Source organism: Burkholderia sp. COPS (assembly GCF_019425585.1).
GTDB classification, from domain to species: domain Bacteria; phylum Pseudomonadota; class Gammaproteobacteria; order Burkholderiales; family Burkholderiaceae; genus Burkholderia; species Burkholderia cepacia.
The window spans coordinates 1-56555 of the sequence record NZ_WIXR01000029.1; the positions used below are offsets into that span (position 1 = coordinate 1).

The 56555-nt window shown below is 67.1% G+C and carries 51 protein-coding genes (1 of these 51 running past the window's edge); 19 read left to right on the plus strand and 32 right to left on the minus strand.

Annotated features, from left to right (window positions below):
- The 3 genes from FOZ70_RS24190 to FOZ70_RS24200 all read left to right on the plus strand — a co-directional run.
- Window positions 1-570 (plus strand): LysR substrate-binding domain-containing protein (locus FOZ70_RS24190; protein ID WP_258025716.1); only part of this gene is annotated, 570 nt, incomplete at its 5' end.
- Window positions 571-685: 115 nt separating this feature from the next.
- Window positions 686-895, plus strand: a complete 210-nt coding sequence (locus FOZ70_RS24195) for a hypothetical protein (protein ID WP_060233431.1) — start codon at window positions 686-688, stop codon at window positions 893-895.
- Window positions 895-1275, plus strand: a complete 381-nt coding sequence (locus FOZ70_RS24200; RefSeq protein ID WP_219706955.1) for a type II toxin-antitoxin system VapC family toxin — start codon at window positions 895-897, stop codon at window positions 1273-1275. The genes FOZ70_RS24195 and FOZ70_RS24200 overlap by 1 nt, the downstream gene beginning before the upstream one ends.
- 56 nt (window positions 1276-1331) lie before the next feature.
- On the opposite strand, the gene dapA is transcribed toward FOZ70_RS24200, so the two are convergent.
- The gene (dapA, locus tag FOZ70_RS24205; RefSeq protein ID WP_059492020.1) at window positions 1332-2225 is read right to left on the minus strand and encodes a 4-hydroxy-tetrahydrodipicolinate synthase; all 894 of its coding nucleotides are present in this window, start codon (window positions 2223-2225) and stop codon (window positions 1332-1334) included.
- Between the two features lie 451 nt (window positions 2226-2676).
- Between dapA and FOZ70_RS24210 the strand changes: the two genes are divergently transcribed.
- Window positions 2677-3696: a sulfate ABC transporter substrate-binding protein gene (locus tag FOZ70_RS24210; protein ID WP_048026803.1), complete on the plus strand. Its 1020-nt coding sequence runs from the start codon at window positions 2677-2679 to the stop codon at window positions 3694-3696.
- Window positions 3697-3874: 178 nt separating this feature from the next.
- The gene (locus FOZ70_RS24215; RefSeq protein ID WP_219706957.1) at window positions 3875-4837 is read left to right on the plus strand and encodes an ion channel; all 963 of its coding nucleotides are present in this window, start codon (window positions 3875-3877) and stop codon (window positions 4835-4837) included.
- Window positions 4838-4880: 43 nt separating this feature from the next.
- Here the strand turns inward: FOZ70_RS24215 and FOZ70_RS24220 are convergent, their stop codons facing one another.
- The gene (locus tag FOZ70_RS24220) at window positions 4881-5495 is read right to left on the minus strand and encodes a glutathione S-transferase (protein WP_021157423.1); all 615 of its coding nucleotides are present in this window, start codon (window positions 5493-5495) and stop codon (window positions 4881-4883) included.
- 348 nt (window positions 5496-5843) lie between these two features.
- Here FOZ70_RS24220 and FOZ70_RS24225 point away from each other — a divergent pair, with 348 nt between their 5' ends.
- Both FOZ70_RS24225 and FOZ70_RS24230 read left to right on the plus strand, forming a co-directional pair.
- Complete coding sequence (locus FOZ70_RS24225; RefSeq protein ID WP_059554328.1) at window positions 5844-6401, plus strand: sugar O-acetyltransferase; 558 nt, start codon at window positions 5844-5846, stop codon at window positions 6399-6401.
- Between the two features lie 2180 nt (window positions 6402-8581).
- Entirely contained in the window at window positions 8582-12154 is a 3573-nt protein-coding gene (locus tag FOZ70_RS24230; protein ID WP_219706959.1) for an indolepyruvate ferredoxin oxidoreductase family protein, read from the plus strand.
- 102 nt (window positions 12155-12256) lie between these two features.
- On the opposite strand, the gene FOZ70_RS24235 is transcribed toward FOZ70_RS24230, so the two are convergent.
- On the minus strand, window positions 12257-13924 hold the full coding sequence (locus FOZ70_RS24235) for a Na+/H+ antiporter (protein ID WP_021157418.1): 1668 nt from the start codon (window positions 13922-13924) through the stop codon (window positions 12257-12259).
- 296 nt (window positions 13925-14220) lie between these two features.
- On the opposite strand from FOZ70_RS24235, the gene FOZ70_RS24240 reads away from it, so the two are divergent.
- From FOZ70_RS24240 to FOZ70_RS24255, 4 genes are all read left to right on the plus strand, one after another.
- On the plus strand, window positions 14221-15507 hold the full coding sequence (locus tag FOZ70_RS24240; RefSeq protein WP_042973380.1) for an EAL domain-containing protein: 1287 nt from the start codon (window positions 14221-14223) through the stop codon (window positions 15505-15507).
- 162 nt (window positions 15508-15669) lie between these two features.
- The gene (locus FOZ70_RS24245; RefSeq protein ID WP_042973415.1) at window positions 15670-16056 is read left to right on the plus strand and encodes a hypothetical protein; all 387 of its coding nucleotides are present in this window, start codon (window positions 15670-15672) and stop codon (window positions 16054-16056) included.
- On the plus strand, window positions 16053-16457 hold the full coding sequence (locus FOZ70_RS24250; protein ID WP_059695293.1) for a hypothetical protein: 405 nt from the start codon (window positions 16053-16055) through the stop codon (window positions 16455-16457). Before FOZ70_RS24245 ends, FOZ70_RS24250 begins: the two co-directional genes overlap by 4 nt.
- A 132-nt stretch (window positions 16458-16589) precedes the next feature.
- Window positions 16590-17315 (plus strand): copper homeostasis protein CutC, encoded by a 726-nt coding sequence (locus tag FOZ70_RS24255; RefSeq protein WP_219706961.1) that lies wholly within the window; start codon window positions 16590-16592, stop codon window positions 17313-17315.
- Between the two features lie 91 nt (window positions 17316-17406).
- On the opposite strand, the gene FOZ70_RS24260 is transcribed toward FOZ70_RS24255, so the two are convergent.
- The 6 genes from FOZ70_RS24260 to FOZ70_RS24285 all read right to left on the minus strand — a co-directional run bounded on the left by FOZ70_RS24260 (window position 17407) and on the right by FOZ70_RS24285 (window position 23345).
- A complete protein-coding gene (locus FOZ70_RS24260; protein WP_059490459.1) occupies window positions 17407-18762 on the minus strand; it encodes a hypothetical protein in 1356 nt (451 codons plus the stop codon).
- A 216-nt stretch (window positions 18763-18978) separates the two neighbouring features.
- Entirely contained in the window at window positions 18979-19974 is a 996-nt protein-coding gene (locus FOZ70_RS24265; RefSeq protein WP_021157413.1) for a biotin-dependent carboxyltransferase family protein, read from the minus strand.
- The gene (locus FOZ70_RS24270) at window positions 19964-20839 is read right to left on the minus strand and encodes an allophanate hydrolase subunit 1 (protein WP_048026254.1); all 876 of its coding nucleotides are present in this window, start codon (window positions 20837-20839) and stop codon (window positions 19964-19966) included. Before FOZ70_RS24270 ends, FOZ70_RS24265 begins: the two co-directional genes overlap by 11 nt.
- Window positions 20836-22299 carry an acetyl-CoA carboxylase biotin carboxylase subunit gene (locus FOZ70_RS24275; RefSeq protein ID WP_021157411.1) on the minus strand — a complete coding sequence of 488 codons (1464 nt, stop codon included), beginning with the start codon at window positions 22297-22299 and terminating at the stop codon, window positions 20836-20838. Before FOZ70_RS24275 ends, FOZ70_RS24270 begins: the two co-directional genes overlap by 4 nt.
- A gap of 4 nt (window positions 22300-22303) precedes the next feature.
- Window positions 22304-22546, minus strand: a complete 243-nt coding sequence (locus tag FOZ70_RS24280) for an acetyl-CoA carboxylase (protein WP_021157410.1) — start codon at window positions 22544-22546, stop codon at window positions 22304-22306.
- Window positions 22547-22562: 16 nt separating this feature from the next.
- Window positions 22563-23345: a 5-oxoprolinase subunit PxpA gene (locus FOZ70_RS24285; protein ID WP_021157409.1), complete on the minus strand. Its 783-nt coding sequence runs from the start codon at window positions 23343-23345 to the stop codon at window positions 22563-22565.
- A gap of 259 nt (window positions 23346-23604) precedes the next feature.
- Between FOZ70_RS24285 and FOZ70_RS24290 the strand changes: the two genes are divergently transcribed.
- Window positions 23605-24522, plus strand: a complete 918-nt coding sequence (locus FOZ70_RS24290; RefSeq protein ID WP_048026260.1) for a LysR family transcriptional regulator — start codon at window positions 23605-23607, stop codon at window positions 24520-24522.
- Between the two features lie 78 nt (window positions 24523-24600).
- Here FOZ70_RS24290 and bioB read toward each other — a convergent pair whose 3' ends face one another.
- The 6 genes from bioB to FOZ70_RS38180 form a co-directional block, all read right to left on the minus strand.
- Entirely contained in the window at window positions 24601-25623 is a 1023-nt protein-coding gene (bioB, locus tag FOZ70_RS24295; RefSeq protein ID WP_021157406.1) for a biotin synthase BioB, read from the minus strand.
- 55 nt (window positions 25624-25678) lie between these two features.
- A complete protein-coding gene (gene bioD / locus FOZ70_RS24300; RefSeq protein WP_219706963.1) occupies window positions 25679-26398 on the minus strand; it encodes a dethiobiotin synthase in 720 nt (239 codons plus the stop codon).
- Window positions 26395-27699 (minus strand): 8-amino-7-oxononanoate synthase, encoded by a 1305-nt coding sequence (gene bioF, locus FOZ70_RS24305; protein WP_219706969.1) that lies wholly within the window; start codon window positions 27697-27699, stop codon window positions 26395-26397. The genes bioD and bioF overlap by 4 nt, the downstream gene beginning before the upstream one ends.
- Window positions 27696-29042: an adenosylmethionine--8-amino-7-oxononanoate transaminase gene (gene bioA / locus FOZ70_RS24310; protein ID WP_219706970.1), complete on the minus strand. Its 1347-nt coding sequence runs from the start codon at window positions 29040-29042 to the stop codon at window positions 27696-27698. Before bioA ends, bioF begins: the two co-directional genes overlap by 4 nt.
- Window positions 29043-29150: 108 nt before the next feature.
- Window positions 29151-29807, minus strand: a complete 657-nt coding sequence (locus tag FOZ70_RS24315; RefSeq protein ID WP_346656411.1) for a transposase family protein — start codon at window positions 29805-29807, stop codon at window positions 29151-29153.
- Complete coding sequence (locus FOZ70_RS38180; RefSeq protein ID WP_196774524.1) at window positions 29716-29919, minus strand: transposase family protein; 204 nt, start codon at window positions 29917-29919, stop codon at window positions 29716-29718. Before FOZ70_RS38180 ends, FOZ70_RS24315 begins: the two co-directional genes overlap by 92 nt.
- A gap of 381 nt (window positions 29920-30300) precedes the next feature.
- Here FOZ70_RS38180 and FOZ70_RS24320 point away from each other — a divergent pair, with 381 nt between their 5' ends.
- Genes FOZ70_RS24320 through FOZ70_RS24330 form a run of 3 tightly spaced genes read left to right on the plus strand, consistent with a single transcriptional unit; the run spans window position 30301 to window position 32222 of the window.
- Window positions 30301-30831, plus strand: a complete 531-nt coding sequence (locus tag FOZ70_RS24320; RefSeq protein WP_219706975.1) for a PAAR domain-containing protein — start codon at window positions 30301-30303, stop codon at window positions 30829-30831.
- A 3-nt stretch (window positions 30832-30834) separates the two neighbouring features.
- Complete coding sequence (locus FOZ70_RS24325) at window positions 30835-31596, plus strand: hypothetical protein (protein ID WP_141667438.1); 762 nt, start codon at window positions 30835-30837, stop codon at window positions 31594-31596.
- Window positions 31596-32222 (plus strand): hypothetical protein, encoded by a 627-nt coding sequence (locus FOZ70_RS24330; RefSeq protein WP_219706977.1) that lies wholly within the window; start codon window positions 31596-31598, stop codon window positions 32220-32222. Before FOZ70_RS24325 ends, FOZ70_RS24330 begins: the two co-directional genes overlap by 1 nt.
- A gap of 56 nt (window positions 32223-32278) precedes the next feature.
- On the opposite strand, the gene FOZ70_RS24335 is transcribed toward FOZ70_RS24330, so the two are convergent.
- The 6 genes from FOZ70_RS24335 to aceK all read right to left on the minus strand — a co-directional run bounded on the left by FOZ70_RS24335 (window position 32279) and on the right by aceK (window position 38199).
- A complete protein-coding gene (locus tag FOZ70_RS24335) occupies window positions 32279-32644 on the minus strand; it encodes a hypothetical protein (RefSeq protein ID WP_258025717.1) in 366 nt (121 codons plus the stop codon).
- Window positions 32645-32911: 267 nt separating this feature from the next.
- Window positions 32912-34186, minus strand: a complete 1275-nt coding sequence (locus tag FOZ70_RS24340) for a CocE/NonD family hydrolase (protein ID WP_219706979.1) — start codon at window positions 34184-34186, stop codon at window positions 32912-32914.
- A 107-nt stretch (window positions 34187-34293) separates the two neighbouring features.
- Window positions 34294-34731 carry a YchJ family protein gene (locus FOZ70_RS24345; protein ID WP_059677244.1) on the minus strand — a complete coding sequence of 146 codons (438 nt, stop codon included), beginning with the start codon at window positions 34729-34731 and terminating at the stop codon, window positions 34294-34296.
- Between the two features lie 48 nt (window positions 34732-34779).
- Window positions 34780-35457 carry an SDR family oxidoreductase gene (locus FOZ70_RS24350; protein WP_021157400.1) on the minus strand — a complete coding sequence of 226 codons (678 nt, stop codon included), beginning with the start codon at window positions 35455-35457 and terminating at the stop codon, window positions 34780-34782.
- Between the two features lie 92 nt (window positions 35458-35549).
- Complete coding sequence (gene can, locus FOZ70_RS24355) at window positions 35550-36320, minus strand: carbonate dehydratase (RefSeq protein WP_021157399.1); 771 nt, start codon at window positions 36318-36320, stop codon at window positions 35550-35552.
- A gap of 61 nt (window positions 36321-36381) precedes the next feature.
- On the minus strand, window positions 36382-38199 hold the full coding sequence (aceK, locus tag FOZ70_RS24360; protein ID WP_021157398.1) for a bifunctional isocitrate dehydrogenase kinase/phosphatase: 1818 nt from the start codon (window positions 38197-38199) through the stop codon (window positions 36382-36384).
- Between the two features lie 305 nt (window positions 38200-38504).
- Between aceK and FOZ70_RS24365 the strand changes: the two genes are divergently transcribed.
- Window positions 38505-39584: an MBL fold metallo-hydrolase gene (locus tag FOZ70_RS24365; protein WP_219706981.1), complete on the plus strand. Its 1080-nt coding sequence runs from the start codon at window positions 38505-38507 to the stop codon at window positions 39582-39584.
- A 16-nt stretch (window positions 39585-39600) separates the two neighbouring features.
- Here FOZ70_RS24365 and FOZ70_RS24370 read toward each other — a convergent pair whose 3' ends face one another.
- The 6 genes from FOZ70_RS24370 to argS form a co-directional block, all read right to left on the minus strand.
- Window positions 39601-41247 carry an ATP-binding cassette domain-containing protein gene (locus tag FOZ70_RS24370; RefSeq protein WP_219706984.1) on the minus strand — a complete coding sequence of 549 codons (1647 nt, stop codon included), beginning with the start codon at window positions 41245-41247 and terminating at the stop codon, window positions 39601-39603.
- A gap of 199 nt (window positions 41248-41446) precedes the next feature.
- Window positions 41447-43042, minus strand: coding sequence for an ABC transporter substrate-binding protein (locus FOZ70_RS24375; protein WP_060082786.1), 1596 nt, complete (start codon window positions 43040-43042; stop codon window positions 41447-41449).
- A gap of 409 nt (window positions 43043-43451) precedes the next feature.
- Window positions 43452-44225, minus strand: coding sequence for an SDR family oxidoreductase (locus FOZ70_RS24380; RefSeq protein ID WP_021162605.1), 774 nt, complete (start codon window positions 44223-44225; stop codon window positions 43452-43454).
- A 19-nt stretch (window positions 44226-44244) separates the two neighbouring features.
- The gene (locus FOZ70_RS24385; RefSeq protein ID WP_021162606.1) at window positions 44245-44883 is read right to left on the minus strand and encodes a thiol:disulfide interchange protein DsbA/DsbL; all 639 of its coding nucleotides are present in this window, start codon (window positions 44881-44883) and stop codon (window positions 44245-44247) included.
- Window positions 44884-44952: 69 nt separating this feature from the next.
- Window positions 44953-45855 carry an SPOR domain-containing protein gene (locus FOZ70_RS24390; RefSeq protein WP_048026272.1) on the minus strand — a complete coding sequence of 301 codons (903 nt, stop codon included), beginning with the start codon at window positions 45853-45855 and terminating at the stop codon, window positions 44953-44955.
- A gap of 117 nt (window positions 45856-45972) precedes the next feature.
- A complete protein-coding gene (gene argS, locus FOZ70_RS24395) occupies window positions 45973-47754 on the minus strand; it encodes an arginine--tRNA ligase (protein WP_021162608.1) in 1782 nt (593 codons plus the stop codon).
- 200 nt (window positions 47755-47954) lie between these two features.
- On the opposite strand from argS, the gene FOZ70_RS24400 reads away from it, so the two are divergent.
- Complete coding sequence (locus FOZ70_RS24400; RefSeq protein WP_006489103.1) at window positions 47955-48278, plus strand: DUF1840 domain-containing protein; 324 nt, start codon at window positions 47955-47957, stop codon at window positions 48276-48278.
- Between the two features lie 114 nt (window positions 48279-48392).
- Here the strand turns inward: FOZ70_RS24400 and metH are convergent, their stop codons facing one another.
- From metH to FOZ70_RS24425, 5 genes are all read right to left on the minus strand, one after another.
- Window positions 48393-51110, minus strand: coding sequence for a methionine synthase (gene metH / locus FOZ70_RS24405; RefSeq protein ID WP_021162609.1), 2718 nt, complete (start codon window positions 51108-51110; stop codon window positions 48393-48395).
- 42 nt (window positions 51111-51152) lie between these two features.
- Entirely contained in the window at window positions 51153-52220 is a 1068-nt protein-coding gene (locus FOZ70_RS24410) for a homocysteine S-methyltransferase family protein (protein WP_042977166.1), read from the minus strand.
- Window positions 52221-52422: 202 nt separating this feature from the next.
- The gene (locus tag FOZ70_RS24415; protein WP_006477667.1) at window positions 52423-52680 is read right to left on the minus strand and encodes a DUF3567 domain-containing protein; all 258 of its coding nucleotides are present in this window, start codon (window positions 52678-52680) and stop codon (window positions 52423-52425) included.
- A 254-nt stretch (window positions 52681-52934) separates the two neighbouring features.
- Window positions 52935-54227: a DUF3108 domain-containing protein gene (locus FOZ70_RS24420; RefSeq protein ID WP_219706986.1), complete on the minus strand. Its 1293-nt coding sequence runs from the start codon at window positions 54225-54227 to the stop codon at window positions 52935-52937.
- 112 nt (window positions 54228-54339) lie between these two features.
- The gene (locus FOZ70_RS24425) at window positions 54340-55215 is read right to left on the minus strand and encodes an IclR family transcriptional regulator (protein WP_021160146.1); all 876 of its coding nucleotides are present in this window, start codon (window positions 55213-55215) and stop codon (window positions 54340-54342) included.
- Between the two features lie 169 nt (window positions 55216-55384).
- Between FOZ70_RS24425 and FOZ70_RS24430 the strand changes: the two genes are divergently transcribed.
- Both FOZ70_RS24430 and FOZ70_RS24435 read left to right on the plus strand, forming a co-directional pair.
- Window positions 55385-56377 carry a fumarylacetoacetate hydrolase family protein gene (locus tag FOZ70_RS24430; protein ID WP_165581303.1) on the plus strand — a complete coding sequence of 331 codons (993 nt, stop codon included), beginning with the start codon at window positions 55385-55387 and terminating at the stop codon, window positions 56375-56377.
- Between the two features lie 117 nt (window positions 56378-56494).
- A protein-coding gene (locus FOZ70_RS24435) for an enoyl-CoA hydratase/isomerase family protein (RefSeq protein WP_060057591.1) crosses the window boundary here: on the plus strand, window positions 56495-56555 show its 5' end (the start). 767 nt of this gene lie beyond the right edge of the window; 61 of the gene's 828 nt are visible here — the first part of the coding sequence; the start codon lies at window positions 56495-56497; its stop codon lies beyond the right edge, outside the window.

A 56555-nucleotide genomic window follows, 5' to 3' on the forward strand; every position in this document is an offset into this window, starting at 1 on the left:
AACCAGCTCGATCTCGCGCTGGTGTGGGGCGATCCGGTGTCGGCTGCGCTGCTGTCGCGGCCGGGTATCGACAGCGACGTGATCGCGCAGGTGCCGATGCAGTGGGTCGGGGCGGCGGGGGCGGGCGGGTTCGGCGTGCCGGGTGAGGCCGATGAAGGGGCGCAAGTCGGGGCGGCTGCCGTGCACGCCTCGGCGGGCGGCCGTGCCGCGGGCGAGGCGCTGCCGCTCGTCGTGTTCGACCGGCCGTGCCGGTTCTTCGGCGCCGCGACCGATGCGCTCGACCGCGCGGGCGTGCCGTGGCGCGTTGCATTCACGACGCCGAGTCTCGCCGGGTTATGGGCCGCGGCGGCGGCCGGCCTCGGGCTGACGGTGCGTTCGCATTACGGACTGCCCGCGTCGGTGCGCGTGCTCGATGCGGCTTCGCTCGGATTGCCGGCGTTGCCGAGCCTGCCGTTGATCCTGCTGCGGCGCACGTCGTCGGCGACGCCGACCGTCGACCGGCTCGCTTGGATCGTGACGCAGGCGGTGCGGGATGCGACGGAGGGGGCGGTGGCGGCGCTGGCGGCGTGACGAAACGTTCGATTGCCGCCGCGGGTTGCGGTTCGGCCGTCCCTCTGCCGATTGGCCGAATGGATCGATCGGGTGAACCTGACTACAGTGATGATCACTTGAAACGGAGGTCATCATGCAAAACGCGAATACGCCCGGCGCTGGTGCGGTCGATCCGGCCCAACGGGCAGATACCACGATCCTCGATGACGGGGCGTCAGCCGATCGACTCGCGTCTGCCAATCCGCCCGTTCGGTTCGGTGTCCTGCAAGGGCAGGCCCGGATCGCGGACGATTTCGATGCGCCGCTGCCCGATTACCTGCTGGATGCGTTCGAAGGGCGCTGATGCGGCTGTTGCTCGATACGCACGTCTTTTTGTGGATCGTGACCGATGACCCCAGGCTCAGCGCACGGGCGCGCCGACTGATTTCGGCCGCCGACGAGCGTTTCGTCAGCAGCGCGAGTATCTGGGAGGCCGCCATCAAGGCCGGCTTGGGGAAGCTCGATATCGACGTCGGCAAGCTGATCCGCGCAATCGGCTCGAGCGGGATTCGCGAGCTACCGGTTCGTGCCGTGCATGGTGCGGCAGTGCGTGATTTGCCGCACCACCATCGCGATCCGTTCGATCGCTTGCTGGTCGCGCAGGCACGGCTCGAGCCGCTTCAGCTCGTGACGGCCGATACCCTTCTTGCACGGTACGGCCTGTCTCTCGTTCTGACAGTTTGAAGCAATTTGTCGGCACGAAAGCCGTCGGTCGCCGGCGCCTCACGGGGCGTCGCGGGTCATGCCGCTGCGGCGTCCGGTGCGGTTTCGTCCAGTTCCGCGCAGAGCGCGGCCAGCCGCTCCCGCAACCCTTCGCTCGCCGGCACGAACGGCAGCCGCAACCCGTCCTCGCACCACCCTTGCGCGGCCAGCACGGCCTTCACCGGTGCCGGATTCGGCTCCGCGAAAAGCGCCGCGACGAGCGGCTGCAACGCGACCGACAGGCGCCGCGCATCGGCGAGCCGGCCGTCGCGCAGCAGCGCATGGATGCGCACATGCCATTCGGGCAGCACGTGCGCGCTGCTCGCGATCGCGCCGTGCGCACCGGCGCACATCGCCGCGAAGTTCTGGTTGTCGTCGCCGGACAGGATCGCGAGCGGCGTGTCGTGCACGAGCCGGTTCATTCGGTCGAGCGTGCCGCCGCATTCCTTGATGCCCGCGACGCGCGGATCGCGCGCAAGCGCCTGCAGCGTGTCCAGTTCGACGTTCACGCCGGTGCGGTACGGGATGTTGTAGACGAGCACCGGCAGGTCGGCCGCGTCGACGATCGCCTCGACGTGGCGGCGGATGCCGTCCTGCGTCGGCCGCACGTACACGGGCGGCGTGACGAGCAGCCCGTCGGGCCGCAACTCCGCGAGTTCGCGCGCACGCGCGGCCGCGAAATGCGTTGCGCTCGCGGTCAGCCCGACGACGATCGGCAGTCCGGGCGCCGCGTCGCGCAGCGTCGCGAACACGGCGTCCTGTTCGCGTGCGTCGAGCAGCACGCCTTCACCCGTCGTCGCGCCCGCGACGAAGCCCGCGATGCCCGCGCCCGCATAGTGGCGCGCGAGTCGCGCGAGCGCGGCATGGTCGACTTCGCCGTGGTGGAACGGCGTGATGATCGGCAGCCAGATACCTTCGAAACGTGTGTTCATGCAAAGCCTCATGGTGGAAACGGAGTGGGAAGGAACCGTTCCGCCGGCGGAGGGCCGGAGCGAGGCATGCGTGCAAGGAGAATGAAACGACCTGCGGGCATCCCGTCCGGCATTCGCCTGACGGGACGCGACGTCCCCGTCAGTCGAGGAGTCGTTTTTTCAGTTTCAGCCCGGCCGCGCGCACACCTGCCGCGACGGCGGCGAGGATCGGAAGCGAGCGCAGGGAAGCGGACATGGAGGAACCGTGAATGGGCTGAGCGGCGATCTTAACACCGGAATCGATGCGCACGCGAGTGTCTGCCGCCGTTTAGCAGGAATCGAGATTTGCTTTCCACGACTGATTGGAAAGCGCGCTGCGCCCGGCCGCTAGAATGCCCGCTTACGTTTCGATGACAGCGCGTACGCGTGCCGTCACGCACATTCACCACCACTGGAAACGGGGCATATCACGATGGCAAGCATGAAGGGGATCGGCCGCTGGCTGCACACGGGCGCGGCGGCGGCGCTGGTCGTGGCGGCGTCGGCCGCGCACGCGGACACGTCGATCCTGAACGTGTCGTACGACGTGACGCGCGAGCTGTACAAGGACATCAACACGGGCTTTGCCGCCGCGTACAAGCAGAAGACCGGCGAGACGGTCGCGATCAAGCAGTCGCACGGCGCGTCGAGCGCGCAGGCGCTGTCGGTGCTGCAGGGGCTGCAGGCCGACGTCGTGACGATGAACCAGCCGAACGACATCGACCTGCTCGCCGAGCGCGGCCAGTTGCTGCCGAAGGACTGGCGTGCGCGTTTCCCGGACAACAGCTCGCCGTACTCGACCACGATGGTGTTCCTGGTGCGCAAGGGCAACCCGAAGGCGATCAAGGACTGGAGCGATCTCGCGAAGCCGGGTGTCCAGGTGATCATCGCGAACCCGAAGACGTCGGGCAACGGTCGATATGCGTATCTCGCCGCATGGGGCTTCCAGAAGCAGAAGGGCGCGACCGACCAGCAGGCGATCGACTTCGAGAAGGCGATCTTCCGCAACGTGCCGGTGCTCGACTCCGGCGGCCGGGGCGCGACGACGACGTTCACGCAGCGCGGCATCGGCGACGTGCTGGTCACGTTCGAGAACGAAGTCGCGCTGATGGACACCGGTGCGTCGGGCGCGCAGTTCGACGCCGTGTATCCGTCGGCGAGCATCCTCGCGGAGCCGCCCGTCGCCGTCGTCGACAAGGTCGTCGACAAGAAGGGCACGCGCAAGGTCGCGCAGGCGTATCTCGACTACCTGTACACGCCGGAAGCGCAGGAGATCATCGCGCAGCACCATCTGCGCCCGCGCGACGCGAACGTGCTGAAGAAGCATGCTGCCGAGTTCAAGCCGCTGAAGACGTTCAGCGTCGAGCAGGTCTTCGGCAGCTGGGCGAACGCGCAGAAGACGCATTTCGCGGACGGCGGCACGTTCGACCAGGTGATCGTCGACCGGAAGTGAGCGCCGCGCACACCGCGCGCCTGTCCGCACGCTGACGACGCAGCCGGCCGCTTCCGCGGCCGGCTTTTTTGTGCCTGGCGGCCGGCGGCGCGGCGGACGTCCATTCCGAACCGGCACGCATACCCGGCCGCGGCCGCGCGTGCTACGCTCATCGCCTTCCTGCTTCCGGCCCCGCGCGATGAATGTCGATTCGTCCTCCCCAGCCTCCCGCGGCCGTGGCCGCAAGATCTGGTCGGGCACACGCCCGGTCATCGCGTACGGGATGCCGCCGCTCGGCTGGCGCGACCTCTATCACCGCGCGCTGACGGTGAGCTGGCCCGTTTTCTTCCTGTCGCTCGCCGTGCTGTTCCTGCTGCTCAACGGCGGCTTTGCAACGCTCTACCTGCTCGGCCACGCGTCGATCGCGAACCAGTCGCCGCCCGGGTTCGGCGGCGCATTCTTCTTCAGCGTCGAGACGCTCGCGACCGTCGGCTACGGCGACATGCATCCGCAGACCGTCTATGCGCACCTGGTCGCGACGTTCGAGATCTTCATCGGGATGTCGGGCATCGCGCTGGCCACGGGGCTCGTGTTCGCGCGGTTTTCGCGGCCGCAGGCGAAGATCCTGTTCGCGCGCTACGCGATCGTCCGTCCGCTGAACGGCAGGATGACGCTGATGGTGCGCGCCGCGAACGCGCGCCAGAACGTGATTGCCGAGGCGCAGGCGAAATTGCGGCTGATGCGGATCGAGGGGACGCACGAGGGCTACACGCTGCGCAAGATCCACGACCTGCCGCTCGTGCGCAGCGAGCACCCGATTTTCCTGCTCGGCTGGAACCTGATGCACGTGATCGACGAATCGAGCGCGCTGTTCGGCGAGACGCCCGAATCGCTCGCCGCGCGCGACGCGTCGTTGCTGATCACGATCGAAGGCTCGGACGAGACGACCGCGCAGGTGATGCAGGCGCGTCACACGTGGGTGCATGGCGACATCCGCTGGCGTCACCGCTATGTCGACCTGATGCACGACGAAGACGGCATCACGCACATCGACTACACGCATTTTCATGAAGTCGTGCCGGTCGACACCGATACCGACGAGCGAGGCTCGCCGGGCGCGGTGGTCGATGCCGACGCGGCGGGGCCGGGCCCGGCCGCGTAGGGACGCGCGCGGGCGGCTGGCGGCACCGCCCGCGCGCTACGCGTCACGCATGCAGCAGGCGCGCCGCTTCGCGCTGTTCGATCGCGGCCGCGCGGCGGAACGCGTCGCGGTCCTCGGCGCGCGCGACGTAGTCCCCGAGCACGCCTTCGTGCGGCAGCAGATGCGCGTCGAATGCGATCTTCAGCGTGCTGGCGAGCAGCAGGTCGGCCGCGGTGAAGCGGTCGCCGACGAGCCATGGATGATGGGCGAGCGCTTGCGCGAGTGCGCGTTGCACGCGCGTGATGTTGCCCCAGCCGAATGCGACCGGATTGCCCGACGCGCCGGTGAATTTTTCGGCCATCGCCGGTTCGAGGCAGGTCGGCGTGAAGAACATCCATTGGAGAAAGCGGCCGCGTAGCGGATCGTCGGGCGCGATGCCGAGCCCGGCACCCGGGCAGCGGTCGGCAAGATAGAGCAGCACGGCGCCCGATTCGGCGAACGGCACGCTGCCGTCGTCGAGCGCGGGCAGCTTGGCCATCGGGTTGACCTGCACGAACGCGTCGCTGCCCTGTTCATGCGAGCGCAGGTCGATCGGCACGAGTTCGTACACCACGCCGAGCTCTTCGAGCATCCACAACGCCCGGAATGCCCGGGTCTTCGGCCAGTAGTAGAGCTTCATCGTGCCTCCGTGATTGGGTGCAGCTGTCGGTCCGGTGGATGCTCAAGCGTACCCGAGCGCAAGAGGTTCGGACAGGGGCGACCGGCTAGGGGCGCCTATCGGCAAGTGATGGCCGGACGCGTGACGTTTCGAGTGGAAAATCGGGCAGAGTCCGATGTGACAAGGAGGTGCGTAAATAACTAGTCATATTGATACTAGTTATGAACAAGGTGAAAAACTCCGGCGCAAGCCCGCGTTACTTGCCCGGCATCGCGAGGCCCGCAGTGGCCGCGCGTACGGCAAGACTCGCATCCGGCCGCGTTCGCCGATGCGACACGAAACAGGGAAATCACGGGAGACAAGTCACGCATGGCAAACGACGATCGCACCACGATCATTCCACGCAGAACACCGGAATCGGCGGCCATGGTGGCCGAGGTCAAACGCGCGATGGCGATCACCGCGCGGATCAACCGCCTGACATTCGACGATGCCGCCGAAGTCCGCGCATTATTCGGTGAACTGATCGGCACGCCGGTGGATGACGGCTTCGTGCTGATCCCGCCGTTCCATGCGACGGGCGGCACCGGCATGAAGCTCGGTCGCAACGTGTTCGTCAACCAGAACTGCACGTTCTACGATCTCGGCGGGCTCGCGATCGGCGACGACGTGATGATCGGGCCGAACGTCAGTCTCATCACGTCGGGCCATCCCGTCGAACCTTCGCGGCGGCGCGATTTCGTCGTCGCAAAGCCGATCGTGATCGAACGCAACGTATGGATCGGCGCCGGCGCGACGATCGTCGGCGGTGTGACGGTGGGCGAGAACTCGGTGGTCGCGGCCGGGGCCGTCGTCACGCGGGATGTTGCGCCGAATGTGCTGGTTGGCGGTAATCCGGCAGCGGTTATCCGGTCGATTGCCGAATGACGCGGCACGAGGGCGCGCGCCCGTTCGAAGCAGCCTGGCAGGAGCGGATGTGGATAACCAACTCCCAGGGCGACTCGAAACGCTATGCATCCGAATGGTGAGGGTGTCGTCGAGGCCGCCCGGATGGGGCTTTCCGGTGTCTGCCCGATAGTCGCCGGTGGAGGCTCTGGCCGCGCTTGCCGATGTTTCGACGAAGGTCGCGCAGCGTGATCGGATGTGGATATCCTCGCGCCGAAACGACTCGGCGCCCTGTGCATTTCACAGGTGAGGGCGCCGGATGATGCGAAGGGCATGAAGCGGGTTGTGGACAACTCGCCCACGGAACGAGGCGAAATGCTGTGGAATTCGACGGTGAGGGGCGACGCCCGATCCCGCTGCGCGCTTTTCCCGGCGGGGTTTCCTGACTTTTGTCGAGGTTCGGCGCGCCGCGCATTCTAGCCGAACGCGCGCATCGTGGCCGAACCGCGGACGCGCCGCGACGTGGATATCCCGCCATCGGCAGCCACCCGAAGGGCCGTGCATTCTAACGGTGAGCGCGGTGGAGTGGTCTGCAATGCGCCGATTTTGCCGCGCATCGCCGCGTTCGCGAGCGACTCGACGTGCCCGGCGATGCAAAGGTGCGCATCAATACGCGATGAGTGGTCAGTGCGCCAGAATGCGATCATTCGGCCGCCCAAGCCCAAGCCCAAGCCAACACCACCTGAAGCGTCGTGCATGTCCGGTTCGCACGCGAGCGTGAGAGCGAGACAACTGGGGCTCCCGTGTGGATATCCGGCAGCCGAAACGACTCGCGGCACTGTGCATTTCCACGGTGAGCATCAGCGCTCGACCGGCCGATGAGCCGCTTCCGGCACGGAATGCCGGCGCGGTGGCGCTTCCGGGCTCCCCGCCATTGCTCGGCGGATTCTCGCCCACGTGGATATCTTGCGTCCCGGATCGCTCGAAGCGCTGCGACGGTGAGCATCAGCGCTCGACCGGCCGATGAGCCGCTTCCGGCACGGAATGCCGGCTCGGTGGCGCTTCCGGGCTCCCCGCCATTGCTCGGCGGATTCTCGCCCACGTGGATATCTTGCGTCCCCGATCACTCGAAGTGCTGCGACGGTGAGCATCAGCGCTCGACCGGCCGATGAGTCACTTCTGGCACGGAATGCCGGCGCGGTGGCGCTTCCGGGCCCCCGCCATTGCTCGGCGGATTCTCACCCATGTGGATATCCTGCATCCTGGATCGCTCGAAGCGCTGCGACGGTCAGCATCAGCGCTCAACCGGAGGCCCATGAGCCCCTTCCGGCATGGAATGCCGGCCCGCAGCGTCTTCCTGGGCGCGCATCCGCAGCCGCTCGGCGGATTCTCGCCCATGTGGATATCCCGCGCACCGGATCACTCGAAGCGCTGTGGTTTTCAACGGTGAGGGTGCCCGTGTGGCTGGGCGGTTCTGCCGGATCGGACGTGGATAACCGCCATGGCAGCCACTCGAAGCCCTGTGTATTGCAAAGGTGAGCGCGAGCCCGCGATTGTGCAGCATGCGGGTTTCGGCCGGCCTGTCCGAGTGAGATACCGGCCGACAAACCCAGTCGCGCCCCTGTGTATTCGATCGGTGAGGGTGAACGCCGGATCGACGCCATGCGCCATTTCCAGTGTGGATATCCATCGCCGAAACCCACTCGCCGCGCTGTGAATTTCAACGGTGAGCGCCGGCACTCGAGCGTGGCGCATGCCGATGACGGTGTGGATATCCCGGCCCCTGCGCCACTCGAAACCCTGTGCAATCGAATGGTGAGCACGAGAGCGGGATTGTGGACATCCCGCGCCGCCGCCCAATCGGAACGCTGTGCATTTCAACGGTGAGCGTGACCGCCTCCACCCGCCGAAACCCTTGTCACACGGGGCTCGAGCGACAGCCACCGCATACCTGAACCGTCGTCGGGCAATCCCGCGCATTCCCGGCAAACAGCCCGTCTGCCCCGACACGTCGCCCATCCCGCCCGGCCGCCGCGCGCGAGAACTATCTCAAATTCGGTCAAAAACCTGCGCAGTTTTTCTCGCTACAGCCCCGTCCGAGCAAGATGAGAAAAAACATTCTCGGCTGCGCGCGAAAAAATAGAGCCATTCGCTGCGGTCCCCCACGCGTCGTCCGGCGCCTGCCGCGCAGCCCAGAACAGCACAATCAGGAGACTTCCCCCATGACCGCCCGCTTGCCCGTCGATGGCACGCCCGCCCTGTCCGACTACCGCCTGACCGACAACCTGACCGCGACGCGCGGCCGGATCTTCCTGACCGGCACGCAGGCGCTGGTTCGCCTGCTGCTGATGCAGCGCACCGTCGACGCCGAACAGGGGCTCAACACGGCCGGCTTCGTCAGCGGCTATCGCGGTTCGCCGCTCGGCATGGTCGACCAGCAGCTGTGGAAGGCGAAGAAACTGCTCGACGCGAGCGGCGTGCGCTTCCTGCCCGCGATCAACGAGGAACTCGGCGGCACGGCCGTGCTCGGCACGCAGCGCGTCGAGGCCGATCCCGAGCGCACGGTCGAGGGCGTGTATGCGATGTGGTACGGCAAGGGCCCGGGCGTCGATCGCGCGGGCGACGCGCTGAAGCACGGCAACGCGTACGGCTCGTCGCCGCATGGCGGCGTGCTGGTCGTCGCGGGCGACGACCACGGCTGCGTGTCGTCGTCGATGCCGCACCAGAGCGACTTCGCGATGATCGCGTGGCACATGCCGGTCGTGAACCCGGCGAACATCGCCGACATGCTCGAATTCGGCCTGTACGGCTGGGCGCTGTCGCGCTACTCGGGCGCGTGGGTCGGTTTCAAGGCGATCTCCGAAACGGTCGAGTCGGGCTCGACCGTCGACCTCGACGCGCTGCAGACGCACTGGCCGGCGCCCGAAGGCTTCACGCCGCCGGCGGGCGGCCTGCACAACCGCTGGCCGGACCTGCCGAGCCTGACGATCGAAGCGCGCCTCGCCGCGAAGCTCGACGCGGTGCGCCATTTCGCGCGCACCCACAGCATCGACAAGTGGATCGCGCCGAGCGCGCAGGCGAACGTCGGCATCGTCACGTGCGGCAAGGCGCACCTCGACCTGATGGAAGCACTGCGCCGCCTCGACCTGACGGTGGCCGACCTCGACGCGGCCGGCGTGCGGATCTACAAGGTCGGCCTGTCGTATCCGCTCGAGATGACGCGCATCGAGACCTTCGTCGACGGGCTCGCCGAAGTGCTCGTGATCGAGGAGAAGGGCCCGGTCATCGAGCAGCAGATCAAGGACTACCTGTACAACCGCACCGAGGGCGCGCGCCCGCGCGTGCTCGGCAAGCACGATGCCGAAGGCGCCTGCCTGCTGTCCGAGCTCGGCGAGCTGCGTCCGTCGCGCATCCTGCCCGTGTTCGCCGAATGGCTCGCGCGCCACAAGCCGGCACTCGACCGCCGCGAGCGCGTCGTCGATCTCGTCGCGCCGCAGATCCTGTCGAACGAAGCCGACGCGGTGAAGCGCACGCCGTACTTCTGCTCGGGCTGCCCGCACAACACGTCGACGAAGGTGCCGGAAGGCTCGATCGCACAGGCCGGCATCGGCTGCCACTTCATGGCGTCGTGGATGGAGCGCGACACGACGGGGCTGATCCAGATGGGCGGCGAGGGCGTCGACTGGGCCGCGCACGCGATGTTCACCAACACGAAGCACGTGTTCCAGAACCTCGGCGACGGCACCTACTTCCATTCAGGCATCCTCGCGATCCGCCAGGCCGTGGCCGCGAAGGCGAACATCACGTACAAGATCCTCTACAACGACGCGGTCGCGATGACGGGCGGCCAGCCGGTCGACGGCAGCATCTCGGTGCCGCAGATCGCGCGGCAGGTCGAGGCGGAAGGCGTGTCGCGCTTCGTCGTCGTGTCCGACGAACCGGAGAAGTACGACGGTCACCACGGGCTGTTCCCGAAAGGCACGACGTTCCATCACCGCAGCGAACTCGACACGGTGCAACGCGAGCTGCGCGAGACGCCGGGCGTCACCGTGCTGATCTACGACCAGACCTGCGCGGCCGAGAAGCGCCGCCGCCGCAAGAAGGGCGAATTCCCCGACCCGGACAAGCGCCTGTTCATCAACGACGCGGTGTGCGAAGGCTGCGGCGATTGCGGCGTGCAGTCGAACTGCCTGTCGGTCGAGCCGCTCGAAACGCCGCTCGGGCGCAAGCGCCGCATCGACCAGTCGTCGTGCAACAAGGACTATTCGTGCGTGAACGGCTTCTGCCCGAGCTTCGTGACGGTCGAAGGCGCGGCGCTGAAGAAGGCCGCCGGTGCCGCATTCGACGAAGCCGCGCTCGCCGCGCGCGTCGATGCGCTGCCGGTGCCGGCGACGCATCTCGACGCGGCGCCGTTCGACATGCTCGTGACGGGCGTGGGCGGCACGGGCGTCGTGACGGTCGGCGCGCTGATCAGCATGGCCGCGCACCTCGAAGGCAAGAGCGCGTCGGTGCTCGACTTCATGGGCTTCGCGCAGAAGGGCGGCTCGGTGCTGTCGTTCGTGCGGATCGCGTCGAGCGACCGGTGGCTGAACCAGGTGCGCATCGACACGCAGCAGGCCGACGTGCTGCTCGCGTGCGACATGGTCGTCGGCGCGAGCGCCGAGGCGCTGCAGACGGTGCGTCACGAACGTTCGCGGATCGTCGTCAACACGCACCGGATCCCGAATGCATCGTTCGTGCAGAACCCCGACGCGAACCTGCATGCGGACGCGCTGCTCGAGAAGATGCGTCACGCGGCCGGCGACGGCTACCTGTCGAGCTGCGACGCGCAGACGCTAGCCGCGAAGTTCCTCGGCGACTCGATCGGCGCGAACATCCTGATGCTCGGTTATGCATGGCAGCTCGGCCTCGTGCCGGTGTCGCTCGCGGCGATGATGCGCGCGATCGAGCTGAACAACGTCGCGGTGTCGATGAACAAGCTTGCGTTCTCGATCGGCCGGATGGCGGCCGGCGACGCGGCGGGCCTCGATGCGTTGTGGAACGCGCGCCACACGGTGGCCGCGCATGCCGCGCCGGAAACGCTCGCCGAGCTGATCGCCGATCGCGAAGCGCGTCTCGATGCGTACGGCGGCGCCCGTTATGTCGAGCGCTACCGTGCGCTCGTGAGCGCGGCGCGTGCGAAGGGCGACGATTCACTCACGCGCGCGGTCGCGACGACGTTCTACCGGCTGCTCGCGGTGAAGGACGAATACGAGGTCGCGCGGCTGTACACGGACGACGCGTTCCGCACGGCGCTCGAAGCGCAGTTCGAAGGCGTGCCGGGGCAGGCCTATCGCGTGAAGTTCAACCTCGCGCCGCCGACGGTCGCGAAGGCCGGCAGCGACGGCAGCGTGCCGAAGAAGCGCGTGTTCGGCCAGTGGATGTGGCCGGTGTTCGGCGTGCTGGCGCGCGTGCGCAGCCTGCGCGGCACGTGGCTCGATCCGTTCGGCCGCACCGTCGAGCGCAGGATGGAACGCGCGCTTGCCGACGACTACGAGACGACGCTCGCACGGGCGCTCGCCGCGATGACGGCCGGCAATGCGGCGCAGGTCGCGCAACTGGCCGACCTGCATGCCCGCGTGCGCGGCTTCGGTCACGTTAAGGTGCGCAACCTGGCCGGCGTGAAGCGCGCGGAGCGCGAGCTCGCGCTGCAGCTCGGCATCGACGCGGCGACGAGCGCGGCCGTGCAGCACGCGCTCGACGAGATGAAGGGCGCGGGCATGCTGAAGGGGATTCCGGTCGTGGTCGCGAAGTAACGCGCACGCGGGCGGAGGTGGGCGGATGTGAAAACGGCGACGCGGGTGCGTCGCCGTTTTTTTCATGAGTGGCGGCTGCGCACCGGCAGCGGCGGCCGTCCGTCAGAGAATGCCTTTCTTGCGCGTCGACAGCGCGGTTTCCGACAGGTCGATCTCGCGCAGCAGTTTCGTCAGCGTCTCGTCGGAAATCTTGCTGTCGCTGCGCAGCCGGTACAGCGCGGTGCGTTCCGCGCGCACGGCCGCGATCCGCATCTGCAGTTCCATCGTTTCGGCCTGCTTCGCTTCGGCGCGCGGCGTGGGGCCGTCCTCGGCGAGCGTCGCGAGGCGGCGGCGGTACTGGTCCATCACGCGTGCGGAGATATCCGCGCAGCGCGCGGCACCCGATTCGTCGAGATCGGCCGAGATCGCGTCGTGCGACGAGTCGATCGCGCGGATCGCGGCCTGCGCGGCGGCCGCGCGCGCGGCGCGTTCCTCGTCGCCGAGCGGGCTGCGCGACGAACGCACGCCGCGCAGCAGCAGCGGCAGGCCGATCACCGCGACGACGAGCGAGCCGAGGATCACCGCCGACGCGACGAAGATCGCGGTATCGCGGCCCGGCAGCGGCACGCCGTCGGACAGCGCGACCGGAATCGACAGCACGCCGGCGAGCGTGACCGCGCCGCGCACGCCGCCGACCGTCATCACCGCGATCGTGCGGATGCCGGCCATCGTGCCGGCGAGGCCCTGGCGCGCGGCGCGACGGCTCGCGAACCAGCGCAGCAGCCAGACCCACAGGAAGCGGATCGCATACAGCGCGAGCATCATCGCGCAGACGTTGAAGATCATCCGGCCGACGAGCGCGTCGCTCGTGTGGTGCGCGTCGACGAGCGTGCGGCCGATGATGTGCGGCAGCTGCAGCCCGAGCATGATGAACACCATGCCGTTGAACACGAACTCGATCATCGCCCACGTGCTTTCGGCGCGCACGCGCGAAGCGACGGTGCTTTTGCGCGAGAAGCTCGTGTAATTCATCATCATCCCGGCCGACACGGCAGCCAGCACGCCCGACAGCTCGAGGTGCTCGGCGAACAGGTAGGCCGCGAACGGCACGAGCAGCGTCATCACGATGCCGGGGGCCGGATCGCCTTCCTGCTCGGCGTTCAGGAAGCGCGTCGACAGCGCGCTGAACACCCACGACACGATCGCGCCCGTCGCAAGGCCGCCGGCCGCGACGATCACGAACGTGACCGACGCGTCGCGCAGCGAGAACATGCCCGTCAGCGCGGCCGCGATCGCGAATTTCAGCGCGACGAGGCCCGACGCGTCGTTCATCAGCGCCTCGCCTTCGAGGATGTGCATCAGCTGCGGCGGAATCCGGCCCTTTCCTGCGATGCCCGACAGCGCGACCGCGTCGGTGGGCGACAGCACGGCCGCGAGCGCGAACGCGATCGGCAGCGGCAACTCGGGTATCAGCCAGTGCGCGAAATAGCCCACTGCGAGTACCGTCATGAACACGAGCCCGAATGCGAGCATCAGGATCGCGCGGCGCTGCAGGTACAGCTCGCGCTTCGGAATCCGCCAGCCGTCCGCGAACAGCAGCGGCGGAATGAACAGCAGCATGAAGATTTCGGGATCGAACGTGACGTGCAGGTTCAGCTTCGGCCACGCGAGCATCGCGCCGAAGGCGATCTGCATCAGCGGCAACGGCAACTGGAACGGCAGGATGCGCGTGACGGCGCCGGACAGCGCGACGGTCAGCAGCAGGATCAGGACGGTGAAGACGATTTCCATCGATACGGCGAATACGGGGAATGAAACGATCGTACGGAGTGTAGCGTGACAGCGTGACGGGTGCGTTCGAGCGGCCGGTGCGTGCGCACGAAACTGGTGCGTCGCGCGTGTGCCACGGTGGTGCGGCGGCCCGGTGAGCCCGCGCGGCGCATGGGTTCTACGCGCCTTGCACGGAGCTTGCTTGATGCTGGTCAACCGTCCGGCGTCGACCGGGCAACCGAGGGTCCAACCATGACATTGCACGCGCCGTTCGCCTTGCCGGGCGCCGCGTTCGAAGGCATTACCAGGAGGAAGGCATGACGATCGTGCAACAGGAGCGTCCGGCCGCTGCGTCGCCGTACCGGTTCGAGCGGGAGGTGAGTTCCGGCCTCGAACGTCTGGCGACGCAGCACCGCGACCTGACGCTCACGACCGTGTTCCAGCCGATTTTCAGCCTGTCGCACCAGCGTGCGGTGGGCTACGAGGCGTTGCTGCGCGCGCACGATGCGCTCGACCGCGCGGTGTCGCCGCTCGACGTGTTCGGCGAGGCCGCGCGCCAGGGCGAACTGCTGCAGCTCGACCGGCTCGCGCAGGCGCTGCATCTCGAGAACTTCGCGCTGCTCGGCGCCGAGCGCGAGTGGCTGTTCCTCAACGTGCATCCCGGGGTGCTCACCGACCCGTTCCAGGCGGCCGCGCTGCTCGCGAACCTGAAGCGGCTCGGCATGCCGCCGCGCCGCATCGTGCTCGAAGTGCTCGAACAGCGCGCGGAGGACGTCGAGCGGCTGGCCGAGGCCGTGCGCGAATTCCGCACGCACGGTTTCCTGATCGCGCTCGACGATTTCGGCGCGGGCCACTCGAATCTCGAGCGGATCTGGCAACTGAACCCGGACATCGTGAAGCTCGACCGGATCATGCTGTCGCACGCGGCGCACCGCACCGGGCTCACCGCGATCCTGCACGGCCTCGTGACGCTGCTGCACGAGGCCGGCAAGCTGGTGCTCGTCGAGGGGATCGAGACCGAGCACGAGGCGCAGATCGCGCTGTCGTGCGAGGCCGATTTCGTGCAGGGCTACTACTTCGGCCGGCCGGCGCCGGGGCTGCCCGACAGCGCGGCCGCGACGGGCTGCATCGGCGAGCTGACCGAGCGTTTCCGCCAGCAGACCGAGGCGCGCGAGCGGCGCGATGCGCAGCGGCTCGCGCCGTACCTGCGCGCGTTCGAACGCGCGGCCGAGCGCCTCGCGGCCGGCGAGCCGCTCGACGAGGTGTGCTGGAACTTCCTCGCGCTCGACGCGGCCGCGCGCTGCTTCCTGCTCGACGCGCACGGCCGCCAGTCGGGCCGCAACGTCGTGCTGCGCGCCGACCGCGCGCTCGCCGAGGCACGCTTTTCGCCGCTGGCGGACGCACAGGGCGCGAACTGGCTGCGCCGGCCGTATTTCCGCTCGGCGATCGCCGAGCCGGGGCGGGTGCAGGTCACGCGGCCGTACCTGTCGATCAACGAGGCGCAGCCGTGCGTGACGCTGTCGGTGGCCGTGCGCGTCGGCGATACGCAGCGCGTGCTGTGCGGCGATATCGACTGGATCGACGACGAAGCGGACGCCGGCTAACGACGCGCGTATCGCAGGCGGCGCGCAGGGGGACCCGGGCCGGTGCGGGCGGCCCGTTGCGCTCGCCCCGCGCTTCCCCGACAATGGCGCGACCGCGGCCATCGTGACCGCGGGCGCGCCGTCCCGGGGGCCACCATGGCGGCGAATAACAAGGAAAACACAATGAAAAGACCGATTTCGCTGACCATTCTCGCGTGGATCATCATCGTGACCAACGCGATCACGTGCATCTATACGCCATTCACGATCGGCATGCCGACCACCCAGGCGCTGCTGTCGCACTACCTGCTGCCCGTCTGGGCGACGCTCGGCATCAGCGTGCTCATCGAAGCCGTGAACGTCGTGATCGGCATCGCGATCCTCAAGGGCCGCGAATGGTCGCGCAAGGCCTACATCGTGACGGCCGTGTTCGGTTTCGCGTTCTCGTTCGTCAACATGCCGGCGTCGATGTTCGCGGTGCTGATCCCCGGCGTCCTGCTGTTCGCCCTGTTCGTCTACCTGCTGTTCCGGCGCCCCGCGACCGCGTACTTCCGTCAGGCGAGCGCATGAGCGTCGTGCGCAACGCGCTCGCGATCGTGCTGTTCGCGATCGCGGGCATGTGCGTGATCACCGCGCAGATGATGGCGTTCATGAAGCTCGGCCATACGCGGGCGATGCTCGTGTTCGTCGCCGTGTTGTTCGTGCTGTCGGCCGTGTTCCTGGCCGTGGGCGCGTTCGCCGGCGCGTTCCGGCCGCGCGCGCGTGGCGCGGGCATCGCACTGCTCGTCGCGTCCGCGACCACCGCGTTCGGGATGATCGGCTGGGTGACGCTCCTGCTGGCGCCGGGGATCGTCGACGTGATGCAGCAGCAGGGCGTCGACGTGAACGCGCGGATGTTCCGGTTCGCGCCCGGCGCCGTGGTGACCGGCCTGTCCGCGCTCGTCGGCGTGTGGCTCGCGCGGCGCGGCTGACGGCGGGACTCGCGACGGGACTGACGACGGGACTGACCGGGCGCCGCTGACGGCGGGGCGCCCGTCACGCTGGCGCCCGTCGCGCGGCTCGGCTAGGATGCGCGAATTGTCCTGACGATTCGCGGGCCGCCCATGAGCCGAAACGCCGCATCTTCCATCCTCCTCGAAGTGATCGCCACGACTGTCGGCGACGCGAAGGCCGCCGCCCGCGCGGGCGCCGACCGCCTCGAGCTCGTGACCGCGATCACCGAAGGCGGGTTGACGCCGAGCGTCGGTCTGATCGAAGCCGTCGTGGCCGCCGTGCCGATTCCCGTCAACGTGATCGTGCGGCCGCACAGCCGGTCGCTCGTCTACGACGCCGACGACCTGCGCGTGATCGAGCGCGACGTGCGCGCGGCCGTCGCGGCCGGTGCGAACGGCATCGTGTTCGGCGCGCTCGACGCGCGCGGCGACGTCGATCTGGGCGCGCTGGCCCGCATCGCGGCCGCGGCGGACGGCCGCGCGCTGACGTTCCACCGCGCGTTCGACGTGTCGCGCGATCTCAACGCCGCGTTCGACGCGCTGCTGCGCGTGCCGGCCGTCACGTCGGTGCTGACGTCGGGCGGCCATCCGTCGGTGCTCGACGCGGTCGCGACGATCACGCGGCTGGTGCGGCAGACCGCAGGCTCGACCTGCACGGTACTGGCCGGCTCGGGGCTCTCGGTCGATGCGGTCGGCGATTTCGTCCGCGCGACCGGCGTGCGCGCGGTGCATTTCGGCTCGGGCGTGCGGCCGCGCGGCGAGGTGCTGGCACCGGTCGACGAACTGCTCGTCGCGAAGGTGCGCGCGACCATCGACGGAGCCGCATCGCACGTGTGACGCGCGCGGTGGCCTGCGGCGGCCACGGCGCGACGAATCACGCCAGCGCGCGGCAGACGATCGCGCGGCACGCGGCGGCACGCGTACCCCTTCACGTATTGCGCACGAACCAGGTACGTTTCGCGGTGCCCAGCAGCGCGCGATAGACGACCCACGACACGACGAACGTCGCGGGCGCCGACAGCGACGCGGCGAACCCCGTCGCCTGGTTCAGCGCGAGTCCCGTGAACGCACCGGCGAACCATGCGGTCAGCCCGCCCGGGTTGAAGGTCGGCACATGGGCGTCGCGGCATTCGACGTCGTCGCCGACGAGTTGCCCGTACCGGCCGGACAGGATGTGCGCGAGCGCGACGCCGACCCACGCGACGACGAAGATGCCCTGGTACGCGAGCGCCTGCAGGATTCGCGAGAAGATGTCCGCCATCATCAGCGCATAGACGACCGCACCGACCACGAGTGCCCACACGAACTTCGGCGCACGCACGCCGGCCACCTTCAGGAAGAACGCCTGCATGTTGACGGTCGCGAGGTAGTAGTTCGCGGTATTGATGCGGGATTGCGTGACCCACACGAACAGCAATCCCCACACGCCCATCAGCTTCAGCAGCGCGAGCACGACCGATACTTCGGAGAGCGTACCGAGCCCCGGAATCGTGCTGACGAGATAGATGCCGGCCGCGCCGTTGACGAGAAACGTGACGAGGTAAAACGGCATCCCGAAGTTGAAGCGGCCGTGATAACCCGCGTCTTCCTTGCGGCCGAAGCGCGCGTAGTCGAACGTGAACATCATCAGCACCCACACGCCCATGTAGTAGACGAAGCAGTGCCACCAGCCGCCGGCCGGCGCGTTGCCGGCCGGCCCGAAATCGAGCCACGCCGCGTTGTAGCCGTATTCGGCCGTCGCGAGCCCGACTGCCGCGAGGAGCCCCAGCAGGTAGAACGGCAGCAGCACGCCGTTGAACTTGTCGAGCCAGTGCTGCACGCTGCCGAACACGAGCGGCACGCTGTAGCAGACGACGAGCAGCGCGGCCCATTTGTAGTCGAGCGCCGGAAACTGGTGGTGCGCGGCAACCGCGATCACCGAGCCCTCGAACACCGCGTAGTAGATCGCGGTCGCGAAGAAGATCAGTGTCGCGAGCGCCGCGCCGGCGCTGCCGAACAGCACGCGCGAGAACAGCGCGACCGAGAGTCCCGTGCGGATCGCATAGCGGCTGATGATCGTGTTGACGAGGCCGTACGACACGACCGACAGCGCCATCCCGATCAGCGCGTTGCGCGCGCCGTAGGTGAGCGCGAGCGTGGCGCCCACGACGATGTAGAACACCGCGCTGCACACGGCCCACCACGCCATCGTCAGCGAGAAGGGCGGCATGCGCGCGTGGTCGGGGACGGCGAGCGTCGACAGGTCGAGATCCTCGTCGGTACGGGCCTGAGCCAGGTTGGCCATGATCGTGCTCCTTGATGCGCAGAAGTTGCGAACGACGTCTCGGCCGCGGCACAGGCGATCCGCAGGGTTGCCCCGACGTCGGGCGGGCAACCGGTTCGGCAGGAACAGCGCGCAGGCGTCCCCGCCGCGCGGCGCCCGGCCGGGCGGGCGGAAGACGGACAGCGAAAAGGGGGCGGCGACGAACGGCGCCCGGCACGCGAACCGGGCGCCCGGTGCTCAGTCCCGCAGCACGGCGCGCAGCAGCGCGAGGCGCCGCTGGTACTCGCGGCGTGCGGCGAGCGCGTCGGCCATCGTCACGCGCACGAACCGCGCGCGGTGGTTGGGCTGCATCTGGCCGATCAGGTCCATGTCGGCGCTGATGACCGTGCCGATCGTCGCGTAGCCGCCGCCCGACACCGCGTCGCGGTGCAGGATGATCGGCTCGAGCCCGGCCGGCACCTGGATCGAGCCGATCGGGTAGCACGCGTCGACGATGTTCGACGGATCGGCGCCCGCGCCGAATGGCTGCTCGCGCGGCCGGAACTGCAGCGCGCGGCCGTTCTTGTAGCGGTAGCCGATGCGATCGGCTTCGGGTGCGACCGTCCATTCGTCGTCGAAGAAGGTGCGCGCCGAATCGTCGGTGAGCCGGTAGTGGTACAGGCCCGTCAGGACGCGCAGCTCGACCTGGTTGTCGAGCGGCCGGCTCACGGCCGCCGGCAGCTCGCGCCCTTCGCGGGGTGTGCCGACGGGGGCGCCGAGCGGCAACCGGTCGCCTTTCTGCAGGCGCCGGCCTGCGTGGCCGCCGATCGCGCCGAGCGCGTAGGTCGAGCGGCTGCCGAGCACGACCGGCACGTCGATGCCGCCCGCGACGGCGAGATACGCGCGAGCGCCCGCCTTCACGTAATTGAACGACAGCACGCTGCCTGCGCCGATCCGCAGCGCGACGTTGCAGCGCTGGCCGATGCCGTCGATCTTCGGCGTCATCTCGGCGCCGGTGACGGCGATCAGCGCATCCGTATGGAACAGCAGCTCGGGGCCGAGCAGCGTGCATTCGAGTACGGCGGCTTCTTCGGGATTGCCGACCAGCAGATTCGCCGCGCGCGATGCGTACTGGTCGAGCGAGCCCGACGGCGGGATGCCGACGTGGTAGTAGCCTTGCCGGCCCATGTCCTGGACCGACGTCGCGAGGCCGGGTTTCACGACCTCGATCAGGTTGTGCGCGTCAGCTTGCATGCAGCACCTCGACGAGAGAGCGGTTGTACGCATCGGGATCGCGCAGGAATGCGTCGAGCGAGAATTGCACCGGGCGCACGCGCAGGGAAAAGGTGCCGGCCTCGACGTCGGCCACCGCGGCGTCGTAGGTCGCGCGATCGATCGGCTGGAATTTCACGATGTCGCCGGGCCGGAAGAACACCATGAACTCGCGCAGGTAGTCGAGCCGCTGCGCGGGGTCGAAGATCGGCGCCGGCGTCACGCCGAACATCTGGTAGCCGCCCGCGCCGCGCACCGAGTAGATGCAGCCGAAACAGCCGCCGTGGCCCACGGTGAGCTTCGGCGTGTCGGTGCGCGGCCGCAGGTATTTCGGCACTTCGAGCTGGCGTTCGCGCTCGACCATCTGGTACATGAACGGCAGGCCCGCGACGAAGCCGACCATCGACACGAACCACGGCGACCCCGAGTGCGCGGCGATGAAGGCATCGACGTCGCGCTTGCCGTTGATGCGCGCCGCGTATTCGAGATCGGTCGACGACGGGTCCTGGTGGCGTTCGCGAAACCGCATCAGCGTCTCGTGCGTCCATGGATCGTTGTACAGCACCGGCACCTCGACGATGCGCGTATCGAGTTCCAGTGGCGCGTCGCCGACTTCGGCCTCGATCGTCTTCAACAGCGCGACGAGCGCATCGGGCTCGATCACGTCCGGGTCGTAGCGTACCTGGTAGGACGCATTCGCCGGACAGATCTCGGTGATGCCCGGCACCGCGCGGCGCTGCAGTTCGCGCGTGATCGCCGTGCCTTTGAAGAATGCGTCGAGCGACATCGATTCGCTGATTTCGACGAACACGAATTCGTCGCCGCCGAAGGTATAACGGGTCGTCACATCGCCTCCCCGACGCGCACGGCGTCCGCATGTTCGGCTGCGTGTTGCTGCGTGGCGGCTGTTGCGGCCTCACGCCATTGCGGCACCCACGCTTCGAGGAAATTCGTGTGATAGCGCCCGGCGCGCACGTCGTCGTCGGCGAGCAGCGCGACGTGCAGCGGCGCGGTCGTCTTCAGCCCGCCTACGTGCAGCTCGCCCAGCGCGCGGGCCAGGCGCTGCAGCGCGGCCGCACGGCTCTCGTCGTGCACGATCAGCTTCGCGAGCAGCGAATCGTAGAACGGCGGCACGACGTAGCCCGGATAGAGCAGCGAATCGACGCGCACGCCGGGGCCGGTCGGCCACACCAGTGCGTCGATCCGGCCGGGGTTCGGGCGGAAGTCCTGCAATGGATCTTCCGCGTTGATCCGGCATTCGAGCGCCGCGCCGCGCATCGCGATGTCCGGCTGCGCGAAGCGCAGCGGCTCGCCGTCGGCGATGCGCAGCGTCTCGCGCACGAGATCGATGCCGGTGATCGCCTCGGTCACCGGATGCTCGACCTGGATGCGTGTGTTCATCTCGATGAAGTAGAACTCGCCGCGCGCGTCGTCGAACAGGTATTCGAGCGTGCCCGCGCTGCGATAGCCGACCGCCTGCGCGAGCCGCGTGGCCGACGCGCACAGCGCGTCGCGCTGCGCGGGCGTGAGCGAAGGCGACGGCGCTTCCTCGAGGATTTTCTGGCGCCGCCGCTGCAGCGAGCATTCGCGCTCGAACAGGTGCACGACGCGACGGCCGTCGCCGAGTACCTGCACCTCGATGTGGCGCGCCCGCGCGATGAAGCGTTCGAGGTACACGCCGCCGTCGCCGAACGCCGCCTGCGCCTCGCGCTGCGCGAGCGGCAGCTCGGCGTCGAGCTGCGCGGCGTCATGCGCGACGCGGATTCCGCGCCCGCCGCCGCCGGCGGCCGCCTTGATCATGATCGGATAGCCGATGCGCGCGGCGACGTCCCGCGCCTCGTCGAGCGACTGCACGACGCCGTCGCTGCCGGGCACGGTCGGCACGTTGGCGCGCCGCGCGGTTTCGCGTGCGCGGGCCTTGTCGCCCATCGTGGCGATCACCTGCGAGTCCGGGCCGACGAAGATCAGGCCGGCCGCCTCGACCTGCGCGGCGAAGGCGGCATTTTCGGACAGGAAGCCGTAGCCGGGATGGATCGCGTCCGCGCCGCACTGCCGCGCGGCGTCGAGGATCGCGGCGGGATTCAGGTAACTCTTCGCCGCGTGCGACGAGCCGATGTGGACGGCTTCGTCGGCCATGCGCGCGGCGAGGCTGTCGCGGTCCGCGTCGCTGACCACGGCGACCGCGCGCATGCCGAGCTCGCGCGCGGCACGGATCACGCGCACCGCGATCTCGCCGCGGTTCGCGACCAGCACGGTGCGGATGCGCGACGGCCGGTAGAACGCGCTGGAGGAGGTTGCCGGATTCATCGCATCACCCCTCGATCCGCATCAGCACCTGGCCCGCGTCGACCGGCTCGCCGTCCTCGACGAGCAGCTCGACCACGCGCCCTGCCGCATCGGTTTCGATCTCGGTGAACTGCTTCATCACCTCGACGAGGCCGACCACCGCGCCGGCGGCGACCGTCGCGTCGACCGCGACGTAGTAGTCCGCATCGGGCGACGGGCGCCGGTAGAAGGTGCCCGGCAGCGGGCTGACGATATCGTGCAATGCCATCGTGTGTCTCCTTGAATCAGTGATGGGCGGCGAGCGGTTGCGGCCCGGCGGTCCGGATGCCTTCGCGGATCAGCGCGTGGCGCGTTTCGCGCACGAGGTCGAGCGCGCCCGGCGTGTCGCTATGGATGCAGACCGAATCGAAATCGATGTCGATGTCGTCGCCATCGATCGTCCGCACCTTGCCGTCGATGCATGCGCGCAGCACCTTGTCGGCGACCTGGCGCGGATCGAGGCGGCCGACGCGGCGCGTGAACACGATCGAGCCGCTGCGGTCGTAGTCTCGGTCCGCGTAGAACTCGCGGATGACCGGCTGCCCGTACTCGACGGCGACGCGGTACGTGACCGACGCCTCCATGCAGTACAGCCACAGGCCCGGATCGACGCGTTGCAGCGTTTCGACCAGCATCCGCGAGAACGCTTCGTTGCCTGCCGCATGCATGTAGAGCGCGCCGTGCGGCTTCACGTGCTGCAGGCTGACGCCGTTCAGGCGCGCGAACTCGCGCAGTGCGCCGAGCTGGTACAGGATGTCGTTGACGAGCGCCTGCGGCGTTTCGGCGATCGTGCGGCGGCCGAAGCCGACGAGATCGCGAAAGCCCGGGTGCGCGCCGATGCCGACGCCGGCGTCGCGCGCGAGCTGCACCGTGCGCGCCATGATGTTCGGATCGCCGGCGTGAAAACCGGTGGCGATGTTTGCCGAGCTGATCAGCGGCATGATCTGCTCGTCGACGCCGTCGCCGATCGTCCACGGGCCGAAGCCTTCTCCCATGTCGGAGTTCAGGTCGACGCTGTGCTTCCTCATACGATGTGCTCCTCCAGGTTCTCCGGTTCGCGTGCGTCGTGGCGCATGCCGAAACCGTGTTGAACGCAGGTTAGCCGTGTGGGGTGCGTCAAAAAAGTTCTATTTTTATATGCGACCGTATCGATTTTTTCGATACCGCGGAAAACGGCTGCCAGGTGCCGTCGGGGCTGGGGCGGCAGGGTTTTCACGAGGTCGGGTTCACGGGCTCGGCACGGTTGTTATGATGTTTGTCACGTGCCCATCTGTTTTCTCATCGACCATGGCCCTGACTCTCAGACAGCTCAAGTATTTCGTCGCGACCGCCGAGCTCGGCCAGATCTCGCAGGCCGCGATCCAGCTCACGATTTCGCAGTCGGCCGTGACGAGCGCGATCAGGGAACTGGAGGACAGCCTCGGCACGCAACTGTTCCTGCGCACGCCGTCGGGTGTGACGCTCACCGACACAGGGCGGCGTTTCCTGAATCACGCGTACACGATCCTGTCGTCGGTCGATGAGGCGATGCGGATTCCGAACCTCGAAAGCACGCTGACCGGCACGCTCGCGATCGCCGCGAGCTACACGGTGCTCGGCTATTTCCTGCCGCACCACGTGCTGCGCCTGAACACGCTGTATCCGCGGCTGACGATCCACCTGCACGAGCTGAACCGCGAGTCGATCGAGGAAGGGCTGATCGCGGGCCGCTACGACATGGCCGTGCTGCTCACGTCGAACGTGTCGAATCCGGCGCTCGTGCTGGAGCCGGTGATTCACTCGGTGCGGCGGCTGTGGGTCGGCGCGCATCATCCGCTGCTCAGGCACGAGAGCGTCACGTTCGCGGAGGTCGCGCGCGAGCCGTTCGTGATGCTGACGGTCGACGAGGCGGGGCAGACGGCGCTGCGTTACTGGAACGAGACGCCGTACCGGCCGAACGTGATCCTGCGCACGTCGTCGGTCGAGGCGGTCCGCAGCATGGTCGCGAACGGCAGCGGCGTCGCGATCCTGTCCGACATGGTGTATCGGCCGTGGTCGCTCGAAGGGCGGCGCATCGAGACGATCGTGCTGCGCGATGCGGTGCCGCCGATGAGCGTCGGTCTTGCGTGGCGCAAGGACATCGAGTTGAGCCCCGCGATGCACGCGGTGCGCGATTATTTCCGGCACACGTTCATGGAGCCGCGCGCGCTCGGCGGCGCGGCCTGAACGACGGGGCCGGATACAGAAAAGCCGGGGCGTGCCCCGGCTTTTCCGTTTGCAGATCCGGCCCGACGGCCGCTCCGCTTACGCGTTCGCCGACATCGCGTCCGCGTCGCTCGCGCGGATGCCGAGGCGCTCGAACAGCGCGCGATCCTTCTGCGACTGCGGGTTGCTCGTCGTCAGCAGCTGGTCGCCGTAGAACATCGAGTTCGCGCCGGCCAGGAAGCACATCGCCTGCAGCCCGTCGTCGAGCTGTTCGCGGCCGGCCGACAGGCGCACGACGGCCTTCGGCATCGTGATCCGCGCGACCGCGATCGTGCGCACGAATTCGAACGGGTCGAGCGGCGCGGTGCCTTCGAGCGGCGTGCCTTCGATCGCGACGAGGTTGTTGATCGGCACCGAATCCGGATACGGGTTCAGGTTCGCGAGCTGCGAGATCAGGCCCGCGCGTTCGCGGCGCGATTCGCCCATCCCGATGATGCCGCCGCAGCACACGTTGATGCCGGCGTCGCGCACGCGGTCGAGCGTGTCGAGGCGATCCTGGTAGGTGCGCGTCGAGATCACCTGGCCGTAGAACTCCGGCGACGTGTCGAGGTTGTGGTTGTAGTAGTCGAGGCCCGCATTCGCGAGTTCCTGCGCCTGCTCGTCTTCCAGCATGCCGAGCGTCATGCAGGTCTCGAGGCCGAGTTCCTTCACGCCGCGCACCATCTCGGTCAGCGCCGGCATGTGGCGCTCCTTCGGGTTGCGCCATGCGGCGCCCATGCAGAAGCGGCTCGCGCCGTTTGCCTTCGCCGCCCGTGCGGCATCCAGCACCGCGTCGACGTCCATCAGCTTCTCGGCCTTCAGGCCCGTGTCGTGGTGCGACGACTGCGAGCAGTAGCCGCAATCTTCCTCGCAGCCGCCCGTCTTGATCGACAGCAGCGTCGACAGCTGCACCGCGTTCGCGTCGAAGTGCTCGCGGTGCACCTGCTGCGCGCGGAAGATCAGGTCGTTGAACGGCAGCTCGAACAGCGCGACGACGTCGGCTACGCGCCAGCGTTGCGAGGCCGGAGCGGCCACGGGAATCGCGTCGGGTTGCACGGTGGCGGCGGTCTGGGCTTGGGTCATATCGTTTTCCTGTCCTGGTCGGGGATGAGGGATCGGGGGATCTGTTTCTGTCGGGTCAATGCCGCGCGGCGCGCAGCGTATCGACGAGCGCGGCGATGTCGAGCATCGCCGCGGCGGATTCGGGGGCGGCCGGGCTCATGTGCGGAATGCGGCCGAGCAGCGGCGCGCCGTGCTCGCGGGCGAGCCAGTCGCGCATCGTCGCGACGTTCTCGTCGGGGAACGACATCGCCGGGTCGACGTGGTTCGCGACCCAGCCGGCGAGCTTGAGGCCGCGTTGGCGAATCGCGTCGGCGGTGAGCAGCGCATGGCTGATGCAGCCGAGCCGCACGCCGACGACGAGCACGACCGGCACGCCGAGCGCGACCGCGAGATCGGCCATGTCCCGCGTGTCGTTCATCGGCACGCGGAAGCCGCCGGCGCCTTCGACGACGACGATATCCGCGCGCGTCAGCGCTTCGCGATGGCACGCGACGATCGTGTCGATGTCGAGCGTCACGCCTTCCCGCGCGGCGACGATATGCGGCGCGGCCGGTGCCTTCAGCAGGAACGGCGTGCGCAGCTCGGGCGGCAGCACGACGTTCGCGGCCGCGTCGAGCCGGTCGGCGTCCTCGTTGCGCCACACGCCGTCGCGTTTATACGCGCCGGCCGCGACGGGTTTCAGCGCGGCTGCACGCAGGCCGTGCCGTGCGAAGCCGTGCAGCATCGCGGCCGACACGAAGGTCTTGCCGATTTCGGTGTCGGTGCCCGTGACGAAAAGCGAGAGCGGGGCGGTCATGCCGCAGTCTCCCGCCGGGCCGCCCCAAGGGAGGCTGCAGCCCCCTCGGGGGGCAGCTCACGAAGTGAGCGTGGGGGCGGTTCCGTCTCCCGCGGGGCCGCGTGAGCGGAGGCTGCGGCTCCCTCGCTGGCTTCGACCAGCGCGGCTTCGAGCCGCGCGAGATCGTCGAACGAATGCGCGGCCGACAGCGACACGCGCAGCCGCGACGTGCCGACGGGCACCGTCGGCGGCCGGATCGCTGGCACCCACAGGCCGTGCGCGTCGAGCGCGCGCATCGCCGCGAGCGTCGCGTCGTTGCTGCCGATCACGAGCGGCTGTACGGCCGTGTGCGAATCGACCGGCTGCCAGCGCGTATTGCGCAGCAGCGCGCGCGTGCGTTCGATCAGCGCGGCGAGATGCGCGCGCCGCGCATCGCCTTCGTCGCCCGCGATCACCTTCAGGCTTGCCGATACCGCGTGCGCGACGGCCGGCGGCGCGGCCGTCGTGAAGATGTAGCTGCGCGCGCGCTGGATCATCCATTCGATCACGGTCTCGTGCGCGATCACGAATGCGCCCGCGACGCCGGTGGCCTTGCCGAGCGTGCCGACGTACACGAGATGCGGCGAACGCAGCGCGGCGGCCGCGAGCGCGCCGCGGCCCTGCGGGCCGAGCACGCCGAAGCCGTGTGCGTCGTCGACGACGAGCCATGCGCCATGGCGCTCGGCCAGCGCGACGAGTTCGGCGAGCGGCGCGATGTCGCCGTCCATGCTGAACACGGTGTCGCTGACGATCAGCTTCGTTTCGGCATCCGATGCGTCGAGCAGCGCGGCGAGCGCGGCCGTGTCCGCATGCGGATAGACCTGTACGTTCGCGCGCGACAGCCGCATGCCGTCGATCAGCGATGCGTGGTTCAGCGCGTCGGAGAAGAGGGTTGCGCGCTTGCCGGTGAGCGCCGTCATCGCGGCGAGGTTCGCCATGTAGCCGGTGCTGAAGTACAGCGCGCGCGGCGCGTCGGAGAAGCCGCCCGAGAAGGCCGCGAGCTCCTCTTCGAGCGTCGCGTGCGCACGCGAGTGGCCGCCGAGCAGGTGCGAGCCGCCGCTGCCGGCGCCGTAGCGCTGCGCGCCTTCGGCGAATGCGGCGACGAGCGCCGGATGCGCGGCGAGGCCGAGATAGTCGTTGCTGGCGAAACCGACGATCTCGCGGCCGTCGACGGTCATGCGCGCATCGCACGCGGTGTCGGCGGTGCGGCGCACGCGGCGCAGCCCCTGGGCGTCGAGATCGGCGAGGCCGCGTTGCAGCGCGTCGAGCAGCGGGTGTGTCATCGTGCGATCTCCGCGAGCGTGGCGTCGAGCGTATCGCGCGTGCGTTGCGCGAGCCATGCGATGTCGTCGTCGCTCATCACGTACGGCGGCATCAGGTACACGGTCGTGCCGATCGGGCGCAGCAGCAGCTCGCGTTCCAGCGCGCGTTCGAAGAAGCGTCGCGAGAAGCCGCGCGCCGCGTCGCCGTCAAGCGCGACGTCGAACGCGAACAGCGTGCCGCGCTCGCGCAGGTGGCGTACCTGCGGATGTGCGTCGAGCGGCGCGAGCGCGGCACGCAGCGTGGCCGACTTGCGCGCGTTCGCCGCGAGCACGTCGTCGCGTGCGAAGAGGTCGAGCGTCGCGACCGCCGCGCGGCAGGCGAGCGGGTTGCCGGTGTACGAATGCGAGTGCAGGAAGCCGCGCGTCGTGTCGTCGTCGTAGAACGCGGCGAACACGTCGTCGCGCGTGAGCACGAGCGACAGCGGCAGGTACCCGCCGCTGATGCCTTTCGACAGGCACAGGAAATCGGGCCAGACGCCGGCCTGTTCGCACGCGAAGAAGGTGCCGGTGCGGCCGCAGCCGACCGCGATCTCGTCGGCGATCAGGTGCACGCCGAATTCGTCGCACAGCGCGCGCAGCCCGCGCACGTACGACGGATCGTGCATCGCCATGCCGGCCGCGCACTGCACGAGCGGCTCGACGATCAGCGCGGCGATCCGGTCGCCGCGTTCGACGAACAGGTGCCGCACGTCCGCGAGCGCGCGGCCCGCGACGTCGGCGGCCGTCTCGCCCGGCAGCGCGCCGCGCGCGTCGGGCGACGCGACGACGTGCGCATGACGGATCAGCGGATCGTATGCGTCCTTGAACAGCGCGACGTCGGTCACGCCGAGCGCGCCGATCGTTTCGCCGTGGTAGCTGTTCGCTACGCAGACGAATTCCTGCTTGTTCGCGCGGCCGCGGTTGCGCCACGCGTGGAAGCTCATCTTCAGCGCGATCTCGACGGCCGACGCGCCGTCCGACGCGAAGAACGCATGGCCGAGCGTGCGCGCGGTGAGCGCGTGCAGCCGCTCCGCAAGCTCGATCGCGGGTTCGTGCGTGCAGCCGGCGAGCATCGCGTGCTCGAGCGTGTCGAGCTGGTCCTTCAGCGCCGCGTTGATGTCGGGGTTCGCATGGCCGAACAGGTTGACCCACCACGAGCTGATCGCGTCGAAATAGCGGCGGCCGTCACGGTCGTACAGCCACACGCCCGCGCCACGCGCGACGGGGATGAGCGGCAGGCGCTCGTGGTGCTTCATCTGGGTGCAGGGATGCCAGACCGCGCGCAGGCTGCGCGCGACCCAGTCGTCGGTGGCTGGCGTACTCAAGGCGGCTCCGGGGAGTAAAGCGGCGGCGGGTATCGAACGGAATACCGCGCGGCGACAGACGGAAAACGCGCTGAGATTAGCGTGTTCCGCCGTCCGTTGCACTACCGGTTACAAACACCGCAAAGCCTTGTCGGGCGGGAGTTCGGCGCAGATCCGGGGTGCTCGGAGCGGTACGCGCCAGATGCCCCGAAATGACCGCAGATGACGACGTTCGAGTGACACCCCCAGACAGAAAAAAATCGCGGGATAGGGTGCGGCCGGGTGATGAAATGTGGGGAATGATGGTGGTGCGGTGTTGGCGGCGACAACGGGGCGATCTTGCTTCGCGCAGGCTCCGATCGACGGGGCGGCGCAACGCCGGACGATTGGACGAAATCGAGCTGTCAGGTTCAGGGCAATGCTTTGGAAGTGCCGCGTCGGCCACGTTGTCGATGTGACGGAACACCGGCGCAATCTTGTCGATTTCCTTGTCAGGCAAATTACCTGACAACTGGCTGGCTCATGCCGATACCAGATGGGGCCACGCTGATTCGTGCCGCGCGACCCGCGTACGCTCTTGTCGTCGATCGCCACGACCTCATCGGCCAGCGCCGGGCAGAGCCCTCGCTTCCAACGCACGAAACTGGCTTCGAACTCGAGTGGATCAAGCGCCGCGAATACGCGGCCGAACGTGTCATGCGAGGGAATACCCCGTTTCCAGGGGCAAGTATCGACGCAACCAGTCGAGCTTCGATTCGCCCCAGATCCGGATCGCGACCCAGCTATCCGCTCCCGACAGAATCGCGCACAGCGCAACCATCAGGATCTCGCGCAGATCATGCGGCGACGGCCGACTGCGCGGATCCGTCAAGCTGCAGAATGCTTCCTCGATGCTCAACACTTCCTGCTGAAAATCCGACTCTCGCACGGGTTTGCCTCACGGAAAATCCATGACTACAGCCGGATTCGAACACGCTCACAAGCAATCTGAAGCCCCTTTTAACCATTTACACAATTCGTGCGATTGCCCTAGTGCTCGAAACAGACCTCTGTACTTTTCGAACCTGTCCCATATACAAGGGAACGGCAGATACCTAGGCTTGCTTGCGAAGGCATCCATGTACGTCGACGGGCGTCCATATCTCTGCTGAGAGCCTGCTGCCAGCCCTGCCTTGGTGGCAGTAATTCAGTTACCTTCCGTGGCGCCACGGCCTTCTACTCAATCAACTCATGACCTGACAGGTATAGCGCAGATTTCCAATCAAAAGGAGAGATAGCAATGGGGGCACGTATGAATCTATTTGGTAACGCGCAGATTGTTGTTGGGGATATGACCTCTCACGGCGGCATCGTAGTTTCGGGCAGTCCAACCAACTCATGGCACGGCCGGCCGATTGTGCGTAAAGGGGATACGGTAACGTGCCCCAAATGCTCGCCGCACATTTTCAAGGTGGCCGAAGGACTGGAGCATTGCACCGACACGGATGGGGAACTACCAATGGCCGCGGAAGGACACAGAACAACCTGCGGTGCTGTACTCATTGCACGAGCAGCGCCCGCCAGTTTGGTATCCGCGCATGCCGCATACGTCAACGGCCTCCGCTTCGATGAGCAGTTCATCTTGCATGACTTGGACGGAAACCCGATTCCAGAAATGCCTTACAAAATAACAACAGTGGATGGGGTGACTATTCGCGGAGTTACTGATACGGATGGGCGTACAGACCGAGTAATGAGCGGTGAGGTGCAGGTGCTTACGATTGAGCCAGATACCGAATGGCTATTCAGAAAAAATAACAAAGAGGCTTGAGCCATGACTGATCTTTCATGGTCGGGGAGCGCTGCAACAAATACGACTCGGGGAAGCACACGGGAAGTGTCGGCTGATGTCATTCGATACGTCAACAAGGTTGACGCTGACAGCGGATGGTTACTAGTTGGGATGGACGACGTTCCTCGCAGCGAATGGAAATCGCTTTTCAAATATTGCAAGGTCATGCTGATCGGAAGCAAAGATGGGCGGACCTATTTCAAGATCCTTGAGGGCGAGTCCAAGGGGCGGATCGCGTTCCTGTCGGGAGCCAATGTTAGTGAATATCTTGGCAAGACAGCCCCTAAACAGAAGCCAATTGAACTGGTTATGACCTATGGGCGCTTTGATGTCAGATGGTACTCGAAATCCAGAAAGGAGAATATGCAGCAACAATTGGCAGATGGGATTCTCGATGGGATTCACTTTGAGGCTGCAATGAACACGAGTTGGGGTGGAGATTTTCATCCCATTCCACCTGGAAACTATACGATCTTGTTGCCTGATTTTGCGCACAGAAGGGATTATACAAATCAATACAAGGCTGAATATCAGGGCCTATCTCACCATCAGGTATGGTTCCCGATTGCGCATGGAAATAATAGCAGATATGTTCATGTGGGTAATGTGTCGGAAGGTTGTGTTACCGTTGTGCATATAAAAAAGTGGGCGTCAATTCACGAGGCACTTGTTAGTCATCGCGGCTCTGATGGAAAAAGCGTCGGCACACTTGTTGTTAAAGGTAAGCCTGAAAGGGCGAGATAATGAGTAAAAATAATTTTATTCTTTTATTCTATCTTGTTATTTTTATGCTCATGTCCCCATGCGTCTATGCGTTCGGGTCGAATTCTGATGGAAGCATCATAACTGAATGGGAGATATTTAAGGCGACGGTTGAAAATTACAAGAAAAATATAGGAGTCAAGGAAAATATCAAAAATGCAGCCCTGGCCGAGAAAAGGGGGAGGTTTTTTTTTAATGAGGGACGTTATGATCAGGCGTACTTTAATGGTTATGGTGACGCGATAGCTTGGATTCCGAGACCCGAATACTTTTTTATAATTGGTGACTTGAAGTTGAGAATGAAGCTGTCGCTTCATAGTGACTCTCCTCATGCGACGCCAGAGCGGAAGGCATGCTGGGATAAATACTTGTTCGCGGTGGATGTAAATAGAAATTTAGAGTCTTCTTTTGAAATGGGTTTTGGGTTGGTGGGGGAATTGAATTTATCTGATACCAGAAAATCAAAAATCTACAAGCAGGCCATGGCTAATGCTACTTGCTTCGCACGCTTGACGAGCAAGTATTCGGAGGGAGTAGGCTCGCAGTGCGTGCCGATCGAGGAAGTAAAAAAATGTCTTGGAAGTCCGCTCCTGTTTCTATACAACTAGGACAGAAGTGTGTCATTGCTGCGGCGTAAGGCAGTGGCGTTTCCACTCGTAGACTTCTACACGTCGTAACTTGCCTCCTCATCATCCCAGATGCACTGCCGTGATCGCGTCCTCTCGTGCCCCGACTCGCGGCTGATCGCCTGCCGCGCCTGCGCATCCAAGGCGCGCTGCGCAGCCGGCGTCTTCCAGTCCGCCAACGCTTCGTAACGATCCTGCGCGTAACGATGCCGCAGGCCGTGCATGTTGCTCAGGCCGGCCGCCTTGCACTGCCCATCGTATGTGTAGCGCTGCTGGATATAGCTCTTGTGCGTCCGGATCAACGATCCCGCGCTTGACGTAGCCTTTGGACGGGCGCCGCCGAGACCACTGCCTTGCACGAAGATGGCCGCCTCGTTCTGCTGAACGCGTCGCGAGATGCGCACACAGGTGCTTCTCCAACTCGTGCGGCTTCCGCGAGGACGGTGGGGCTGGCTGCCGCAGCTTGATTGACCTTCATGTTCGTAAAATCGATCGTTAGATCGATTGTGATCGAAATAACGATCATCACGGACTACGCTGGCGCGAATTCAAGTCGATTGCTCGTAAAAACGAGCATTACGTCTCGCGTGCTCGATTTGACGAGCAGGCGGTAGAGCGCCGCGACGACCGTGAATGGAGGGGGCGCAAAGCGGGAGGAGCGAAGCCGCGCGTCAGCGCGAAGCCAGTGCGCGCGTATCGGTATCGCGGGTGTGATCGTCGCCGTTGTCGGCCGTCTGCGTGTTCGTGTTCCACACGACCCGGTCGTTGACCGCATACAGCCGGCACGCGCCCGCGCCCTGCTTCGCGCAGTTGTCGAGCGCGAGCGCCATCGGGTCGTCGCCGCCTTCGGCCCACGACCACGCGCCTTCCGACGACACCGCGAACGCGCGGCTCGGATGCTGGTTCAGGAAGCGGCGATAGCCTTCACGGCCGGCTTCGTCGACATACGGCACCGCGTTGACCGCGTCGATCGACGCGTAGCCGGTGGCTTTCGGCTCGTGCGGGTTCGCGACCGCGTAGCGCACCGAGGTCGGCAGGTTCAGCTGCGCGAGGAACGCGTTGACGGCCGGCCACCACACGGGCACGCCGTCGCGATCGACGATCAGCCGGTGCGCGTCGTCCTTGTAGCGGCCGAAATCGATGAACTGGGCCTGCGTGCCGTGCGATACGTACGCGTCGTGCATCTGCGCGACGAGCCCGGGCGTCCACACCGAATCGTTGTCGCCGTACAGCCACAGCGACCGCACGGCCGTGTGCGCGCCGTACTGGTCGAACGCGTCGACGAGGTTGCGCTGCCAGCCGTCGCAGAGGTCCTGGCGCAGCCCGCCGGAGAAGTTGATGATGCCGCGCACGCCCGGTGCGGCTTCGGTGCCGTACGCGACCGATACGAGGCCGCCGTGCGACGTGCCGGCGACGACGATGCGCGACGCATCGACATACGGCTGGCGCGACATGTAGCGCACCGTCGCGTCGACGTCGGCGGCTTGTGCGAGGCCGTTCTTGCCGACGTTGCAGCCTTCCTGCTGGTACGTGCCGTCCGAGCCCGCGAAGCCCTGGCGGTTCGGCGCGATCACCGCATAACCGCGGCGCACGAATTCGCGCGCGAACGCGAGCGGCCGGCTGCGCGGCTGCTGATGGAGATCGCCGGTGTTCTTGCCGTGGTTGAAGACGACGAGCGGGAACGGGCCGGGGCCGTTCGGCTTGAAGAGCGTCGCCTCGAGCGTGACGGTGCCCGATGCGTCGGCCGGAATGCGGAGGATCTGTTCGTTCAGGTCGGCGGCGACCTGCGGCAGGTTCGAATCGCCGTAGTCGAAGCGTTCGGCATGGGCGAGCGACCCGCTGGCGCCGGCGCCCGTCCCCGTATTGGCGTTCGACAGCGTACCGGCCTGAGCGGCCGACAGCGCGCAGGCCGCCATCCATCCCACCAATACCTTGCTGAACGCCATTCGTAAGCCCTGCCATGCAACATGACTGATCTGAGGGCCATCCTAGCCCGACAAATTCAGGTTGTGCAATGCGGGAATTACCCGGCGTCTGACACAGCAACTATTTGTCAACGTTCACTTACTTCGCCGTCGACGTAACGCCAGAAACCGTGCTCGTCGCGCTCGAAACGGCTCGTCTCGTGGAGCCGGTAAGCGCGTCCGCCGATCTTGTAGCGGGCCACGAACTCGACCTCCGCGTGCCGTTCGTCGAGCGGCGCGTGGCGTTTGACCGTGAGGCCGAGCCAGCGCGGCGCGTCGGGTGCCTCGGGGTCGGTGTCGAGATCGGGCGGGCAGGTGCGCGCGGCCCACGTCGCGCGCAGGTAGCCGGTCGCGCCGAGCACGTACGCGCTGTACCGCGAACGCATCAACTCGAGTGCGTTCGGCGCGGCTTCGCCGCCGTCGATGAAGCGACCGCAGCAGGCCGCGTAGCGGGGCGCCGGTGCTTTGCCGGCGGGAGCGGGGGACGCGCCGCCGCACGGGCACGCGTCAGGTCGGTTCAAAATCATGCGAAACGGGAATTAACGACGTCTGGTTGTCGGTTGACCACCGGCTGACTACCAGCTCAGCTCGATGCCGTCGTACTGGAAGAAACGGCCGTTTGCCTGCGACACGTCCGCGCCGGATTCGGCGATCACGCGGCGCATGCCGGTCACGCTGGTTTCCGGATCTATCGCGGCCTGCGCGCCGCCCATGTCGGTGCGCACCCAGCCGGGATGGAGCGAGATGCACGCGGCGTGGCGCGTCTGCAGCGACGCGATGCGCAGCACGTCGTTCAGCGCGGCCTTGCTCGCGCGGTACAGCCAGCCGGTCGTGCCGGTCGCCTCGGCGATGCTGCCCATCCGGCTCGACACGACGGCGAGCACGCCGCGTGCGTCCTCGACGAGCGGCAGCAGGATCGGCAGCAGCTGCATCGGCCCGCGCACGTTCGTATGCATCACCGCGTCGAAATCCTCGGCGGTGATCGTCTCGACGCCCTCGGTGCGCGGCCCGTAGACGCCCGACACCATCACGGCCGCATCGAGCCGCTCGCCGTCGAGCTTCCAGCCGAGCGCCGCGATCTGCTCGGGCTGCGTGATGTCGAGCGCATGTGCTTGCGCGCCGAGCGCGCGCAGCGCGTCGAGCGAGGCGTCGTCGCGCGCGGTGGCGATCACGTTCCAGCCGTCGCGCCGGTATTGCCGGACGAATTCGCGGCCGAGGCCGCGCGATGCACCGACGATCAATGCGGTTTTCATGCCCGTCGCTCCTTTGCTTGGCGCCGCCCTGGCGGTACCGGTGTCAGATCCGTTCGAGGCCGCGCGGCGACGGCCGCCCGGCTGCGTGCGCGTTACTTCGCGTCGTCGCACGGCTTCAGCGTGTCGGCCACCGCCTGCGCGACGCCTTCGAGCCGCCGCGCGGCGTCCGCCGCGATCATGTCGTTGTCCGGCGCATGGTTGCCGCCGGCGGTGAGCGCGGCCACGCAGCGCTTGTAGGTCTCGTCGAGCGCGTCGAAGTTCGACACGGCCATCCCGAGGTTGCGCATCCGGCCGTCGTGCACGCCGTACACGAGCCCGTGCACGGTGAGCGACTGGCCGCGGGCCCACGCGTCGTTGACGATCGTCGTGCGGCAGACGTTGACGACCTGCTCGATCGCGTTCAGCTCGATCAGGCGGCGATAGCGCGCTTCGCCGACCGGCCAGTCCTCGAGCAGCGCCGCGTGGCGCTCGCGCACGTCCTGCACGTGATGCAGCCAGTTGTCGGCGAGGCCGACGCGGCGGTTGAGCAGCGCGGCATTCACGCCCGAGCAGCCGTAGTGGCCGACGACCATGATGTGCTTCACGCGCAGGATGTCGACCGCGAACTGGATCACCGACAGGCAGTTCAGGTCGCTGTGCACGACCACGTTCGCGATGTTGCGATGGACGAACACTTCGCCCGGCGGCAGGCCGATGATCTGGTTCGCGGGCACGCGCGAATCCGAGCAGCCGATCCACAGGTATTCCGGCGCCTGCTGGTCGGCGAGACGCGCGAAGAACTGCGGATCGTCCTCGAGCTTGCGTTTGACCCACGCATCGTTGTTGTCGAACAGGTGGGAAAGCGGATTGTCTTGGGTGTTCATCGGTGTGGCTTCCGTTGACGGAAATCGGGTCGGTACGGTATCGGGTTCGGTGTAACCGGCGTCAGGCGGCGCGCTGCGCGTCGCCTTCGCCGTCGTTCTGGTCCGTCGCGCCGAAGCGGTCGGGGTAGCGCACGCTGAAGCGCAGCGATGCGTCGTAGGGATAAAAATCGGGCAATTCACCCTGCAGCAGCTTGTCCTTGCTGGCCTGCCACAGCGCGGGATCGAAAAAGTCCGCGTGATGCTTCATGAAGACATCGCGCACGCGCGGATCGCCGAGCAGGAACGGCCCGTAGGTCTCCGGGAAGATGTCGTGCGGGCCGACGGTATACCACGGTTCGCCGGACAGCTCGTCTTCCTCGTTGCGCGGCGGCGGCACGCGGCGCACGTTGCAGTCGGTCAGGTACTCGATCTCGTCGTAGTCGTAGAACACGACGCGGCCGTGGCGCGTGACGCCGAAGTTCTTGTACAGCATGTCGCCGGGGAAGATGTTGGCCTTCATCAGCTCCTTCACCGCGTTGCCGTACTCCTTCACGCCGTGCTCGACGTCGGTATCGGTGCCGTTCTGCAGGTACAGGTTCAGCGGCGTCATCCGGCGCTCGATGTACAGGTGCTTGATCACGAGATTGTCGTCCTCGTATTCGAGCAGCGACGGCACTTCCTTTTCCAGCTCGCGCACGAGCGCGTGGTCGAGCCGCGCGAGCGGCAGCGCGACGCTCGAATACTCGAGCGTATCGGCCATCCGCCCGAGGCGGTCGTGGCGCTTCACGAGCTGGTACTTCTCCATGATCTGCGCGCGCGTCGTTTCCTTCGGCGGCGGGAAGTGATCCTTGATGATCTTGAACACGTACGGGAACGACGGCAGCGTGAACACGAGCATCACGAGGCCCTTGATCCCGGGCGCGATGATGAAGCGGTCGCTCGAATGCGACAGATGGTGCAGCAGGTCGCGATAGAACAGGTTCTTGCCCTGCTTCTGCAGGCCGACCGACGTGTAGATCTCGGCCTTCGGCTTGCCGGGCATGATCGTGCACAGGAAGTCGACGTACGCGGACGGCACGCCCATGTCGACGAGGAAATACGAGTGCGAGAAGCCGAAGATGATCATCAGCTGGTCGCGGCGCAGCAGCACGGTGTCGAGCGAGAGCACGCCCGGACGCACGTGGCGGATCGGCACCGCGAACGGCAGCACGCGGTCGGCGTTGATGATGCGGCCGACGATGTACGCGCTCTTGTTGCGGAAGAACAGCGACGACAGCACGTGGATCTGGAAATTCGGCGCTTCGTCGAAGTGGCCGAATTCGTCGTGGATCGCCTGCATCACGCAGCCGATGTCGCGCGGGAGATCGTCGAACGCCGGCTCGAGCTGGAAGTTCGTGACGATGCGCTCGAGGGTGGCCTCGAGCCCGTCGGTGCCCGGATAGTACGCGCGGTAGGTCGGCTTCGCGGCCGGCTCGTCGTTCTCGAGATACTCGGTCGAGATCGCCGGGCGCACGAAGATGAAATCGTTGCTGAAGTACGAGCGGTGCAGGATCTTGCAGCACACCGAATTGAAAAACGTCTCCGCGCACTCGGGCTGGCGGTGCGACGTGAGCAGGCCGATGTAGTGCAGCTTGATCTGCTGCCACACTTCGTCGTCGATGTTTTCCGCGTCGTATTCGTCTTCCAGCACCTCGACGCATTCCTTCACGCGATCGTCGTACGACGTGATCCGCTCCCGCGCGAGCCGCTGCAGCCCGTGCCAGTCGCCTTGCTCGAACAGCGTCTTCGCTTCGACGGCCGCGTCGCGGAAGATCCGGTAGTGGCGGTCGAAGTTTTCGAGCATCGTCTGCGCGACGTCGAAACCGATCTGCGAAGACAGCAGTTTGGGGAAGTGATTCATTGCGTGCAGGCTCGTTCGGGAGGGGCTGTAAGCACTCGCCATTTTAGCGCCCAAGTCGGCGTTTCAATGACTTTCGGGGGGACGCGCCCACGGCCCTCAATCGGCGCGTTGTTCGCCGTTGCGTGCCGTTCGGTGCATCTTCGCGTAAAGATACGGGTACGGAACCGATTCTGGCACGAACTTTTTTTGACCGGCAGGCGGCCGCCGGGCACGCGTCGAGCGCGACGGCGATAGAATCGACGCGACGCCCGCCGCGGCCTGCCGCTGGCGCGCATTCGCACCGATAACGACGAGACGCCCCACCGATGAACGCACTGGAACACCAACTCGACTACCCCTTCGCCGACACGCTGCCCGCCGCGGGCGACACGTTCGAGGTCGCGCCCGGCGTGCGCTGGCTGCGCATGCCGCTGCCGTTCTCGCTCGATCACATCAACCTCTGGCTGCTGCGCGACGAGATCGACGGGCAGGCCGGCTGGACGATCGTCGATTGCGGGATCTCGTCGGACGCGATCCGCACGCACTGGGAGCAGATCTTCGACACGCATCTCGACGGCCTGCCCGTGCTGCGGGTGCTCGTCACGCACTGCCACCCCGATCACTTCGGCCTCGCGAACTGGCTGTGCGAAGGCGGCGACAAGGGCCGCTGGAACGTGCGGCTGTGGATGACGCTCGGCGAGTACATGTTCGGCTGCCTGATGGCGGCCGGCAACGGCTCGAACGCGGGCGGCGCGGCGGCCGCCGATCATTTCGCGCGCCACGGGCTCACCGATCCGGCTGCGCTCGACAAGCTGCGCAACCGTCGCCACTACTACTCGGATCTCGTGCCGGCCGTGCCGCCGCGCTACCGGCGCCTGCGTGAAGGCGATGCGGTGACGATCGGCGCGCGCACGTGGCGCGTCGTGACCGGCTTCGGCCATTCGCCTGAACATTGCGCGCTGCATAGCGAAGCGGACGGCGTGCTGATTTCCGGCGACATGGTGCTGCCGCGCATCTCGACGAACGTATCCGTGTTCGACCTCGAACCGGAGGCGAATCCGCTCGCGCTGTACCTGCAGTCGCTCGGCCGTTACGAGACGATGGCGCCCGATACGCTGGTGCTGCCGTCGCACGGCAAGCCGTTCCGCGGCGTGCGCACGCGCATCGCGCAACTGCGCGAACACCATGACGCGCGCCTGGCCGAAGTGCGCGTCGCATGCGCGGAAAAGCCGATGAGCGCGGCCGACATCGTGCCGATCATGTTCCGCCGCCGCGAACTCGACATCCACCAGATGACGTTCGCGCTCGGCGAGGCGCTCGCGCACCTGAACCTGCTGTGGCTCGCGGGCGAGCTCGTGCGCGAGCAGGGGGACGACGGCGTGCTGCGGTTCCGCACCGCCGGCTGACACCGCTTCGTTCTCCTCATGCGACGGGTTCGTAGCGCCACCCGTCGCGATGCCACTGCATCGTGTGCGTCGGGTCGAGCGCCGCGAGAAACGCGGTGTCGTGCGAGGCGACCACGATCGCACCGGGGAAGCCGGCCAGTGCGGCTTCGATCGCACGCACCGATTCGAGATCGAGGTGGTTGGTCGGCTCGTCGAGCAGCAGCAGTTGCGCGGGCGTGCCGCGCCACAACGCGCATGCGAGCGCGGCCTTCAGCCGTTCGCCGCCGCTCAGCTGACGCGCCGGCTGCGTCGCGCGCGCCGCATCGAGCTGCAGCAGCGCGAGCCGGCTGCGCAGTTCGCCCTCGGCGAGCGGCGTATCGAGCAGCCCAAGTTGTTCGACGATCGAGCGCTCCGGATCGAGCAGCGCGAGCCGCTGGTCGAGATACGCGGCGCTCACGTGCGTCGTGCAGGTGCCCGAGCACGGCGCGAGCTCGCCCGCGAGCATCCGCAGCAGCGTCGATTTCCCGCAGCCGTTCGGGCCCGTCAGCGCGATGCGCACGGGGCCGCTCGCCGACCACGTGATGCCGTCGGTGTCGCTCGCGACGAGCCACGGCAGTCGCGCGCGTTCGAGCGTGAACAGCTGGCGGCGTGCGCTGACCTCGGTGCCCGGCAGCGACACCAGCACGGGCGCATCGGCTTCGACGCGTGCGGCCGCCTGCTGCACGCGTTCGTCGAGCGTCGCCTTGAAGTCGTTCTGGTGGCGCCGCACCTGCCCCATGATGTTGCGCGCCGCGCCCTTGCGGCTTTGTTTCGCTCCCGACGACAGGTTGGCCGTCTTCGCATCGCGCAGCGACGCGGCCGCGTGGCGCTGGATCGTGTCGTGTTCCTGTTCGAGCCTGCGCCTCGCGCGCCCGCGTTCGGCACGCGCGTTGTCGAGCGCCGCTTGCGCGGCATCCTGATCCGCGTCGCGCTGCGCGCGGTAGAACGCGTAGTTGCCGCCGTACGAACGTACGCCTTGTGGCGTCAGCTCGACGATGCGCTGTACGTCGGCGAGCAGCGCACGGTCGTGGCTCACGATGACGAGGCCGCCGCGCCAGCCGTCGAGCGCCGCGCGCAGCCAAGCGCGGCCCGGCGCGTCGAGGTGGTTGGTCGGTTCGTCGAGCACGAGCAGGCCGGCGCCCGACAGCAATGCGCCGATCAGCGCGACGCGCGCGCGCTGTCCGCCGCTGAGTGCGTGCGCGGGCGTGTCGGCGCGCACGTCGTGCAGGGCGGCCGCGTCGAGCGCCGCGCGCAGCCGTTCCGCGAGATCCCAGCGATCGCCGATCAGGTCGAAGTCGTGCGGTTCCGCGCGGCCGTCCGCGAGACGCGCGAGCGCGCCGAGCGGCGCATCGAGCGCGGCGTCCTGCGAGACGGTGCGCGGGTTTGCCGCCGCGTTGCCGTCGTCATGCTGCTGTGCGACGTAGACGACGGGCGTGTGCCGCTCGATCGTCCCCGTGCTCGGCGCGCAGCGGCCCGCGATCAGTTGCGCGAGCTGGCTCTTGCCGATGCCGTTGCGGCCGACGATGCCGGTCGGCGTGCGGTCGATGGAAAGGTCGAGCGAATCGAACAGCGTGGCGCCGTCGTCGAAGCGGAAGGAAACGTGATGAAGCGCGACGAGCGCGCCGGTGGGCGTGGCAGCAGCCATAAGCACCTCCAAAAATGCGTGAAGACCTTCGCGCGCGGCGTGCGTGGCACGGCGGCGAAAACATTTCGGGAAGGCTTAGTTGTTCACTTTGGCTGGCGTCCGGTATGAGGAATGAGCGCGCAGTGTAGCAAGCGCGGCGCGCGGGCCGCAAGCGACGGCCCGACGCACCGTCGCTTGCGTGCCACGCGCGAGGGTCGCGTTACTGCACGGCGACCGTCGTGAAGTTCTGCCGTCCGAACGGGCTCACGTGGTAGCCGCTTACGCTCGTACGCGTGAGCGCGGCCGCGGTCGGGTAGCCGAGCGGAATCCACAGTGCCTGGTCGTGGATGATCTTCTGCGCGGCTTCGTACAGCTTCGCGCGCCTCGCCTGGTCGGCGGTCGACTTGCCGTCGGCGATCAGCTTGTCGAGCTGCGCGTCGCAGAAACGCGCGAAGTTGATGCCCGACTTCACCGCGTTGCAGCTGAACAGCGGCGACAGGTAGTTGTCCGGATCGCCGTTGTCGCCGGCCCAGCCCATGAACAGCATGTCATGCTGGCCGAGCTTCGCCTGCTTGATCAGTTCGCCCCATTCGATCACCTTGACCTCGGCCTTCACGCCGATCTTCGCGAGGTCGGCCTGCAGCAGCTCCGCGCCGACCTTCGGGTTCGGGTTCAGCACGCTGCCGGTCGGGCGCGTCCAGATCGTCGTCGAGAAGCCGTTCGGGAAGCCGGCCTGCGCGAGCAGCTGCTTCGCCTTCGCGGGATCGTACGCATACGGCGCGACGTCCTTCGCGTAGCTCCACGTATTCGGCGGATACGGGTTGTTCGCGGCCGTCGCGGTGTTGTCGAACACGACCTTCAGGTAGGTCGCGCGGTCGAACGCGAGGTTCAGCGCTTCACGCACCTTGTCGTTGTCGAGCGGCTTCTTCTGCGTGTTCAGCGCGACGAACGCGGTCATGAACGCGGGCGTCTGCACGACCTTCAGCGCGTTGTCGCCCTTCGCGGCGAGCACGTCCTGCGGCTTCGGCGACAGCGCGATCTGGCATTCGCCGGCCTTCACTTTCTGCAGGCGCACCGACGGGTCGGGCGTGATCGCGTAGATCAGCCGGTCGACCTTCGGCTTCGTGCCCCAGTACGTCGGGTTCGCGTCGTAACGGATCAGCGCGTCCTTCGTATAGCTCTTCAGCACGAACGGGCCGGTGCCGACCGGCTTCGCGTTCAGGTCGGCCTGCTTGCCGGCCTTCAGCAGCTGGTCCGCGTATTCGGCCGAGTAGATCGACGCGAAGCCCATCGTCAGGATCGGCACGAACGTCGCGTTCGGTTCGTTCAGCACGAACTTCACGGTGCTGTCGTCGACCTTCGTGACCGATTTCACGAGCTTCACGAGGCCCATCGACTGCGCGTGCGGGAAGCCGCTCGCGCCGGCCACCTTGTGCCACGGGTTCGAATCGTCGAGCATCCGCGAGAACGTGAACACGACGTCGTCCGCGTTCAGCGCGCGGCCCGGCTTGAAATAGTCGGTGGTCTGGAACGCGACGTTCGGGCGCAGGTGGAACGTGTACGTGAGGCCGTCGGCGCTTGCTTCCCATTTGTCGGCGAGCGCGGGCACGACCTTCTTCGCGGCTTCGTCGTACGACACGAGCGTGTTGAAGATCACGTCGGCCGACGCGTTGGTCGTGACGAGCGAGTTGTACTGCACGACGTCGAAGCCGTCCGGGCTCGATTCCGTGCAGACGGTGAGCGGCTTGGCGGCGGCGAGGCCGGGGGCGGCGAGGGCGGCGGCGAGCGCGGCCGCGGCGAACAGCTTGACCTGCATAGGATCTCCCACGTGGCTTGTGTTTTTTGCTGGGTGACGGGATGCGGGCGCGGCCCGGAAGCGGGCAGGGCCGGCGCGGCTGGCGAATAGCATACCGTCAAAGCGCGCGACGCGTGGAAAAAGGCGCCTGAACGCGGTGAATTGACCGAAAAACGGCTGCGTTCGCGACGGAACGGGTGTTGGGGCGGCGAGCGGCGGAGCGCTGGCGCCGGGGAGGCCGGGCAGCGGCACGGCGAGGACGGCGCGGAAGCGTTGCGGGCTGGCCCCGCGAATCGAGGTGTCGAAGCCGTTGGGCGTCGGTGCGGAAAGGCGGAGAGGCGGAGAGGCGGAGAGGCGGAGAGGCGGAGAGGCGGAGAGGCGGAGAAGCGGAGAAGCGGCCCGCAATGCGTCACGCGGGCCGTTTGGGCGATCAGTGCGCGCCGGCCTTCGGCTTGCGCGGCGCCTTCTCGAACAGGCGGTCGTAGAGCCAGCGCGGCAGCACGTGCAGCACCTTCGCGACGACACCCATCTGCCACGGAATCACGCGGAACGCGTGCTGCCGCGCGATCGCCCGGGCCGCCCGCGCGGCGAAGCGGTCGGCGTCCATCAGGAACGGCATCCGGTACGGATTGTGCGCGGTCATCGGCGTGCGGATGTAGCCGGGCGCGATCGTCACGACGCCGACGCCGGCCGGCCGCAGCTCGACGCGCAGCGCTTCGAGGTACTTGATCGCGGCCGATTTCGACGCGCTGTACGCGCCGGAGCCCGGCAGCCCGCGCACGCCGGCGACGCTCGCGACACCGACCAGCGTGCCGTGGCGCGCGGCCGTCATCGGGCCGACGAACGGCTCGAACGTCGCGACCATCCCGTAGTAGTTGATGTCCATCACGTCGCGGAACGTCGCGAGATCGCCCTGGCCCGTGACGGCGCCCTGGCTGATGCCTGCGTTCGCGATCACGACGTCAGGGCAGCCGTGCGTCGCGATGAACGACGCGGCGGCCGTCGCGAGCGCGTCGGCGTCGCGCACGTCGGCGGAGTAGACGGAGATGGACAGCTTCGGGAAGCGCCGCGCGAACGCATCGAGGGCATCGGTGCGTCGCGCGACGAGTGCGAGCGTGGCGCCCTGGCGGGCGTATTCCTCGGCCATCGCGAGGCCGAGGCCGCTCGATGCGCCGGTGATGAAGACCTTCAGCGGAGTAGTCATGCCGGCGCGCGGGCGGGGATCAGAGCTTCTTGTCCTGAACCTGCTTCACGAGGAAGTCGAGCACCTGGGCGGTACCCGGAATGCTGTTCGCGTAAGCGGGGCCCGTCTTGTACTTGCCCTGGACGACGACCGTCGGCACGCCGTCGATCGCGTAGTCCTTCAGCAGCTTGGCCGACTGGTTCACTTCGCCCTGCACGCTGAACGAGTTGTACGCGTCCATGAACTGCTTCTTGTCGACGCCCTGCGTGGCCAGGAAGTCGGCCTGCGCCTGCGGCGTCAGCAGGTAGTTCTTCTGCTTGTGGATCGCGTTGAAGATCGCCGGCGTGACCTTCTCGGAGATGCCGAGCGCGGACACCGCGTAGAACAGCTTCGAGTGCGGGACGAAATCGTCACGGAATGCGACCGGGACGCGCTTGAAGTCGATGTTGCTGCCCTGCTTCTTCACCCAGGCCTCGATCGTCGGCTCGAATTCGTAGCAGTGCGGGCAGCCGTACCAGAAGAACTCGATCACCTCGACCTTGCCGGCGGGCGCGGACACCGGCTGCGGCGACTTCATCACCTCGAAGTCCTTGCCGGCGACCGGCGCGGCGGGCGAAGCCTGCGCGAGGCCGGCGGCCAGGCCCAGGGAAAGAAGGAGCGTGCTAAGCAGTTTTTTCATGTTGTGAACGTCGAATCAGTTGCTCGGGTTACGGAACGTAACGGGTTCTGAGTGGGCTCGGCCGGTTGCTTACTGCTTCGTGAAACGGATCACCGCCGTGTCGACACCTGCATCGGACAGGCGCTGGCGGGCCGAGTTCATATCCTCGAACTTCGAGAACGGGCCGACGCGCACGCGGAAGTACGTCACGCCGCTGACATCGCGCTTCGACACCTTCGACTCGAAGCCCTGGAAGCCGAGGCGCGCGCGCTGCTGCTCGGCGTCGCCTTCCGTCTTGTACGCGCCCACCTGCAGGAAGTAGCCGGTATTCGCGTCGTTCGCGGTCGGCGGCTTCGCTGCCGCGGCGGCCGTGGCCGACGAGGTCGGCTTCGGCGTGTTCGCGGCCAGTTGCTGCTGTTGCTGCTTTTGTGCGGCGGCTTGCTGCGCCTGCTTCTGCGCGGCGAAGCGTGCGAGGTCGTCCTCGCCGCCTTGCTGCTGTTGCTGCGCCTGCTGGGTCTTCTTCGGCGGCGGCGTGGTGTCGGCCGGCTTCGGCGCGACGGCGACGCCGTTGCCCGACGACGTGTTGTTCGACGCGGTCGTGCCGTTCGAGCTGCCGGTATTGTTCGAGCCGCTCGAGCCGTTGGCCGACGGCGGCACTTCGACGATCTGCGGTTCGGGCAGCAGGCCGCCCTGGGTCTGGTTCGCGGCCTGGCCGGGCGCGGTGTTCGGCGGTGCCGACTGGGCGGCCTGCGGCACCGGCTGGCCGGGTGTCTTGCCCTGCAGCGCACGGTTCGGATCGAACTGCTGCGGCTGGCTCGCGCCGTTGTCGGCCGGCGGCGGCGCAACCTTCGACACGAACGGCGACGGGGAACGCGTGATGTAGAGCGCCACCACCACCGCGATCGCGAGGCCGACGATCAGGCCCAGCACGATTCCAAGAAATGTCCCTCCGGCTTGTTTCGATTGTTTCGAAGTGCGGCGTGGTTGTGCCATTGCTTGAGTCACCTGCAAAAAGAATCGTGAAAAGGCTGCGGCGGGCGTCCGACGGCGGGTATCCGACGGCGGGCGCTGCCACGGCCATTCGCTGCCCGGTTCGGGCCGCTTGCGTCGTTACATCTTGGCGGGCGCGGACACGCCGAGCACCGCCAGACCGTTCTCGAGCACCTGCCGGGTCGCGGCGAGCAGCGCGGCGCGCGCATTGCGCGGCGCTTCGTCGTCCACCAGCACGCGCTCCGCATTGTAGAACGAGTGGAATTCACCAGCGAGGTCGCGCAGGTAGAACGCGACCGCGTGCGGCGCCAGCTCGTTCGCCGCGTGCGTGAGCATGTCCGGGTACTCGGCCAGCTTCTGCATCAGCGACGCCGCCTGCGCGCTCGTCAGCTGCGACAGGTCGGCGCCCGGCAGCTGCGCGACGTCGACGTTGTAGCGCGCCTTCAGTTCGTTGAGCACCGAGCAGATCCGCGCATGCGCGTACTGGACGTAATAGACCGGGTTCTCGTCGTTCTGTTTCAGCGCGAGGTCGATGTCGAACACGAACTCGGTATCGGCCTTGCGCGAGATCAGGAAGAACCGCACCGCGTCGCGGCCGCGCGTGATGGTCGCTTCGTCGATCAGGTCGGGCGCCGCTTCCTGGCCCGCCGCCGCGCCGCCCGACCATTCGATCAGGTCGCGCACCGTCACGTAGCTGCCCGCGCGCTTCGAGATCTTCACTTCCTGGCCGTCGCGCATCACGGTGACCATCTTGTGCAGCACGTAGTCGGGGTAACCCTTCGGGATCCCGATATGCAGGCCCTGCAGGCCGGCCCGCACGCGCGCGATCGTGCCGTGGTGGTCCGAACCCTGGATGTTGATCACCTTCGTGAAGCCGCGCTCCCACTTCGTCACGTGGTACGCGACGTCCGGCACGAAGTACGTGTACGTGCCGTCCGACTTGCGCATCACGCGATCCTTGTCGTCGCCTTCGTCGGTCGTGCGCAGCCACAGCGCGCCGTCCTGTTCGTAGGTCATGCCGGCCTTGATCAGCGCGTCGACCGTCTTCTCGACGCGGCCTTCGCTGTACAGCGACGACTCGAGGTAGTACTGGTCGAACTTCACGCCGAACGCCTGCAGGTCCATGTCCTGCTCGCGACGCAGGTACGTGACCGCGAACTTGCGGATCGCGTCGAGATCCTCGACGTCGCCCGTGCCCTTGACCGGCTCGCCGTCCGACGCGGCGACCGTTTCGCCTGCCAGGAAGTCGCGTGCGATGTCGGCGATGTACTCGCCGTTGTACGCGGCTTCCGGCCAGCCCGCGTCGCCCGGCTTCAGCCCGCGTGCGCGCGCCTGCGTCGAGATCGCGAGGTTGCCGATCTGCACGCCTGCGTCGTTGTAGTAGAACTCGCGGTGCACCGCGTAGCCCTGGCTCGCGATCACGTTCGCGAGCACGTCGCCGAGCGCGGCCTGGCGGCCGTGGCCGACGTGCAGCGGGCCGGTCGGGTTCGCCGACACGAATTCGAGCAGCACCTGCTTGCCTTTCTCGCGATCCGACGTGCCGAACGCGCGGCCCTGGTCGAACACGGCGGCGATCACCGCCTGCTTCGCGGCGGCCGACAGGCGCAGGTTGATGAAGCCGGGGCCGGCGATCTCGGCGGCGTCGACGAGGCCTTGCGCGCCCGGCTGGGCGGTCAGGGCGGCGACGATCTGTTCGGCGAGCTGGCGCGGGTTCGTGCCGAGCGGCTTCGCGAGCTGCATCGCGACGTTGCACGCGACGTCGCCGTGCGCGGCGACCTTCGGGCGCTCCAGCGTGATGGTCGGGGCGACGAACGCCGCGTCGGCGCCTTTCAGCGCGTGTGCGACCTGCTTGACGCTATCCGCGAGCAGGGCTTCGAGGGTCTGTTTGTGTGCTGGCAGCATGCTGGTAGAAGGCTTCGTTGGTGGCGGCCGGAAACGCCGGCCCGCCGGCGCGCTTTTTAAGCGCGCGTTTCAGGGATCGCAGAATTTTAACAGGTGCTAATATGCCGCTCAGGCGGCCCGCGTCCGCGAGGCCGGACGCCGGTCTGCCGGCGTTCCCCAACCGCGCCGCGCAGGCACAACAAGATGAAAAGGGAATTGTCATGATTACGTTCAAGAGCAAGGCGGCACAGGATCTCGACGTGCTGAAGGATTTCGCCGTGTATGTGCTGGGTCTCGTCGGCAAGCAGCTGGGTGAGCGCGGCGTGATTACGCACGACGAACTGGACCACGCGATCGCCAAGCTGGAAGGCGCCGTTGCGCAGGCGAAGCAGGAGCGCGCCGAGCATGCCGGCCATTTCCACGAGGACGAAGCCGACCACGCGCACCACGAAGTGCCGCCGAGCCTGGCCCAGCGCGTCGCGCCGTTCCTCACGATGCTGCGCGAAGCGAAAGCCGGCCAGGCCGACGTGCACTGGGGCTTCTGAGCGTCCTTGCCCGGCGGTCCGAAAGGATCGAAAGGCAGAAAAAAGCCCGCTTCCGAGCGGGCTTTTTCTTTTGTCTGACGATAGCGGGCGCCGATGCGCCCGCCGAAGGGCCGGTCAGAGCTGCGGCGCAAGCGCGCGGCGCGCGTCGTCGAGCGACAGCGCCATGCGCCGCGCGTAGTCCTCGAGCTGATCCTGTCCGATTTTCCCGACCGAGAAATACGTGCTGTCCGGATGCGCGAGATAGAAGCCCGACACGCTTGCGGCCGGCAGCATCGCCAGCGAGTCGGTCACGCTCATGCCGATCTCGTCCGCGTGCAGCACGTCGAACATGTCGCGCTTCACGAGGTGGTCGGGGCAGGCCGGGTAGCCGGGTGCCGGGCGGATTCCCGCGTACTTTTCCGCGATCAGCGCATCGTTGTCGAGCGTCTCGCCGCTCGCATAACCCCACAGCTCGCGCCGCACGCGCGCGTGCATCGCTTCCGCGAACGCTTCCGCGAAGCGGTCGGCGAGTGCCTTCAGCATGATCGCGCTGTAGTCGTCGTGGTCGGCTTCGAACTGCTTTTCCTTCACGTCGACACCCAGGCCGGCCGTCACCGCGAACATCCCGATGTAGTCGGCGACGCCCGATTCCTTCGGCGCGATGAAGTCGGCGAGCGAGCGGTTCGGCCGCATCACGCCGTCGACCACCGGACGCACGCTCTGCTGGCGCAGGTTGCGCCACGTGAGCAGCACCTCGCTGCGCGACTCGTCGCTGTAGATCTCGATGTCGTCGTCGTTGACGGTATTCGCCGGCAGCAGCGAGATCACGCCGCTCGCGGTCAGCCAGCGTCCCTGGATCAGGCGCGCGAGCATCGATTTCGCGTCGGAGAATACGCGGCGCGCCGATTCGCCGACGATCTCGTCGTTCAGGATCGCCGGGTACGGACCCGCGAGATCCCAGGTCTGGAAGAACGGGCCCCAGTCGATATAGTTCGCGAGCTCGTTCAGGTCGTAGTTCTTGAACACGCGGCGGCCGATGAACTTCGGCTTCACCGGCTGGTAGCCCGCCCAGTCGACCTTGGTCTTGTTCGCGCGCGCCTCGGCGAGCGTGACCATCGGCTGCGCCTTGCGGTTCGCGTGCTGGTCGCGGATGCGTTCGTAGTCGGACTTCAGCTCGTCGAGGTACTTCGCCGCGCCTTCGTCGGACAGCAGGCTCGATGCGACCGACACCGAGCGCGACGCGTCGGGCACGTAGACCACCGGGCCTTCGTAGTGCGGCGCGATCTTGACCGCCGTGTGCACGCGCGAGGTCGTCGCGCCGCCGATCAGCAACGGGATCTTCTTCACGCGGAAGTAGTCGTCGCGCTGCATTTCCGACGCGACGTATGCCATTTCCTCGAGGCTCGGCGTGATGAGGCCGGACAGCCCGATGATGTCCGCGCCCTCGACCTTCGCCTTCGCGAGGATCTCGTTGCACGGGACCATCACGCCCATGTTGACGACTTCGAAGTTGTTGCACTGGAGCACGACCGACACGATGTTCTTGCCGATGTCGTGCACGTCGCCCTTCACGGTCGCGATGACGATCTTGCCCTTCGCGCGCACGTCGCCGCCCGCTTCCGCGAGCAGGCGCTTTTCTTCCTCGATGAACGGGATCAGGTGCGCGACCGCCTGCTTCATCACGCGCGCCGATTTCACGACCTGCGGCAGGAACATCTTGCCCTGGCCGAACAGGTCGCCGACGATGTTCATCCCGTCCATCAGCGGGCCTTCGATCACGTTGATCGGGCGGCCGCCGGCCGCGGCGATCTTCGCGCGGACTTCTTCGGTATCCTCGACGATGAAGTTCGTGATGCCGTGCACGAGCGCATGCGAGAGCCGCTTCTCGACCGGCTGGTTGCGCCACTCGAGGTTCTCTTCCTTCTTCGCGCCGCCCGCCTTGAACTTGTCGGCGATTTCGAGCAGGCGGTCGGTCGAATCGTCGCGGCGGTTCAGGATCACGTCCTCGACGCGCTCGCGCAGTTCCGCGTCGAGCTCGGCGTACACGCCGAGCTGGCCCGCGTTCACGATGCCCATGTCCATCCCCGCCTGGATCGCGTGGTACAGGAACACGGTGTGGATCGCCTCGCGCACCGGGTCGTTGCCGCGGAACGAGAACGACACGTTCGACACGCCGCCGCTCACCTTCGCATACGGCAGGTTCTGCTTGATCCAGCGGGTCGCCTCGATGAAGTCGACCGCGTAGTTGTTGTGCTCCTCGATGCCTGTGGCGACCGCGAAGATGTTCGGGTCGAAGATGATGTCTTCCGGCGGGAAGCCGCACTGGTTCACGAGCACGTCGTACGAGCGCTTGCAGATCTCGGTCTTGCGCGCGAACGTGTCGGCCTGGCCCTGCTCGTCGAACGCCATCACGACGGCCGCGGCGCCGTAGCGGCGGATCAGCTTCGCATGATGGACGAACGCCTCCTCGCCTTCCTTCAGCGAGATCGAGTTCACGATCGCCTTGCCCTGCACGCACTTCAGGCCGGCCTCGATCACTTCCCACTTCGACGAGTCGATCATGATCGGCACGCGCGCGATGTCCGGTTCCGATGCGATCAGGTTCAGGAAGCGCACCATCGCCGCCTTCGAATCGAGCATCGCCTCGTCCATGTTGATGTCGATCACCTGCGCGCCGTTCTCGACCTGCTGGCGCGCGACGGCGAGCGCCTCGTCGAACTGGCCGTTGAGGATCATGCGTGCGAACGCCTTCGAGCCGGTGACGTTGGTGCGCTCACCGACGTTGATGAACAGCGTTCCGGACGTGACGTTGAACGGCTCGAGGCCGGCGAGGCGCATCATGTGATCGGTCATGGCGGTGCGAATTCTGGTGATGAAGGGCGTGGGGCGGTCGGGTCAGGCGTTGTCGCTGTACTGGTTCGGCCAGCGGCGCGGCTTCACGTCGGCGAGCGCCTTCGCGATCTCGGCGATGTGTTCGGGCGTCGTGCCGCAGCAGCCGCCCGCGAGGTTCACGAGCCCGGCTTGCGCGAATTCCTTCAGGAGCCCCGACGTGACGTCCGGCGTCTCGTCGAAGCCGGTCTCGGCCATCGGGTTCGGCAGGCCCGCGTTCGGGTAGCACGACACGTAGGTGTCGCACAGCTTCGCGAGCTCGGCGATGTACGGGCGCATCAGCGCCGCGCCGAGCGCGCAGTTCAGGCCGAACGTGAGCGGCTTCGCGTGACGCAGCGAGTTCCAGAACGCCTCGACGGTCTGGCCCGACAGGATCCGGCCCGACGCATCGGTGACGGTGCCCGAGATCATGATCGGCAGGCGCTCGCCGGTGTCCTCGAACAGTTCGTCGAGCGCGAACAGCGCGGCCTTCGCGTTCAGCGTGTCGAAGATCGTCTCGACGAGGAACAGGTCGACGCCGCCGTCGAGCAGCGCTTTCGCCTGCTGGTAGTACGACGTATGCAACTCGTCGAACGTGACGTTGCGGGCGCCCGGATCGTTGACGTCCGGCGAAATGCTGGCCGTTTTCGGCGTCGGCCCGATCGCGCCGGCGACGAAGCGCGGCTTGTCCGGCGTCGCGTATTTCGCGGCCGATTCACGTGCGAGCTTCGCCGATTCGACGTTCATCTCGACGACGAGATCTTCCATCCCGTAATCGGCCTGCGCGACGGTCGTCGCGCCGAACGTGTTGGTCTCGACGATGTCGGCGCCGGCCGCGAAGTACTGGTCGTGGATCTCGCGGATGATCTGCGGCTGCGTGATCGACAGCAGCTCGTTGTTGCCCTTGATGTCGCGCGGGAAATCCTTGAAGCGCTCGCCGCGATACGCGGCTTCGTCGAGCTTGTAGCGCTGGATCATCGTGCCCATCGCGCCGTCGAGGATCAGGATGCGCGATTTCAGCAGCGCAGGCAGAGCGGCGCCGCGCGTGTAGTGCGCGTCGAGCGGGACGGAAGCGGCGAGAGGAGTCGCAGACATGGGCGAAAGACCGGCGAAGACGGGAAAACCGTCATTGTAGCCGGTGCGCATGGGCGCCGCCCGGCCTTGCGCGGCGCCGGCCGGACCGCCAAATGAAAACCCCCGCCCGGCGAACCGGGCAGGGGCATGATCGGAGTGCTCGCGGCGCCGCGTCGATGCGCGGCGAATGGCCCGGCCGCGCGAGGCGCCGGGCCGCGGGACGTCAGTGCAGTACGACGGGCATCATCATCAGGCTGTCGAATTGTCCGAGGAATTCGTCGACTTCATCGAGCGACGGTTCATCTTCGATCAGCTGCTTCACGTGTGCGCGGAATCGTTCGGCAAGTTCGCCGTCGATGAAGATCTCGCGCTGCGCGTTCTTGTCGACGATTTCGTATCCGCCGGCATTCATCAGGTGGTGGCCGGCCTGCGGCGCGAATTCGACGACGCAGTAGTTGGGGCTGTTGTAGATCATTTGCATGGCGGCACTCCTCTTCGCAGTGGCATCTGGCCTTGTTGTCCCCTAGGTGGGGCGAGCCTTGCCGGTTTCAAGGGGCTTGCGCTGCACACCCCGTTCCCGTTTGCGTGGGGTGTATCGGTTAGAAGCCGATGTCTATGAAACGTTTCCCATTGTCGACCGGTGGACGGAAATAGTTGTTAAAGAGTGTCATCGGCGATTTCACGGAAATCTGTAATCGGTCGAAATTGCCGAATCACGCGCATTCGCGTGCGAGTTCACTGTGTGACAGGTGATGTGACAGGCGAAGACGCGGGCGGTGCAGCCGGTTGTGCAGCCGGCGGTTGCACGGCGGCGGGCGGCGCGGGTTGTGCCGGTTCGGCGGCCGGTGCGGCCGACGGTTCGGGCGCCGGTGCAGCGGCGGGCGCAGGCGTGGCGCCGCCTGCCGGTGTCTCGTCGGACGGCACGCCCGGCGCCGCGAGCGGGCCGTGCCACAACAGTTCGATCTGCGCGCCGTTCGGTTCGGTCTGCACGAGCCGCGCGGGCAGCCAGCCGAGCGACGGTGCGAGCCACATGTCGATGCGGCGCGTGTCGCCGTCGCGCCGCGGCAGGCGCATGAAGTGCCGCGCGCCGATGATGCCGGCCTGCGTCTGCACCTGCTCGTCGCCGATCACGGTGATCGGCCAGGTCTCGCCGCTGTTGTTGTCGATCACGAAGAACTGCTGCGTGACGCCCGGCCTGTACGCAGACGGATTGCCGCGCACGAGCCCCGACAGCTGCATCAGCATGCTGAAGCGGTCCTGTATGCCGTCGGGCAACGGTGCGTTGTTCGGCGTGCGCGTGAACACGACCTGCCGGATCTCGCGATTGAAGATCGCGATGTCTTCGGGACGCTTGCCGCGCTTTTCGACGTAACGGTCGGGCGCGACGCCGAACGCGTCGATGCGGCCTTCGCTGCGATAGGAGAACGGGCCGACGAACGGCACGGGCATCGACACCGACAGGTCGTAGGTGCGCCCGTCGGTACGCCAGTGGATCGTGCCGATCATGTTCTGCATGCCGTTGTAGAACGTGTCGTACTGCAGGTCGCCGGACGGCGGCGCGATGAACTTCACGCCGTTCGTCGCGGGGCCCGGTGTCGTGGCGCCGGCGGCGCTGGCGGCACCCGCGGCCGACGCGGCGTGCGCGCCCGACGCGCCCGGTACGCCACTCGCTGCGGACGCGGCAGCCGGCGGCTCGCCGTGTTCGGCCGTTTGCGTCGACGTGAGGACCGGCTCCGGCGCGGGTTTCGGCGCGGCGGCCCTGGGAGCCGCCGGTGCGGGCGCGGCCGGATGCTCGACCGGCTTCGGCGCAGGTGGCGCGGGCTGGCGCTCGATCGGCTGTGGTTTCAGCAGCTCGATCTGCACGGGGACTTCGGCGGGCGCGGGCGGGGTGAACGCGTCGCGGTTGCGCATCAGCCAGAACGCGGCGAGCGTGTGCAGCACCAGCACGACGACGAGCGCAATGCCCACGCGCAGCCAGCGGCGGGGCAAGGCGTGACTCGGGCGGATGTCGGCAGGCTGCATGGGCATCGGAACAGGATCGGGGCGCTCGCGTGATGTCGGGCGCGCGGCGCGCGCCACAGGAATCGGACTGTCGAATGCGCCGCGCGTTCGCGCGCGTGCCGTGACGGGGCGGAATGCGTCAGGCGTCGCGCGCGTCGGGACTATAGCCGAGTTCGTAAGACAGTTTCTGCGCGCATGCGCGCAGCGCCGTGTCGATCTCGCCGCCCCATGCAATGTCGAACGAGCCTTCCTGGCCGAGCGCGACGATGGCGAGCGCGAGTTCGCCGACCGCATCGAACACGGGCATGCAGAACGCGTGGATCGTCGGCAGCAGCATCCCCTCGACGCGCGCGGCCTCGTGCTTGCGCACGTCGGCGAGCACCGCGTCGACCTCGTCGAGCGTGCGCGGGCCGCCGTGGTGCGGCGAGCGGCGCGTATCGGCGAGTTCGCGCTCGAGCATCGCGGCGGTCTTGCTGCGCGGCAGGTACGCGGCGAACAGCAGGCCCGTCGCGGAGCCGAGCAGCGGCATCACGTCGCCGAGCTTCAGCGACGCCTTCGCCGGGTGGCTCGACTCCATCCAGTGCACGATCGTCGGCCCCTGGTTGCCCCACACCGCGATGCCGACCGTCTGGTCGAGGCGGTCGCGGAATTCGGTCAGCGCGATCCGCGCGAGCTTCACGCCGTCGACGCGCGCGAGCCGCGCGAGCCCCATCTGCAGCGCGAAGCCGCCGAGCTCGTAGCGGCCCGAGACGGGGTCCTGCGACACCACGCCGAGACGCGAGAAGCTGACCAGGTAGCGGTGCGCCTTCGCAGGACTCATGCCCGCGCGCTGCGCGAGGTCGCGCAGCATCATCGCGCGCGGCTCGCTCGTCAGCACGTCGAGCAGGCGGAAGCCGACCTCGATCGACTGGATGCCGGAACGGACTTTCTCGCTGTTTTCGCCGTGCTCGCCGGAAGCGGCGTCGTCGGTGTCGGAGTCGGCGAGATCGTCGTCGGGAAGCGGGTTGGCGGGCATGGGCGGCAGGTGCGCGAAAATGCGGCAGGAATGGGGGTGAAAATACGGGGCGAAAAATCGGGACGAAAAATCGGGACGAAAGCGGCGTGCACGATCGTGGCGCACCGCCGGGATTCACCATCGTAAAATAGATTCCCTCCATCGTCACTACAACGGCAGAGTCCCCCTTATGAAACTTGCTTCGCTGAAGGACGGCACGCGCGACGGCCAGCTGATCGTCGTGTCGCGCGACCTGCACACCGCGGCGATCGCCGACGCGATCGCGCCGACGTTGCAGCGTGTCCTCGACGACTGGGCGTTCTACGCGCCGCAGCTGCGCGACCTGTACGACGCGCTGAATCACGGCCGCGCGCGCAATTCCTTCGCATTCGATCCGGCCAACTGCATGGCGCCGCTGCCGCGCGCGTTCCAGTGGGCGGACGGCTCCGCGTACGTGAACCACGTCGAGCTCGTGCGCCGCGCGCGCGGCGCCGAGATGCCGCCCGAATTCTGGACCGACCCGCTGATGTACCAGGGCGGCAGCGACGATTTCCTCGGCGCGCGCGACGACGTCGTGTGCCCGTCCGAGGAATGGGGCATCGATTTCGAGGCGGAAGTCGCGGTGATCACCGGCGACGTGCGGATGAGCGCGTCGCCCGACGAAGCGCTGAAGGCCGTCCGGCTCGTCACGCTGGTGAACGACGTGTCGCTGCGCAACCTGATTCCGGCCGAGCTCGCGAAGGGCTTCGGCTTCTTCCAGAGCAAGCCGGCCACCGCATTCGCGCCGGTCGCCGTCACGCCCGACGAACTCGGCGATGAATGGCGCGAAGGCCGCGTGCACCGGCCGATGATCGTCCACTGGAACGGCAGGAAGGTCGGCCAGCCCGATGCGGGCACCGACATGGTGTTTCACTTCGGCCAGCTGGTCGCGCACGCGGCGAAGACGCGCAACCTGCGCGCCGGGTCGATCGTCGGCTCGGGCACGGTGTCGAACAAGGACGCGAAGCGCGGCTACTGCTGCATCGCCGAGAAGCGCTGCCTCGAGACGATCGAGCACGGTGCGCCGCAGACCGAATTCATGCGCTATGGCGACACCGTGCGCATCGAGATGTTCGACGCGGCCGGCAAGTCGATCTTCGGTGCGATCGAGCAGTCGGTCGCCCCGCCCGACGGCGCGGCGTAAGCCGCGCGGCGCTTGCGCGAAACCCGGCTTCGGCCTGCGCGCCGGGTTTCGCCTGATGTTTGCCCGCGCGGGCTTGGCTACACTCGATTCAAGAGCCTCGACTCGAAGGAGCGGCACATGGCGGATCTCTCCGCATACGGCGGTTACGAAGCACTGAAGGTGACGCGCCGCGACCATG

Coding starts and splice junctions, on each gene's coding strand:
- FOZ70_RS24380 (WP_021162605.1), bottom strand. CDS start 44,225: ATGACTACTCCGCTGAAGGTCTTCATCACCGGCGCATCGAGCGGCCTC.
- metH (WP_021162609.1), bottom strand. CDS start 51,110: ATGACCGATCACATGATGCGCCTCGCCGGCCTCGAGCCGTTCAACGTC.
- FOZ70_RS24365 (WP_219706981.1), top strand. CDS start 38,505: ATGAACGCACTGGAACACCAACTCGACTACCCCTTCGCCGACACGCTG.
- FOZ70_RS24235 (WP_021157418.1), bottom strand. CDS start 13,924: ATGGAAATCGTCTTCACCGTCCTGATCCTGCTGCTGACCGTCGCGCTG.
- FOZ70_RS24215 (WP_219706957.1), top strand. CDS start 3,875: ATGAATGTCGATTCGTCCTCCCCAGCCTCCCGCGGCCGTGGCCGCAAG.
- FOZ70_RS24245 (WP_042973415.1), top strand. CDS start 15,670: ATGAAAAGACCGATTTCGCTGACCATTCTCGCGTGGATCATCATCGTG.
- FOZ70_RS24280 (WP_021157410.1), bottom strand. CDS start 22,546: ATGGCATTGCACGATATCGTCAGCCCGCTGCCGGGCACCTTCTACCGG.
- can (WP_021157399.1), bottom strand. CDS start 36,320: ATGAACACCCAAGACAATCCGCTTTCCCACCTGTTCGACAACAACGAT.
- FOZ70_RS24370 (WP_219706984.1), bottom strand. CDS start 41,247: ATGGCTGCTGCCACGCCCACCGGCGCGCTCGTCGCGCTTCATCACGTT.
- FOZ70_RS24250 (WP_059695293.1), top strand. CDS start 16,053: ATGAGCGTCGTGCGCAACGCGCTCGCGATCGTGCTGTTCGCGATCGCG.
- FOZ70_RS24330 (WP_219706977.1), top strand. CDS start 31,596: ATGAGTAAAAATAATTTTATTCTTTTATTCTATCTTGTTATTTTTATG.
- FOZ70_RS24415 (WP_006477667.1), bottom strand. CDS start 52,680: ATGCAAATGATCTACAACAGCCCCAACTACTGCGTCGTCGAATTCGCG.
- aceK (WP_021157398.1), bottom strand. CDS start 38,199: ATGAATCACTTCCCCAAACTGCTGTCTTCGCAGATCGGTTTCGACGTC.
- argS (WP_021162608.1), bottom strand. CDS start 47,754: ATGCTGCCAGCACACAAACAGACCCTCGAAGCCCTGCTCGCGGATAGC.
- FOZ70_RS24425 (WP_021160146.1), bottom strand. CDS start 55,215: ATGCCCGCCAACCCGCTTCCCGACGACGATCTCGCCGACTCCGACACC.
- FOZ70_RS24340 (WP_219706979.1), bottom strand. CDS start 34,186: ATGGCGTTCAGCAAGGTATTGGTGGGATGGATGGCGGCCTGCGCGCTG.
- FOZ70_RS24240 (WP_042973380.1), top strand. CDS start 14,221: ATGACGATCGTGCAACAGGAGCGTCCGGCCGCTGCGTCGCCGTACCGG.
- FOZ70_RS24385 (WP_021162606.1), bottom strand. CDS start 44,883: ATGAAAAAACTGCTTAGCACGCTCCTTCTTTCCCTGGGCCTGGCCGCC.
- FOZ70_RS24285 (WP_021157409.1), bottom strand. CDS start 23,345: ATGAGGAAGCACAGCGTCGACCTGAACTCCGACATGGGAGAAGGCTTC.
- FOZ70_RS24230 (WP_219706959.1), top strand. CDS start 8,582: ATGACCGCCCGCTTGCCCGTCGATGGCACGCCCGCCCTGTCCGACTAC.
- FOZ70_RS24220 (WP_021157423.1), bottom strand. CDS start 5,495: ATGAAGCTCTACTACTGGCCGAAGACCCGGGCATTCCGGGCGTTGTGG.
- FOZ70_RS24195 (WP_060233431.1), top strand. CDS start 686: ATGCAAAACGCGAATACGCCCGGCGCTGGTGCGGTCGATCCGGCCCAA.
- FOZ70_RS24430 (WP_165581303.1), top strand. CDS start 55,385: ATGAAACTTGCTTCGCTGAAGGACGGCACGCGCGACGGCCAGCTGATC.
- FOZ70_RS24390 (WP_048026272.1), bottom strand. CDS start 45,855: ATGGCACAACCACGCCGCACTTCGAAACAATCGAAACAAGCCGGAGGG.
- FOZ70_RS24345 (WP_059677244.1), bottom strand. CDS start 34,731: ATGATTTTGAACCGACCTGACGCGTGCCCGTGCGGCGGCGCGTCCCCC.
- FOZ70_RS24375 (WP_060082786.1), bottom strand. CDS start 43,042: ATGCAGGTCAAGCTGTTCGCCGCGGCCGCGCTCGCCGCCGCCCTCGCC.
- FOZ70_RS24200 (WP_219706955.1), top strand. CDS start 895: ATGCGGCTGTTGCTCGATACGCACGTCTTTTTGTGGATCGTGACCGAT.
- FOZ70_RS24210 (WP_048026803.1), top strand. CDS start 2,677: ATGGCAAGCATGAAGGGGATCGGCCGCTGGCTGCACACGGGCGCGGCG.
- FOZ70_RS24410 (WP_042977166.1), bottom strand. CDS start 52,220: ATGTCTGCGACTCCTCTCGCCGCTTCCGTCCCGCTCGACGCGCACTAC.
- bioF (WP_219706969.1), bottom strand. CDS start 27,699: ATGACACACCCGCTGCTCGACGCGCTGCAACGCGGCCTCGCCGATCTC.
- FOZ70_RS24290 (WP_048026260.1), top strand. CDS start 23,605: ATGGCCCTGACTCTCAGACAGCTCAAGTATTTCGTCGCGACCGCCGAG.
- FOZ70_RS24260 (WP_059490459.1), bottom strand. CDS start 18,762: ATGGCCAACCTGGCTCAGGCCCGTACCGACGAGGATCTCGACCTGTCG.
- FOZ70_RS24255 (WP_219706961.1), top strand. CDS start 16,590: ATGAGCCGAAACGCCGCATCTTCCATCCTCCTCGAAGTGATCGCCACG.
- bioB (WP_021157406.1), bottom strand. CDS start 25,623: ATGACCCAAGCCCAGACCGCCGCCACCGTGCAACCCGACGCGATTCCC.
- FOZ70_RS24350 (WP_021157400.1), bottom strand. CDS start 35,457: ATGAAAACCGCATTGATCGTCGGTGCATCGCGCGGCCTCGGCCGCGAA.
- FOZ70_RS24400 (WP_006489103.1), top strand. CDS start 47,955: ATGATTACGTTCAAGAGCAAGGCGGCACAGGATCTCGACGTGCTGAAG.
- FOZ70_RS24225 (WP_059554328.1), top strand. CDS start 5,844: ATGGCAAACGACGATCGCACCACGATCATTCCACGCAGAACACCGGAA.
- bioD (WP_219706963.1), bottom strand. CDS start 26,398: ATGACCGCCCCGCTCTCGCTTTTCGTCACGGGCACCGACACCGAAATC.
- dapA (WP_059492020.1), bottom strand. CDS start 2,225: ATGAACACACGTTTCGAAGGTATCTGGCTGCCGATCATCACGCCGTTC.
- FOZ70_RS24325 (WP_141667438.1), top strand. CDS start 30,835: ATGACTGATCTTTCATGGTCGGGGAGCGCTGCAACAAATACGACTCGG.
- FOZ70_RS24275 (WP_021157411.1), bottom strand. CDS start 22,299: ATGAATCCGGCAACCTCCTCCAGCGCGTTCTACCGGCCGTCGCGCATC.
- FOZ70_RS24265 (WP_021157413.1), bottom strand. CDS start 19,974: ATGCAAGCTGACGCGCACAACCTGATCGAGGTCGTGAAACCCGGCCTC.
- FOZ70_RS24320 (WP_219706975.1), top strand. CDS start 30,301: ATGGGGGCACGTATGAATCTATTTGGTAACGCGCAGATTGTTGTTGGG.
- FOZ70_RS24420 (WP_219706986.1), bottom strand. CDS start 54,227: ATGCCCATGCAGCCTGCCGACATCCGCCCGAGTCACGCCTTGCCCCGC.